This window comes from Bacillus sp. AK031 (assembly GCF_053903065.1).
Map to the genome: position 1 here is coordinate 3960122 of NZ_CP096424.1, position 57671 is coordinate 4017792.

Here is a 57671-nt window from a genome sequence, read left to right on the forward strand (position 1 = left end):
CTGAAAAATCAGTTAGGATAAGGAAATAGTAGGCAGTAACAGATAAAGCTAAGATTTTGCCATTATTTATATTGAAATAGAGAAAATGATTTCAGTAACGTAATATATTCTCTGACCAGTATTCAATTTCTGACATTCGCTTCTGTTTTTTTTCAGAGGAACTTCTGAAATACAAAAAAGAGCACCTCATCAAAGGTACTCTCTGCTTGCCTGGCGACGTCCTACTCTCACAGGGAAAGCCCCAACTACCATCGGCACTGAAGGCTCGGCCGGTGATGAGCGGCGAATCTCTTCGTCCGCTTCGCTCGTTCACATCCTCCTGGGCAGAGCCCACTCCGGTGTTCTCTCCCTCGTGTCCTCGACCTTCTTGCTCCTCCCCACCCGAGCTCTGCTTCTGGTTAGACTAAAGAACTAGACAAACTCATCGTAAATGATTTTTCTGTATACAAAAAAAGAGCACCACTACGGGTACTCTTTTGGTCGCCTGGCGACGTCCTACTCTCACAGGGGGAGATCCCCCAACTACCATCGGCGCTGAAGAGCTTAACTTCCGTGTTCGGCATGGGAACGGGTGTGACCTCTTCGCCTTAATCACCAGACATATTTAATTGAAAGAACATCGTTCTCTCAAAACTAGATAAAGGTATGAAGAAAAGAAAGTATTCCGAGTTTCGCGCAATAATTGTGGTTAAGTCCTCGATCGATTAGTATCTGTCAGCTGCACGTGTCGCCACGCTTCCACCTCAGACCTATCTACCTGATCATCTTTCAGGGATCTTACTCACATAAAGTGATGGGAAATCTCATCTCGAGGGGGGCTTCATGCTTAGATGCTTTCAGCACTTATCCCTTCCGCACATAGCTACCCAGCGATGCCTTTGGCAAGACAACTGGTACACCAGCGGTGCGTCCATCCCGGTCCTCTCGTACTAAGGACAGCTCCTCTCAAATTTCCTGCGCCCACGACGGATAGGGACCGAACTGTCTCACGACGTTCTGAACCCAGCTCGCGTACCGCTTTAATGGGCGAACAGCCCAACCCTTGGGACCGACTACAGCCCCAGGATGCGATGAGCCGACATCGAGGTGCCAAACCTCCCCGTCGATGTGGACTCTTGGGGGAGATAAGCCTGTTATCCCCGGGGTAGCTTTTATCCGTTGAGCGATGGCCCTTCCATGCGGAACCACCGGATCACTAAGCCCGACTTTCGTCCCTGCTCGACTTGTAGGTCTCGCAGTCAAGCTCCCTTGTGCCTTTACACTCTGCGAATGATTTCCAACCATTCTGAGGGAACCTTTGGGCGCCTCCGTTACTCTTTAGGAGGCGACCGCCCCAGTCAAACTGCCCACCTGACACTGTCTCCCACCCCGATCAGGGGCGAGGGTTAGAAGTTCAACACAGCCAGGGTAGTATCCCACCAGCGCCTCCACCGAAGCTGGCGCTCCGGTTTCCAAGGCTCCTACCTATCCTGTACAAGCTGTGCCAAAATTCAATATCAGGCTACAGTAAAGCTCCACGGGGTCTTTCCGTCCTGTCGCGGGTAACCTGCATCTTCACAGGTACTATAATTTCACCGAGTCTCTCGTTGAGACAGTGCCCAGATCGTTGCGCCTTTCGTGCGGGTCGGAACTTACCCGACAAGGAATTTCGCTACCTTAGGACCGTTATAGTTACGGCCGCCGTTTACTGGGGCTTCGGTTCGCACCTTCGCTTGCGCTAAGCACTCCCCTTAACCTTCCAGCACCGGGCAGGCGTCAGCCCCTATACTTCGCCTTACGGCTTCGCAGAGACCTGTGTTTTTGCTAAACAGTCGCCTGGGCCTATTCACTGCGGCTCTCTCGGGCTTGCACCCTAACAGAGCACCCCTTCTCCCGAAGTTACGGGGTCATTTTGCCGAGTTCCTTAACGAGAGTTCTCTCGCTCACCTTAGGATTCTCTCCTCGCCTACCTGTGTCGGTTTGCGGTACGGGCACCTTTTTCCTCGCTAGAGGCTTTTCTTGGCAGTGTGGAATCAGGAACTTCGGTACTATATTTCCCTCGCTATCACAGCTCAGCCTTTACGGTGACGGGATTTGCCTCATCACCAGCCTAACTGCTTAGACGCGCATATCCAGCAGCGCGCTTACCCTATCCTCCTGCGTCCCCCCATTGCTCAAACGGAAAAGAGGTGGTACAGGAATATCAACCTGTTGTCCATCGCCTACGCCTTTCGGCCTCGGCTTAGGTCCCGACTAACCCTGAGCGGACGAGCCTTCCTCAGGAAACCTTAGGCATTCGGTGGACAGGATTCTCACCTGTCTTTCGCTACTCATACCGGCATTCTCACTTCTAAGCGCTCCACCAGTCCTTACGGTCCAGCTTCTCAGCCCTTAGAACGCTCTCCTACCACTGACACCAAACGGTGTCAATCCACAGCTTCGGTGATACGTTTAGCCCCGGTACATTTTCGGCGCAGAGTCACTCGACCAGTGAGCTATTACGCACTCTTTAAATGGTGGCTGCTTCTAAGCCAACATCCTGGTTGTCTAAGCAACTCCACATCCTTTTCCACTTAACGTATACTTTGGGACCTTAGCTGGTGGTCTGGGCTGTTTCCCTTTCGACTACGGATCTTATCACTCGCAGTCTGACTCCCATGGATAAGTCTTTGGCATTCGGAGTTTGTCTGAATTCGGTAACCCGATGAGGGCCCCTAGTCCAAACAGTGCTCTACCTCCAAGACTCTTACTACATGAGGCTAGCCCTAAAGCTATTTCGGAGAGAACCAGCTATCTCCAAGTTCGATTGGAATTTCTCCGCTACCCACACCTCATCCCCGTACTTTTCAACGTGCGTGGGTTCGGGCCTCCATTCAGTGTTACCTGAACTTCACCCTGGACATGGGTAGATCACCTGGTTTCGGGTCTACGACCACATACTCATTCGCCCTATTCAGACTCGCTTTCGCTGCGGCTCCGTCTTTCCGACTTAACCTTGCATGGGATCGTAACTCGCCGGTTCATTCTACAAAAGGCACGCCATCACCCGTTAACGGGCTCTGACTACTTGTAGGCACACGGTTTCAGGTTCTATTTCACTCCCCTTCCGGGGTGCTTTTCACCTTTCCCTCACGGTACTGGTTCACTATCGGTCACTAGGGAGTATTTAGCCTTGGGAGATGGTCCTCCCAGCTTCCGACGGGATTTCACGTGTCCCGCCGTACTCAGGATCCACTCAAGAGGGAACGAAGTTTCGACTACAGGGTTATTACCTTCTGTGACGAGCCTTTCCAGACTTCTTCGTCTACTTCGTTCCTTTGTAACTCCGTATAGAGTGTCCTACAACCCCAAGAGGCAAGCCTCTTGGTTTGGGCTAATCCCGTTTCGCTCGCCGCTACTCAGGGAATCGCGTTTGCTTTCTCTTCCTCCGGGTACTTAGATGTTTCAGTTCCCCGGGTCTGCCTTCCATACTCTATGTATTCAAATATGGATACTGCACCATTACGTGCAGTGGGTTCCCCCATTCGGAAATCTCCGGATCAAAGCTTACTTACAGCTCCCCGAAGCATATCGGTGTTAGTCCCGTCCTTCATCGGCTCCTAGTGCCAAGGCATCCACCGTGCGCCCTTTCTAACTTAACCGTCGGCGAACGATAAGCTTCGGATTGCGGCGTTGCCTTCGTTTCTTCCGCTGCTCATGTACTGTTAAGGTACACTCCGCTGCTCAGAAACTCGGGGCCTTGCACTCCTCGCTTCTCCTTCACCTTAGTTTTAATGGTATATCTCATAAGAGATATCCTAAAATGGCGAATTCTCGGTTCTTTCTTGACTTTCTTCATATATCTTTATCTAGTTTTCAAAGAACAATGTTTTGACGGTATTAAACCATCAAAACTGAACAAAACAAAATCAAATCGTCACGTCTCATATATCCTTAGAAAGGAGGTGATCCAGCCGCACCTTCCGATACGGCTACCTTGTTACGACTTCACCCCAATCATCTGTCCCACCTTAGGCGGCTGGCTCCAAAAGGTTACCTCACCGACTTCGGGTGTTACAAACTCTCGTGGTGTGACGGGCGGTGTGTACAAGGCCCGGGAACGTATTCACCGCGGCATGCTGATCCGCGATTACTAGCGATTCCAGCTTCATGCAGGCGAGTTGCAGCCTGCAATCCGAACTGAGAACGGTTTTATGGGATTTGCTAAACCTCGCGGTCTCGCTGCCCTTTGTACCGTCCATTGTAGCACGTGTGTAGCCCAGGTCATAAGGGGCATGATGATTTGACGTCATCCCCACCTTCCTCCGGTTTGTCACCGGCAGTCATCTTAAAGTGCCCAACTGAATGCTGGCAACTAAGATCAAGGGTTGCGCTCGTTGCGGGACTTAACCCAACATCTCACGACACGAGCTGACGACAACCATGCACCACCTGTCACTCTGTCCCCCGAAGGGGAAAGCCCTATCTCTAGGGTTGTCAGAGGATGTCAAGACCTGGTAAGGTTCTTCGCGTTGCTTCGAATTAAACCACATGCTCCACCGCTTGTGCGGGCCCCCGTCAATTCCTTTGAGTTTCAGTCTTGCGACCGTACTCCCCAGGCGGAGTGCTTAATGCGTTAGCTGCAGCACTAAAGGGCGGAAACCCTCTAACACTTAGCACTCATCGTTTACGGCGTGGACTACCAGGGTATCTAATCCTGTTTGCTCCCCACGCTTTCGCGCCTCAGCGTCAGTTACAGACCAGAAAGTCGCCTTCGCCACTGGTGTTCCTCCACATATCTACGCATTTCACCGCTACACGTGGAATTCCACTTTCCTCTTCTGTACTCAAGTCCCCCAGTTTCCAATGACCCTCCACGGTTGAGCCGTGGGCTTTCACATCAGACTTAAGAGACCGCCTGCGCGCGCTTTACGCCCAATAATTCCGGACAACGCTTGCCACCTACGTATTACCGCGGCTGCTGGCACGTAGTTAGCCGTGGCTTTCTGGTTAGGTACCGTCAAGGTACCGCCCTATTCGAACGGTACTTGTTCTTCCCTAACAACAGAGCTTTACGATCCGAAAACCTTCATCACTCACGCGGCGTTGCTCCGTCAGACTTTCGTCCATTGCGGAAGATTCCCTACTGCTGCCTCCCGTAGGAGTCTGGGCCGTGTCTCAGTCCCAGTGTGGCCGATCACCCTCTCAGGTCGGCTACGCATCGTCGCCTTGGTGAGCCGTTACCTCACCAACTAGCTAATGCGCCGCGGGTCCATCTGTAAGTGGTAGCTAAAAGCCACCTTTCCACTTTTCCTCATGCGAGGAAAAGAAATATCCGGTATTAGCCCCGGTTTCCCGGAGTTATCCCAGTCTTACAGGCAGGTTACCCACGTGTTACTCACCCGTCCGCCGCTGACTTCAGGGAGCAAGCTCCCTGAAGTCCGCTCGACTTGCATGTATTAGGCACGCCGCCAGCGTTCGTCCTGAGCCAGGATCAAACTCTCCGATAGAAGTTTGACTTGCTCATTTGCTAATTTTAAAGTGTTAGCAACTTTGTAAGAACTGTGTTCTTACTAGAATTAACGTTGACGTTTTGTCTTGTTTTGTTCAGTTTTCAAGGTTCAATCTGTTTGTTCGCCGCTCGTTTGCAGCGGAGATACCATCATACCAAGAAACAACCGTTTATGTCAACAACTTTTTTAAAACTTTTTTTGTCGAAAGTTTTAAGTTGCGGTGTCTCTCTGCGACAGTGAAATTAGTATATCAAGATTCCCCCTCTTAAGTCAACACTTTTTTAAAAAAATTATCCACCCCAAGATTATCCAGCTTATATGCATTTAAAAAGGCCGGAACCCTTATAAAGATTCCGGCCTTTCTTTTCTTAATCTATAGAGATGATATTCTCATCCTTGCTGTTAACTTTGCCCTCTTTATTAATCGTAACCGCTTTGCCTTCTTTCAAGTTTGTAAAGATGATCGGCGTGATCGTTGAAGGAGCATTTTCTTTAATGAAATCAAGATCCACTTTCAACAGCGGCTGCCCTGCTTCTACTGTATCTCCTTCTTTAATCAAAGCTTCAAAGCCTTCTCCTTCAAGTTTAACGGTATCGATCCCAACATGGATCAAGATTTCTTGGCCGCCTTTGGATTCAAGCCCGATGGCATGTTTCGTCGGGAAGACATTCACTACTTTTCCGTCAACCGGAGATACAATCAATCCTTCTTGAGGCAAGATCGCAAACCCGTCTCCCATCATTTTTTGAGAGAAGACCTGGTCAGGCACTTCAGAAAGGTCCTTCAGTTCTCCAGTGATTGGAGAAACAAATTTTTCACTCGCAAAATCTTCTTCATTTTGCAGCGCTTCTGGATTGACCTCTTCGATTTGCTGCTCTACTTCTTCACCTGTGTTTGTTTCAGCTTTGCGCGGGGCTTTCCCCATCATGATATCTTTCATTTGTGACTTCAGGGTATCAGATTTAGGACCGAAGATCGCCTGGATGCTATTACCGACCTCCAGCACTCCAGCTGCACCTAACTTTTTCAATTTGTTTTTATCAACTTGCTTTTCATCATTCACCGAAACACGAAGACGAGTGATACACGCATCAAGGTGAGCGATATTTTCTTTTCCGCCCATTGCCTGAAGTACGTCGTAAGCAAGATCAGAACTTTTAGACGGGGTTCCTTCATCCGCATCTTCCGCTACATCTTCACGGCCTGGTGTTGCCAGGTTGAATTTGCGGATGGCAAACCGGAAACCGAAGTAATAGATGACCGCAAAGACCAATCCTACCGGAATGACGAGCCACCAGTTTGTCTGCGGGTTGATGACACCAAATAAGATATAGTCAATCAAGCCGCCAGAGAATGTCATACCGATTTTTACATCAAGCAAGTGCATGGTCATGAACGACAAACCCGCAAAGATTGCATGAATTCCGAAAAGGACGGGAGCGACGAATAGGAATGAAAACTCAAGCGGTTCTGTAATACCTGTCAGGAAAGAAGTCAAAGCAGCTGATCCCATGATACCCGCTACGATTTTCTTTCTTTCAGGACGAGCTTCCTGATAGATTGCCAATGCTGCTGCAGGAAGTCCGAACATCATGAACGGATACTTACCTGTCATAAATGTTCCTGCTGTTAGTTCCTGGACATTGTCCTGAATCTGTTTCATGAAAATTGTCTGGTCACCACGGACCACTTCGCCAGCTGCAGTAGTATATGATCCAAATTCGAACCAGAATGGTGAATAGAAAATGTGGTGAAGACCAAATGGAATCAACGAACGTTCAACAACACCGAAGATGAAAGCAGCAATCGTTCTGTTTTCACCAAGCATGAAATTAGAGAATGTATTAAGGCCGTGTTGAACCGGCGGCCAGATTAATAGCATCAATAACCCGACTACTACTGCGGAAGCAGCTGTTGCAATCGGGACGAAACGCTTCCCTGCAAAGAATCCCAAGTATGGTGCAAGTTCAATATTAAAGAAGCGATTGTACATATAAGCCGACAGAATTCCGATGATGATACCACCGAATACACCTGTTTGAAGAGTCGGGATCCCTAATACATTTGCATATGCCATATCAGCTTCAACATCAGCTGCAGATATACCTAACGCCGCTCCCATTGTCGCATTCATGATTAAATAACCGACAATGGCCGCCAGACCGGCAACACCTTCTCCTCCCGCAAGACCTATGGCTACACCAACCGCAAATAGCAGCGCCAGGTTACTGAAGATGATTCCTCCAGCTTCCTTCATAACATTTGCTACAGTTGAAACCCATGCCGTATCAAGGAACGGCGCAATTTCAAGCAGGGTTGGATTAACAAGTGCAGATCCAAGCGCAAGCAGAATCCCCGCTGCAGGAAGAATGGCAACTGGCAGCATTAACGCTTTACCTACTTTTTGCAAAACACCGAATGCTTTTTTAAACAAAGTGATAACCTCCTAATAATTGTTTTTTTATGGTCAAAATAATAGCAGCAAACACAAAAAAGGCATGAGTAAAAGAAGATACTGATTGTGTACATGGATAGACTTCCCCAAATTACACAAATCAATTATCTTCTTTACTCATGCCTGATCGTATCAGTAACACGTAAAGAGATAAGTACACTATTTAACTTTATTCTGGATCCTCTGCAGGTGCATCGTCAGGTATACTGCTTCTGCATCGTCAACAGGCTTCTTCAGCGTTTGCTGCATTATCTTAACTAGTTTCCACGAGAGATTATAGCATAAAGGATATTCTTCTTTCAATAATAACGCTATCTTTTCCGGCTCCTGGACACGTTCCTGTCTCAACACCCTTTCAATTGTATAGCGAAGGTGGCGGACAAGCCTCATATAATGAACACTTTCTTTATTGATATCAACTTGCAGCGTATTTTCAATGGTAGAGGTAAGCATTCCGATCAACTGCGAGTGCTGGTTGATTTGCGATAGATCCTTGTTCATCATCGCACTGTGGATATGCAGAGCAATAAATCCGATTTCCCCTTCCGGCAATTCGACATTGGTTTCTGCATTCAACAGATCCACTACGTCTCTTGCCACTTCATATTCAAAAGGGTACAGCGCTTTTGTTTCCATTAGAAATGGATTCCTTATCGCCATCCCTCTCATAAGACGGTTGATCGCAAACAAAATATGGTCGGTGAGAGCAACGTGGATATGTTCATTCAGGAATGAGTTCGTCCTGCTTCTTATCAACTCAATTGCAGAGATGATCGTTTCCAGCATTCCTTCATTTAAATGAGGAAGCAGCATTTTGTATTGTTCCTGTTCTTTTTCACCTTTCAGAACAAACATTTTCTCTGCTGTATCTTTTTCGATCAGGTCCCCTTTTTTGGCACTGAAGCCGATACCCTTTCCAATCAGCACCACTTCTCCATAGTGCTCATGGCTGGCAATAAGGACATTGTTATTGAGTACTTTCACTACTTCTAAATGCTCCATGCTTACTTCCCTCTTTTTTTTGGACTCTTTTCGCCACTTCCATCTAAGGAAGTTCAACACGTCCGAATAACAACTTAACACTGTTTTTGATTCTAACGAAAGCGCATCCTTTTTTCAATGAGGAAACGCCTGGAGCGGAAATCACTTTGACCTCGGCAATCAAAAAGGCAGCCCCTCAAAAGAGGAACTGCCTTATGAATTAGATCAAGAAAATAAAGTATAGAACAAAGATCACGAACAGAAGGTACATAATCGGATGAATATCTTTTCCGCGGCCCTTCATGATCATCGTAATCGGGTAGAAGATGAACCCGATTGCAATACCCGTAGCAATACTGTATGTCAACGGCATTGCAATGACTGTCAAGAAAGCAGGAACGGCAATTTCAAAACGGTTCCAGTCAATTTTTCCCAGAGCTGATACCATCAGGACACCAACAATGATCAACGCAGGCGCTGTCACCGGTGCAGTGATGACTTCAAGAAGAGGGAAGAAGAACAGCGACAAGAGGAAGAGTCCTGCGGTAACCACAGATGCAAATCCTGATCTTGCTCCTGCAGCAACACCTGCAGAAGATTCAATATATGATGTCGTTGTCGAAGTACCAAGAATTGCCCCTACCACTGTTGCACAAGAATCTGCGAATAGTGCTTTTCCTGCTCTTGGAAGCTTGTTGTCCTTCATAAGATTGGCTTGATTCGCCACAGCCACCAATGTACCGGCAGTATCAAAAAAGTCAACGAACAAGAAAGTTAAAACAACTATGAGCATCTGGATGGTGAACACACTTGAAATATCATTGAAAAGCGGATCCAATGCTGCACCGAATGTCGGTTCCAGGCTTGGAATCGCGCCGACCGCTTTTTCCGGAAGGTCTATAAGGCCAAACACCATACCGACGATAGCCGTAATCACTAATCCAAAGAAAATGCCGCCTTTGATGCCTCTAGTCATTAAGATAACTGTAATAAATATGCCGAAGATGGCAAGAAGCACGTTTCCGTTTGTTAAATCACCCAAACCGACAAGCGTCGCATCATTATTGACGATGATGCCGGCATTTTGGAAACCGACAAATGTAATGAAGAGACCGATACCCGCTCCTACTGCAAATTTCAATTCAGCAGGGATCGAATTGATAATTTTTTCACGAAGTCCTGTAAGTGTCAGGACGATAAAGATCAAACCTGAAATTAAAACACCCGTTAAAGCGGCTTGCCATGTAATGCCCATTGTCAAAACGACAGTGTAAGCGAAGAACGCATTCAGCCCCATACCCGGTGCCAAAGCTATCGGGTACTTCGCTATGAGACCCATTATAAGGGAACCGATTGCTGCAGCTAAAGCCGTTGCAACGAATACAGCTCCATAATCCATTCTCATGCTGTCCGGCAGATCCGGAACCGTCTGCAGTGATAATGTGATCGGGTTGACCACCAAGATATAAGCCATTGATAAAAATGTTGTTAGACCGCCGATAAATTCCCGGCTGTAGGTGGTGCCAAGCTGGTCAAATTGGAAAAACTTTTTCATTTCCTTACCTCCTCTAAAATGTGCGCCGTTTGTGCAGAGGCTTTCCGCTTGGAATAAAAAACGCCCTGAACAACCGTTGTTCAGGGCGTTGACGTACTGGTAAAGGAAAGAAAAAAACTAGTTTTTAAAAATATAATAGCAGGAATCTGTATTAGACTAGTCTTCATCAAACCATCACCTCGTAGTCAAGCCATTTACGGTAGCTCGGTAGAAACTGCTGGGCCTTATTCCCAAAATTATACGACGTAATGTTCAAATGAATTATTAAGTTCACTGTTAGTTTACCAGCAAAAGGATGACTAGTCAATACAAAACACGAACATTTTTCAACTAAAATATTTTAACGTTCGGAAAAAGGAGCTTATTCCCATTCGATGGTTGCAGGCGGCTTGCTCGTAATATCATAGACAACACGGTTGATATGATCGACTTCATTTACAAGTCTTGTAGAGATCAATTCAAGAACATCCCACGGAATTCTCGCCCAGTCGGACGTCATTCCATCAATGGAAGTTACCGCCCTGATTCCAATTGTGTAGTCATAGGTACGTGCATCTCCCATTACCCCTACACTCCGGATGTCAGGCAGGACGGTGAAGTATTGCCAGATATCCCTGTCTAAACCGGCTTTCTTAATTTCCTCACGGAGGATTGCATCTGATTCTCTTACAATCTCAAGCTTTTCTTCAGAGATTTCCCCAAGAACACGGATACCCAGACCAGGACCAGGGAATGGCTGGCGCCAAACAATTTCGTCCGGAATGCCCATTTCAGAACCAAGCGCACGCACTTCGTCCTTAAACAGGGTATTGAGCGGCTCGATTAGTTTGAATTGCATGTCTTCAGGCAGGCCGCCTACATTGTGGTGAGACTTGATAGTCTGTGCTGTCGCCGTACCGCTTTCGATGATATCTGTATATAGTGTTCCTTGTGCCAGGTAATCGATTCCTTCAAGCTTTGTCGCCTCATCGTCGAATACATAAATGAATTCATTTCCGATGATTTTACGTTTTTCCTCCGGATCAGAGACGCCTTTCAGCTTATTCATGAAACGCTCTTGGGCATCGACCTTGATGACATTCATGTTAAAGCCTTCAGAGAAAGTTTTCATGACACCTTCCGCTTCATCTTTTCTTAACAATCCATGGTCTACAAAGATACAAGTCAGCTGGTCACCGATTGCTTTGTGAATCAGTACAGCTACAACGGAAGAATCCACTCCGCCGCTAAGCGCACACAGAACTTTCTTGTCCCCAACCGTTTGACGAATTTTTTCCATCTCGATTTCGATGAAGTTTTCCATCGACCACTCGTCACTGCATCCGCAAACGCCGAACACAAAGTTCTTAAGCATTTCATTTCCATACTGAGAATGGCGCACTTCTGGATGGAACTGCACAGCATACAATTTTTTGTCTTCGTCACTCATTGATGCGATAGGGCAGGATGGGTTTGTGGCATCGACTGTGAAACCTTCAGGAGCTTCCACGACCAGGTCACCATGGCTCATCCAGACCACTTGCTCTTCAGGAAGGTCCCCAAACAATTTTGAAGTGTGCTCTACAGTCAGTTTAGCTTTTCCGTATTCACGGTGTTTCGCTCTTTCCACTTTACCGCCAAAGTGCATCGTCATCAGCTGCATTCCATAACAGATTCCAAGAACGGGAATGTCCAAGTCAAAGATTCTTTCATCACAACGGAAGGCATCCTCACCGTAAACGCTGTTAGGACCGCCGGAGAAGATGATGCCGCTTGGGTTCATTTCTTTGATTTCTTCCACCGTGATGGTATGAGGGTGAAGTTCACTGTACACACCGAACTCACGAATCCTTCTTGTAATCAATTGATTATACTGACTTCCGAAATCCAATACTACAATCATTTCCTGATTATGCAATTCCGTTTTTCCCGTCATCCTGTTCACCTCATCAAGTTATTTGTGTTAAAAAGGTTGCCCTTTATGTGAATCTATTACTCTATACGGTTTGCAAAAGCAAAAAAAAAACCAGAATTCTGCCTTTGTAGAAAGGCAGAATTCTGGTTTTGATCCGTTAGCTCATATAACATCAAAATGAATACTGCCTTCATAGTCAGATCATTTACGGTGATCCGGTAGAGACTTTCGAACCATATCTTCGAGGATATATGAAGGTTTGCAAACCGTATTTATATACATTTCGACATCATTTTATACCTTGATCGAGCGTTGGTCAACCTGTTGTCCTTTTAATTAAATTTTCCCACAACTTGCGAAGTTCCTTCCAGTCATGCTCTGTAAGTTTTTGTCCGTATAATGTCCTCTCATATTTGGCAGTTAAGGAAGTCATTTCCCTTGTGCCGAAGAATGAATCGACATATCTGGAATACGTCCTGAGTGTCTGCCCTTCATCCATCTTAAGGCCGTAACGCTTTAACTGCCTTAACAATGAAACATAAGCTCTCGGGAAGGCTTCATCACCGTTTCTAAACTTGTAGTAAGGAATCAGGAAGATCGGCAGCCAGCGCCTTCTTATCATGAACACTCCTAAAGCAGCAAGAGCGAGGCCAAGCAAGACAAGGAGCAGTTTACCCCAGTTATCTTCAGCGAATGTAACAGCATCATCCCATAAGGCTTTAATAGAAAAGCTTGAGGCTCCGCTTGTTGATTCTTCATCTTCAGGCGAGAGATCCTTCTCCGGTGTTTCCTGTTCTACAGGCGGCACTGTCGTTTCGGCCGTTTCTGGTAGCTCATAGTCGTAGGCCACAGTCGTATTCCCTGTAAAACCAACTGTCGGTTCAAACGGGACCCATCCTTCTGTCGGGAAGAATACCTCTACCCATGAATGAGCATTGTTGTTGGTTACATCATAGGTTTTGTATTTTGTGTCTATCGTACGTTTATATTCACCTTCTGTATATCCCTTCACCCATCGTGCCGGAATGCCAAGTGAACGGACCAGGACAACCATGGAGGTTGAGAAGTTATCGCAATAGCCCATCTGGGTTTCAAATAGGAATTGATCTACGTAATCCTGTCCCTCTTGTGGTATCGCAACATCAAATTGTTCATAAACAAAATTTTCTTTTTCGAAGTACTCCTCAATTGCCTTCACTTTCTCGTATCCGTTTTCCTGATCCTCCGTTATGGATACTGCCAAGTCTTTAACCCTCTGGGGCAACGTATCAGGCAATTGGGTATACCTCTGCATGAAAGGATCTGTATCCTGAGGATACGATTCTTCATTTGTGGATTCAAGCCCTTTCAGCGAGTACACCGGATTCAGGTATTGCAAGCTGTACTCCTGCAGTTCGACTTCCTCTTCGCCTTGAAGTGTGGAGATTTTTTCCGTATCACGGCTGAGGGCAAAAATTCCTTCTTCATTTCCTTCAAAGGATTTTATCCCATAAGGATAAACAACGTGAGGATATTCTTGCTTTACATCAATGTATTCTGTTTCGGCTTCCTTATCGGTTTCAGAATCTGGTTCGGTGAGTGAAATGGGCACTTCCTCTCCAGACACAAATGGAATTTTGGCATCTGAAGCTTCCGTTCCCGTTCTCTTCCATCCTCTTCCTGTATAAATATCTTTACTTTCAATTCTCCAATAGTGCTCTCTTATGACATCCGCAGAAAATACGGTTGTCGGATCACCGAGAAACGGGCCGCCCAGTTCGCTGTCATCCTCACCATAACCAAGCTTCGAGGCTCCTCCGCCCCCGCCTTCATCAGCAAACGCCTTGAGATATGGGACGGGATCCGGCCAAATGGGATCCACCTTGGGGGCGGCAAAGGCAAGCACTGAACTCCCTCCGATCATGACGACCAGCGGAACCATCCACCTACCAGCTGCAAGCTTCGACGCCCTAAGGCTCTCCTGATCTTTAAGACGGAGCAGGGCAAGCATTCCCAGAAGCAAAAAGCCAAGAATGATGACCCGGATAATCGCCCCTTTGGCATCGAAGGCTGTAAAAGTATCAAGCAATGCGATATAAATAACCGTCATAATGTAAAAGAGCAGCATCGTTTTTCTTACTGACAGCCAGTAATGAACCAGATAGGTTAACAGCCACAGTAAAATAAAGAACAGCAGGCTCCGATACATATCAGAGAGCATGGACCAATCTCGTTGAATCGTTAATCCGATATTCGCCCACAAGTCACTGAACATAGCTGCCACAGGGTGTATCAGCGTATCATCCAGATACAAGTGATACAGCGAGTACAAAATAAAAACGGCTTTAAGAGATATAGATAAATATTTGTTGAGATTAAGATAGTAGAGGGCCAGTGACAAAAAGATAAATACCACGAAATATCCCAAATGGCCTGTGTCCGTTACATCCTCAAGAGGCCTCAACCATTCCCACAATAGAATAAATGCGAGTCCATATAAAAGGGCTCGTTGGAGATTCCTTGCCTGTGCATTACTACTCATGCATTCTTCACCTCCGAAAACGCAGAGCCAAATTCACCTTCATAGCTTACCTTAAGCCAAATCCCTCTTGAAGCGGCCATCGCTTTCAACGCTTTTTCCTCTTCCGTAAGCTGCGCACCTTGTTCTTTTACCAGGAAAATGACCACAGAGGAATTTCTCTTTGCATACATCCTTATACTTGAAATCAACTTCTTGCTTACTCTACCTGTCACGAACATAACGGTAGCTGACTGCTGATAATTAATCCCTTCACCGTTAAGTACTTGGTAGAGGTCAAACTTGCTGTCGGGCTTCACTTTCGCCAGATGGTGATAAAGCTGGCGCTGATGTTCTTCCCCGCCTCTGATTGGGAATGATACATGGTCTTCACCAATGGACAGCATTCCGGCTTGTGCCCCCCTCTTCATGACTGCTTTTAGAATTGAAGCGGTAAAAGTAATCATGGGCTCGAAGGAATTGGACGGTTCTCGGTCTAAAACAACCAGCACATCATGTGACTGCCTTTCTTCAAATTCCTTTGTCATCAACTCATTCGTACGGGCAAATGATTTCCAGTGTATCCATGAAAAACGGTCACCAGGCTGATATTCCTTTACGCCGGTAGCCATTGTCGTATCCTTCTGGATTTTCACATTGGAAGAAGTCATTCCTTGATCATAGCGGTTTTCCAGCGGCTTATAGATCACATCGACAAATGATGGATAGACGAGCAGCGTATTTGAACACGGTATTGTCACTTCTTTTTCAAATATCCCGAAGAAATCGCCAGTCTTCAGCCGGACAGCATTGAAATGATGCTCTCCCCTTGGCAGCTCTTCAATCTTGTATCGCAGATGTATTTCCCTTCTGAACCCCGGATAGATCATGGATTTCGCTTTTTGGAAATTGGATCTGTAAAAAACCGATGGGGATACGATATCATCTGCAATCAGATAAAACAGCGGGAAAGGAAGCCTGCGTGTAATCTTGATGGACACTTCCATTGAATCACCCGCTTTAAAGTCTGTTGATTTAAAGCTGCGTTCCACTTTGAAATCGGAGAGTGGATACAGTGAAACAAGCAGAGAAAACAAGGCAAAGGGAACGAAGCTGTAAAATAAAAACCAGCTGACAAACCCGCCCTGGAATAACGCGTAAACAAGCGTGACTGCCCACAGTACAATGAGCAGCAGCAGCTTGCCTATCACTTTTAAAAGCTGTAATTTTTTCTTCATTATCTCACAAGCCTTTGAACAGGCACCGGTATCCTTGTGATTACACGTTCCACCACTTCTTCAGCCGTGATGCCTTCATATTTTGCTTCTGACTTCAGGATGATGCGGTGAGAGAATACAAACGGAGCCAGATACTGGACATCATCAGGAATGACATAGTCCCTGCTGTTCAAATACGCATAGGCCTGGCACGCTCTCATCAATGCAATCGACCCACGCGGGCTCGCCCCAAGGTACACTTGTGAATGAAGCCTTGTTCTGTGTGCGATATCGACAATATATTTTTTCAATATATCGTCGACGATTACTTCTTTCACATCTTCTTGGATCATCCGGAGCTCCTCAAGCGAAATAACCGCCTCCAACTCTTCAATCGGCGGGTTCTTCTGGGCACGGTTGAGGATTTCCATTTCTTCTTCCATTTCCGGATAGCCCATTTTCATTTTTAGTAGAAAACGGTCGAGCTGTGCTTCCGGAAGCGGATAGGTTCCTTCATATTCAATCGGGTTCTGAGTCGCCATTACGAAAAACGGCTTATCCAGCTTGCGCGTAACTCCATCAATTGTCACACTGTGCTCTTCCATCCCTTCAAGCAGAGCCGATTGAGTCTTTGGAGATGTACGGTTAATCTCATCGGCAAGGATGATATTGCCCATGATCGGTCCCGGCCTGAAATGGAACTCCCCGTCTTTCGGATTATATATCGAAACACCGATAACATCTGAAGGAAGCAGGTCGGGTGTGAACTGAATCCGTTTAAACGAAGCTCCGACCGATTTTGAAAGGGCGCGGACCATCATTGTTTTACCAACACCCGGAACATCCTCAAGAAGCACATGGCCGTTCGCAAGCAGCGCCACCAAACTCAATTCCGCCACCGATCGTTTCCCAATCATAACTTTTTCAATATTATCAATAACATGCTGCAACTTTGGATTCGTTACATTCGTAGTCATACTATTCCCTCCTGAAACTCTGACTGACATTCGCCCGTCTAATTACTTACATAATTCTCTGCTAAATTTAAAAACCCTTTTGGATATTGGAAATACAACTTGAAACATTAGGTATTTTGTCTGTTTTTGTGCTGTGGGAGACCCTTGCTTTTTTGTATGCTTCCTTTCTATGTAGATTTGATTGACTATAACATTTAGAATTTTCTGTTACAATTATATAACAAAATCCATTTTTTGAAAATTGGGTGTGGGTAATGAGTCGAGGAATGTTAGTATGGAAACTTACTTAGAGGACTTATTTTCTTTTTTGATTCAACGACCTTATAGAGCTCCTATGGCTACTCAGCTTCTTAGTTTTCCAGATTCCATAACCCCATAGAACTCCTATGGTGACTCCGTTTCTTTAATTCCCTGATTTCACAACCTCATAGAGTCTCTATAGCGACTCCTTTTTTTAGTTTCCCTATTTCCACAACCCCATAGAGCCCCTATGGCGACTCTTTTCTTTGTTTACCTAATTTCACAACCCCATAGAGTCTCTATAGCGACTCTATTTCTCAGTTTCCTTGATTTCACAACCCCATAGAGCCCCTATGGCGACTCTATTTCTTTGTTTCCCTAATTTCACAACACCATAGAGCCTCTATGGCGACTCTATTTCTTTGTTTACCTAATTTCACAACACCATAGAGCCCCTATGGCGACTCTATTTCTTTGTTTACCTAATTTCACAACACCATAGAGCCTCTATGGCGACTCTATTTCTTAGTTTCCCTAATTTCACAACCTCATAGAGTCTCTATAGCGACTCTATTTCTTTGTTTCCTTGATTTCACAACACCACAGAGCCTCTATGGCGACTCTATTTCTTAGTTTCCCTAATTTCACAACCTCATAGAGTCTCTATAGCGACTCTATTTCTTAGTTTCCCTAATTTCACAACACCATAGAGCCTCTATGGCGACTCTATTTCTTATTTTCCCTAATTTCACAACCCCATAGAGCCCCTATGGCGACTCTATTTCTTATTTTCCCTAATTTCACAACACCATAGAGCCTCTATGGCGACTCTATTTCTTAGTTTCCTTGATTTCACAACCCCATAGAGCCTCTATGGCGACTCTATTTCTCAGTTTCCTTGATTTCACAACCCCATAGAGCCCCTATGGCGACTCTATTTCTTTGTTTCCCTAATTTCACAACCTCATAGAGTCTCTATAGCGACTCTATTTCTTTGTCTCCCTATTTCGACAACCCCATAGAACTCCTATGGCGACTCCGTTTCTCTTTCCATTTAAATTCAATGACGTCAAAGACCCTTTCTGGTATTTTCAAAACATTTGTCTTATCATCACAAATTTCATTAAATATAATGTGCCGATTTTCCATGCCCTACAAACTTAAAGTTGTCTTTCAATATTCTCCGTATTGTTTTTACATCTCTAATAACACCGCACCACTCATAAACACGGCTAGAAGTCACTTTTAGATTCGGAAATAATAACTTTAACTCCCTCACACTCCTTAAAACTGCTTCCGTACATTTCTCTCTTCCGCCACATTTCCCACAATACAAAGTTTTTTGTAATGATCCATAAAACATCCCGCAGCGAGGACAAACAATCCCCTTCCGAAGCCCTTCATACGAATAATTCGGCACACTGTTATAAGGCAATTCGTCTATCAGGTGAGACAATAATTTCTCAGCAAGTTGGATTTCTGAACGAGTGGGTTTTGAACTTCGCTGTAACATTTTTTCTCTGAACCGTAGTAATTGAGTTGGGTAGATGATCGGCAAATTTGAAGGGATATCATACAGGTGAAATGCGGGGTTCACAAAGACAAGGTGAGCTTCGACGTTAATTCGCCAGGCTATATTCTTAAGGAGTTGGTTTATGAGGGTTTCTGTTTTTTGAAGCTGGAGCAAGGGGTTCTTTACCAAGTTTCCTTTTGGAGAGCGCCATTTATCTTCTTCGTCAAGGATGTAGTCGCCTTCGAGATTTTTGACTTCAAAGATATGAAGAGTGCTGGAGGAGATTCCGAGGGAGTCAACTTGGAAGTTGTTGTTGTTCACATTGAAGTTTGCGTCATTTAGAAAAATATGATTTTTCAGTGGTTCAGCCCACTTATCGAAGGTCACTTCTCCTTCGTATCCTTTTTCTTTATACTGGTAGTAGCTTTCTTCCTCTTCGTTAAAATTCATTCTTGGCCTCAGGGCTCTTAATATTTTCAATTCCTTTGGCACATCACGCTCTTTCATGATCAATACGCATCACTCCTTATTAGAATATATGTAAATTTTATACAAATTCCCAAAAGTAGTCTACCTTCAAGTCTATTTTGAAAAAATGAATTGGCAAGCTGGAAAACACCAAAAACCGGCAAGGTCCAATCCCTTGCCGGTCGAGAAACTTATTCTTTCCACCAATCATCAAATACGGTAATCGGCAGTTCGCGTTTATGTCTTGTTTTCAGGTAATGGCCTTCGATTGTTTTGGCGGCATCCTTCGAAACTTCGCTGCCTTCCAGGAAGTCGTCGATTTCTTCATAGGTGACACCCAGCGCTTCTTCGTCAGGGACCATCGGCCTGTCATCTTCAAGGTCGGCCGTGGGGATTTTCGTATAAAGATGTTCGGGAGCTCCAAGTTCCTTGAGCAACGCTCTTCCCTGGCGCTTGTTCAGGCGGAAGATCGGCACGAGGTCTGCCGCGCCGTCGCCATGCTTTGTATAGAAGCCGGTTACAGCTTCGGCAGAGTGGTCTGTTCCGAGGACGACGCCTTTGTTCATGGCAGCCATGCTGTATTGGACCTTCATGCGTTCTCTCGCTTTTTCGTTTCCTTTTGTAAAATCAGACAGTTCAACGCCTGCTTCTTTCATTGCCGCAGCACTTGCGTCAACCGCCCCTTTGATGTTGACCGTGTACGACTTGCTTGGCTGAATGAACTCGACGGCATCAAGCGCATCCTGCTCATCATTTTGTTTTCCGTATGGGAGGCGGACAGCGATGAACTGGTATTCGTCCGTGCCGTTCTCCTCATTCAGTTCATCTACTGCTTTTTGAGCAAGCTTTCCGACAAGAGTTGAGTCCTGGCCGCCGGATATACCGAGCACCAGGCTCCTCAAGAAAGAATATTTTTTCAGATAGTTTTTCATCAGATCAACGCTTCTGCGGATTTCTTCTTTCGGGTCGATTTCCGGTTTTACTTTCATTTCTTCGACAATCTGCTTTTGCAAAGAATCCATCTTCTCGTTTCACTCTCCTCATTTTTTCACGACTATTCTCTTATTATAATACCATCTACAGATCAGCAACAAACATCAGCCCCGCATGCTGTCTTGAAACTGATTCACTTTCTGTTTCACGTTCTCGATGTTTTCCATTTTGTTATTCCAGCACTTTTCACTTAGATCGACAGGGTAATCTTCCGGGTTCATCGACCGCTTATACTCATCCCATAGCAGTTCGATACTCTCCTGGAAGTATTCGCGGATCTCTTGCAGGGAAGGAGGGGAATAAACAAGCTCTCCGTTTTTAAAAACATCAATGTGAAGGTCTTTTGCCTCAAAATTGGTTACAAACTTGCTGATAAAAGTGTGGACAGGATGGAACATTTTGATTCTGTCCTGCTCATGCGGATTCTCCTCTTCCAACGTGATATAATCTCCCTCCGACTTGCCGCTGCTTTTATTGATGATCCGGTAGACATTCTTCAATCCGGGAGTCGATACTTTTTCAGCATTGCTGGAGATTTTGATCGTGTCCGTCATCTCACCGTCTTCGCTCTCGATGGACACCAGCTTGTACACTGCTCCAAGGGCCGGCTGGTCATAACCGGTAATGAGTTTTGTTCCGATTCCCCAAGTGTCGATTCTGGCTCCCTGTGCCTTCAGATTCAGAATCGTATATTCATCGAGATCATTGGAGGCGATGATCTTTGTTTCTGTGAAGCCTGCTTCGTCGAGCATCGTTCTCGCTCTTTTTGACAAATAAGCCATGTCTCCGCTGTCCAGCCGGATTCCTTTAAAATGGATGTTATCTCCCATTTCCTTTGCAACCTTGATCGCCGCCGGTACACCTGAGCGGAGAGTATCATAGGTATCTACAAGGAAAACACAGTCTTTATGCGACTCCGCATATTTTTTAAAAGAAACATAATCATCGCGGTATGCCTGCACCATCGAGTGGGCATGCGTCCCCGCTACTGGAATATCGAAAAGCTTGCCTGCCCTGACATTGCTTGTCGCGTTAAATCCGCCGATAAATGCGGCCCGGGTTCCCCAGATGCCGGCATCCATTTCCTGCGCCCTTCGCGTTCCGAACTCCATCACGACTTCATCTTCGACAACCTGCCTGATTCTCGCTGCTTTAGTCGCAATCAATGTTTGAAAGTTAATGATATTCAATAGCGCTGTTTCCAGGAGCTGCGCCTGGGCAAGAGGAGCTTCCACCCGCAAAAGCGGCTCGTTTCCAAACGCCAGCTCTCCCTCTTTCATCGACCGGATGCTTCCGGTAAAACGCATTTCCTTTAAGTATTGCAGGAAGGCTTCTTCATACCCGACTTCCTCTCGCAAATACTCTATATCCGAGTCACTGAAATGAAAGTTCTTTATAAAATCGATGACCCTTTCAAGACCGGCAAATACGGCATAGCCATTCCCGAACGGAAGCTTTCGGAAAAATAACTCGAACACTGCTTTCTTTTCATGAATCCCGTCCTGCCAATAGGTCTTGGCCATGTTGATTTGATAAAGGTCTGTATGTAATGCGAGGCTGTCATCAGAATATTTATACATACGCCGTTCACTCCTTCGGGTTGCGTTTGGTCTTACCCTTATAAATAGACTATTTTTCTTATTTTAACCATAAAATTGATTTGTTCACCGGCATGGGGATTGGAATTAGGTTTTACGTATGGTTAAAAAAATATGAAAAGGAGGTCCCGGAACAGCAAAAAGAACCAGCTGCGGCTGGCTCTTTTCAATAAATCAGATGAATAATAGGGCGCCGATCAACCCAAAGATCAGTGCAATGATAAACCATAGGATGGACAGGATAACGATGATCCAGCCCCATAGCTTCCTTCCCGTCACAATCAGGTAGATACCAAGTACGATGATACCAAATATAAGGCCCAGTATCCCCCAAATCCATGGGTTCTTGTCCCGTTTTTTCGCATCCATGAACAGATAGACCGCGACAAGGATATTAATAATAAGACTAAATGAAAATTCCATATTATCACTCCTTTTTCTTTTACCTTTCCCAAGCTGGTGAAAGATAAAACAGGTTATGTTTCATTTATAGCGGGACTCAGCACAAAAAAGCCCAAACAAAAAGAGCACCTGCATAGATGCTCATACATATATCAATAGGCTCATCTGCAATATCAGTTATCTTTATGTGACCGATATTGCCAATCAGTTCATCTTAACCGTCCAATTCTCTTCCTTACGGGAATACTGTAACACTCATCACATATTCCCCCGTTATCACGGTACTCAATTTCATCTGTTATTACTTTCTCGCACTTAGAGCAAATCCATACTTTTTTATCAACCTGCTCCACCATTACCACCTCCATAATCTTACAATTCGACAGCTATGGAGGTTTTCCTGCAGGAAAACACGACATGTGAAGAAGCCTTTTCTTCTTCGCAATCTTTAAATTCAAAACCTTAACAATGCACTTCCAGCTCCCCGTTAATCTATCAAATCATCTATATTTTTCATTCAACAGTTTTTTACTGTATTCCTTCAACTCATTTATTAACTTATCTTTATTCTCGGCATCATTATATAAATGGATCCCATATTGATACTTGCCGCTATAATTCCGTTTCTGCCAAACAACTTCCCCTGTTAATTTTTGTTCAGTGATGATCGTAAAGGTGACCTCAATGTCCACCTCATTATCTTTATGTAAATCGAGATCGGTCTCAACCTTTAAACCCTCTGGGCTCAAATCAAAAATATCAGCTTTTCCCAACTTGCTTTCCACGTCTTGACCATTGATTCTTAGAATTTTGAAATGACCTGATAAGGGTTTGCCAAATTCATATCTGAACGTCTCATTTCTTTTATATCTCACTTTCATCATCTCCACATTCATAACCTATTTTAAAATCTTCTGTTCTTAAATAGACGAAGCCGGCTTAATTTTCCCTGTCCTACTTAATAATTAGCCTTCTATTTAAATATACCTTTTTCCAGTTAGAGATTATGTGATAAAAGTTACAAAATTAATAATATATCAAGAATCCATCACTTTCTTTAACTTGCCGAATACATCTGTTCCCCTATGGGAGAACGGGCAATATCATTAATCATAATTACACATGTTATGGTAACAATAAGAATGAATTGATTTGTTTTCCATTCATTACACAATTGGCGCTGCCGCCTTTACTACTCTTAAAGTGAGGTAGAGAATATGAAGGGAAATATAGTAACATTTTTTCTAACTTTGGCATTATGGTTTGTTTTTGCAGGCCGCGTTAATATCGAGGTATTTTTGTTAGGTAGTATGATTAGTTCAGTTATATCGTTTATGTTGGTCGGCAGTCTGTTCAGAATCGAACAAAAGAAATATAGAACGAAGAAATTCTTCCAAAAAACATATTACATATCTTTGGTAGCCGCTGTTTGTATATTTGATGTTTTCATATCTGCATTCCGAGTATCCCGGCATGCATTTGAAACGAAACCATCCTTTTCACCCAGGCTGGTAAGAATGAAAACATCTCTCGACAATAAAGGCAGCTTGGAAAATTTGATCCATTTCATGACAATCACTCAGGGGACCCTTGCTATGGATTTCGATAGTGCCAGTAAAAACTACCTCATTCACTGGATAGATGTTCACAGCGACGATGAAGCCGAAGTTAAGAAAATACGTATCAATAAACATGAGTCTTTGATAGCTAAAATATTTGAGTAATACAGGATTTCATTCCAAGTGGAGAGTGATTTGAGTGCTTTATATAATACTTGCCATCGTCCTTTCTGCTATTTTAACTTTCTACAGGGTGATGAGAGGCCCCGGTAAAGCTGATAAAATAGTCGCCATGAATTCCATAGGGGTCATGTTTTTATTAGTGTTGGTTTTATTAAGTTATTACTTCGAAAGAAAGATTTTCATTGATGTGGCTTTAGTTTTTGGCTTTTTCTTATTTATGGATGTGCTGGTTATGGCGAAGTATATTAGAAAGCCGGAAGAAGGAAGAGTTGATGATCATTTTTATTGATCTGTTAAGGCAGCTATTTAGTTATTTGTTCTTTATAACAGGCATTTATTTTTTGTTTAGTACTGCTGTGGGGATGGTCCGCTTTCCTGATTTGTATACCCGGTTACATGCCGGCTCTAAATGCCTGATGGCCGGGGGCATTTCCGTTTTAATGGGATGTTTAGCCTTGGAAGGAGATATCTTTGTTTCTTTAAAGCTCATTGTCCTCATCGTTTTGTTATTAATCAAGAACCCCATAGCCATTCATGTCATAGCCAGTTTTGCTGATCATGAACAGATGAAAGATACCGACTTATGAGTGACTGGAGGCAATGTCATGATTGAGATTATATTGAATATTTTAGTGATCTTCTTGCTGCTTACTGCAATTTTCATCGTATTTACGAAAGATATATCAAACTCCGTTATTGTCCTCCCCATATTCGGGTCTATTCTAGTGATTATATTTGTCATTTTACAGGCTCCGAGTGCCGCTCTGGCCGAAGCTGTCATCACTGCAGGCTTAACGACTGTCTTTTTTGTCATTACGATCAATAAAACGGAGTATCGGCGAAATGAATAGAACTCCTGCAGTTATTTCAAAAGCTTATAAAATAGGCCTTGTTCTATCGCTGGCGCTTTTCTTCTTTTTCATTTTTGCTGAAATACATAATCTTGACAGTGATAGTAAAAGATATTTATCCCATCACTATATTTCTGAAGGGGTGCAGGAAACCGGGGCAATTAATTTAGTTACTTCCGTCCTCTATGATTACCGGGCCTTTGATACTTTGGGTGAAACAACTGTGCTTTTAACAGCTGCTACTATTTTAGCTTTTATGGTTCCACTAAAAACAGCAGCAATGCCGGTTATCAGATTTTCACTGCTTGTTGATCAAACGCTAAAGTGGATGATCCCATACTTAGCCGTTTTAGGAGCCTATTTAATCTTTTTTGGCCATCTAAGTCCCGGCGGGGGATTTGTGGGAGGAGTTGTTTTAGCGGTAATCCCCATTCTCTTGACGGTAATCTATGGGGTCGAAATTTCTGAATACAAATTCAAACCTGCTCCCAAAAAGTTAGTAGAGGATATAGGAGTCATAGGTTTTATTTTACTGGGATCACTGGGGGTATTGACTGGAGGCAGCTTTCTCGCAAACGGTCTGGGGCCGGGAAATACCGGTGAATTAATCAGTGCCGGACTGATACCTTATTTAAACCTATTGATTGGTGTAAAAGTAGGAGCGGGTTTCGCCATCATTCTTAATAGCTTGATTAAGGAGAGATAGAAGTGGAAATACCCTATGCTGTCGTGGCCATATTGTTCTCTCTTGGCCTTTATACGATCATTACTGAAAAACATTTAATCAAAATGGTTATCGGATTTACGATTGTAGAGTCTTCATTAATTTTATTGTTGATGCTGATAAGTTATAAGCCGGATGGAACTGCTCCTATTATGGACAAGCAATATGAACTCGTAGTTGATCCGATTCCACAGGCACTGGCCTTAACAGCGATTGTTATCGGGGGAAGTGTTATAGCTGTCATGCTGGCGTTGGTGATCAAGATATATAAAAGGTTTGGGACATTAAACATTGATGAGGTTCGAAAACTGAGAGGATAATTTAACTTGAGGGAGGATCATAATGGAAGCGGCTGTCTGGGTTATCATCTTACCTTTAGTAACCGCCTTTTTTCTTGGAATATCCAAGTTATACTTTGTAAAGACCCTCACTCCAGTGGTAACAGGCAGTGCAATCATCTATCTTTACTTATTAATTCTAGTTATCAATAGCAGTGATCCTCCACAAGTTTACAGCATTGGCGGCTGGGGGCTGTTGGGCATAAATTTAATGGTGGATCCTTTTTCCGCCATGTTTTTGTTGATAATAGCTCTATTGTTTTTACCTGTTATTATATTCTCACTGAAATTTATCAAAACTCATAAACATATCTATTTTATCTTTACCTATATCATGATAGCCGGTATCGCAGGAATGGTCCTTACCGCTGATTTGTTCAATCTATATGTATTCCTCGAAGTCAGTTCCCTGTGTTCCATTGCTTTAACGGTGCTGAAGAATACGAATAAAGGACTAGAAGGTGCTTTTAAGTATTTAATCATGTCCACATTAGGGAGCTTTTTCATTTTGCTCGCTACTATCCTGACTTATTATGTAACAGGAACTCTCAATATGGCCGAGATTTCTCTGATATTTGAAGATATTCCATTCAAGATAAAAAGTGCACTTATGGCTTTTTTCGCTTTTGGCTATGCCATCAAGATCGGGTTAATCCCCCTCCATGCCTGGATTCCTGATGCTTATGAAGACTCCCCCATCCCCTATAATGTTTTATCTTCGGGATTGGTGATGAAATCGGCTGTTTATGCATTGATCAAAGTGCTGTATATCATTTTTGGAATTGATTTTCTGAATGAAAGTGGGATACTGCATATTGGTGTCCTTTGGGGAGTCATGACTTTTCTTACGGCTCATCTTCTAGCCTATCAACAGTCCAATTTGATCCGCCTTCTTGCATATTCCAGTATTGCGCAGATAGCCTATATCACGATCGGATTATTTGTTGGAAGTGAGAAAGGATTGATTGGGGGTAACTTTCACATTCTCAATCACGCCATAATGAAAGGCACTTTATTTTTTGTTGCAGCCATTTTTAATTCCAGTTTAAGCGCAGTTGATATAGAAGATGTTAAAGGGTTGGGTTATAGATTCCCACTGCTTTCCTTTATTTTCGTGATTGCTTCCCTTGCGATCGTGGGCCTTCCTCCCTTCAATGGATTTATCAGTAAGTGGCTCATCATTGAAGCAGCGCTGGAATCCGGTTTTGTTTATGCCGCTTTCTTTATTCTGGTCGGAACATTTTTGTCTTTAACGTATTATTTAAAAGTCATTGTTACATTATATACAAAAAATGAAAAAGAAATATTGATAGAAGCACCCGGGTTGTCTTTACGATTGCCGGCTGTATTTCTGGGCAGTTTATGCATCTTATTTGGTGTAGTACCTTCATTGCCTCTGGGCCTGATCAATAAAATCCCGGAATTTTTGCTGGATAATGAGAATTACATAAGAATATTGCTGGGAGGTTAAAAGTGATTACTCCAGGTTTCTTATACATGGCAGGTGCTGTACTTTTACTTTTGCCCGTTAGTAATAAAATCAAATACATCATATCCTTCTTGGTTCCTGCAGGAGCCCTGGTTGTTACTTTTTATTTTATACCGGGTTCCAGTTTGCAGCTGAACTTCCTCACCTACACTCTCATTCCTTTTAAAGTAGATAGAATCAGTAAGTTAACAGGATTGATATTTGCTTTCGGCGGCCTGGCTGCGGTCATTTACTCCGTGAGTTTATGTTCCCGAACTCAGTTAAGGTTAATATTTGTGTTTATTGGCAGTGCCCTGACTGTGGTATTCTCCGGTGACTTGTTTACTCTTTATGTTTTCTGGGATTTGATGACGATCAGTTCGTCTTTTCTTATTTTGATAGCAAGTAGTTTTGATAAAAAAACGGGATATTATTATTTCCTGATGCACGTGGCAGGAAGTTTAAGTCTATTATGGGGGATATTTCTGCAGTATTCGGCAGCAGGCAGTTTGGCTTTGAATGATATAGAAGCCGGCATCCCTTTCTTTATGATAGCCGTCGCCATCAAGCTGGCTTTTGCCGGCTTCCATACCTGGATGCCTCTGGCTTACAGCAAAGCTCCTTTTTATGTGGCAGTCGTCCTGTCCATATTCACGACAAAAGTGGGAGTCTATGTAATGAGTGCTGTGCTGTCCGGGATTAATATATTGGCCTACGCGGGTCTCATATCGGCTTTGTTCGGGATTGTAATGGCCTTAAGGGAAAACCAGGTTCGTAAAATTTTGAGCTATTCGATCATCATCCAGGTTGGTTTTATGATTATGGGTATCAGTGCCGGGACTGCCGAGGGAACTGCGGGAGCTATTTTCCACCTGGTCAATCACATATTATATAAAACAGTATTATTCATGGCCGCGGGGATAGTCATTTATAAAACCGGGAAGGATCGCTTAGAAAATTTAGGGGTTCTCGGCAGAAAACTTCCCTTAACTTCAGCAGCAACATGGATTGCTTTTTTGGGAATAGCCGGGGTACCTTTTTTTAATGGATACATGAGCAAAACCATCATTAAAGAAGCATTACATGATCCATTATTAACCTGGGGATTGAACCTGATGAGCTTTGGGACTTCTCTGATATTCATCAAATTTATCTATTATGCCTTTTTCAAAAGAAGCAACGTTATCCTGGATAAGAAACCACCTCTCAGCATGCAGATGGGGCTGGCACTTTTAACAGTTATGATGATAGCGGTTGGGATTCACCCTGTTTTATTAGAAAACTTAACAAATATGCAGGTAGATATACATTATTTTGATACCAAACATATGCTGAGCGGGATTCAACCTTCCCTCTGGTCCATTGCTGTATTTATTTTATTCAAGAAATATTTAGTGAGGAACGATGTGAGACCTCAATATTTTGATCTATATCGTAAAATGGCTGGAATATATAGAACCGCCAGCTATCAGTTAAGCAACTATCATGATGGAAAGTTAAATAAATATTTAGTATGGGCAAGCACCACTTTAATCGTACTGCTGTTGGTATTAATGTTCTAATATAAATTTACACAAAAAGACTACCTCCATGAAATCTTGGAGGTAGTCTTTTTTAATAAGAGTGGAATTCATAGATGTGATAGGGTGATCCCTATTACATCATGCCGCCCATTCATTTTCTTATATAATAGAAAAAAATAGGATTAAATAAACCGTATTACACCAACACTTTACGACTTTTTATTATAATACAATTTAATAAAATAAAACCGAGATGCACACAAATCAGCACACAATAATTCTATACTGACTTAAAACAAATAAGAAGAGTGATTTATGATAACCACTCTTCTTATTTGTTAATTACATTTCCCTTTGAGGATTTATATATTGGGCAAAATCATAAGGAATAACTTGATTGTTTGCGTGCTCTAACCAAGCTCGCTCTTCATGAGAAAAATCGCTTAACTCTTTCGCCCGTTTGTCTTTAAACTTTTCGTTAACAAATCTTATAGTTGCCCATTCTTCTGGCGTAAAACCGAATTCAATATCATCAATCAAACGTAAAACCCTTCCATTTTCAGCGGTTGGTGATGGTTCTATTTCTACACCCGGTATACTCTCAAATATAGTTTGATGCCTTTCGGGACATGGCCCATACGGCATTCTCACATATCTTGAACCACTTATTGAAGTTCCGAATTCACGAAAATGATAAAAGTCAGTAAAAAACAGTAACTTACACATTGAAGTAAAGTGAGGAGCTTGTTCTTTCGCGAAAAATGAAACAAGTTGTTTCAACTTATGCCAATTGTATCTTTGGAATCCATTTTGCAAATTTGGGACTTGAGACATCATATTGCGAATAGGTTCAATTATTTCAATTTCAACCTCTTGTGTATCTTGTAATTCGTTTAACAATCTCCCGCATATTGATGGATCAATTTTATGTCCATTATCTTTTGCGCATTGTAGCATAAATGAAGGGTTTTGTGACTCTTTAATCATTGTGCTATGCGCAGGACTAGGTAATGTCCCTCGTTCATACCGCGTAATTTGTATCTCACCAAACCCTAATAATAATGAATAATCTTTTTGCTTTAAATTATATTTTTTTCGATTTGCAATAATTTCGTCTACAAAAACTAATTTATGCTTTTCTCTATATTTATCAAAAGCCAACTTTTGGTTATAACGTTCCATATCCATATTAGCCACTTCATTATTGCAAGTATCACATATCGATACTTTGCCGGCAATAGTAAAAGCTTCGTCTTTTACATAATAGTCAAAATATTGATCATCTAATATTTTAAGCTCACGAATCTCTTTACAGTTTTCGCAGAGTATTTGTTTATTCATATTTCCAACCTCCAGTTAAAATTGAGAAACTACTTACCTGTGTGGATAGGTGATAGGACGTTCAGCCTTATGAAAAGATAAACAGATCATACTATCCTGATGTAGTAGCTCTTTTAACTTTACATATACATCGTCAGAAGGAATAAAGTCAGATATCCCAAATTCCCACATATCTCCGGCAGGAAACCTATTGGTATCACGTTCAGGAGTAGGACCATTAAAATAATCTTTGTATGTTAAATCGTATGCAAAAGCAAGAGCATCATCGATACTAATACCCTCTGAGTTTAAAAAGTCCATATTTTTTTTCCGTTCTTCGAAATGAATAGTTTGGTCATCAATATGACGTCGTGATTTTTCTAGTACAGATTCGATAGTTGCTTGATTTGCTACAGCCATGTTTACCCCCATTAATTGTAAATATACATATAATTATAGGGAGGTTTTTTTAGGCTGTCTATCCGGTTTTGAAAAAATCGAGTTATCAATTGATAACTTCATATTAATTATATACAATTTAGGGTTGGTAGTATACATATATGTTTAATTTTCCCACTGATCGAACTTCCTCATCAACAGCCTCTTTTCCCTTCTTTGGGTGTTACCCCAACCAAAAAAAGGACCAAAAATGGTCCTTCGGCATGTTTAGAATAATATTAAGAGATGTCTTAGGTGCTCATGATTTAACTCCGGCTTTTTCCGTTAACTCCAGACATTTTTTTAGATATGCTTGCAAGTTTTTATCACGACAGTATACGTAACATCCTTTCATACCACGGGAGAACAATACCTTATACACATTTTTCACAAGCTCGGTAAGCTTTTCATTGTTGTCTTTCAGCCCCTTCTTACCTGCTTTATCTTTGTATTCCTTATACTCAGCATAAATTTCATTGGTTACTGTGTCATATTTTAAATCATCCCCAATGATTAATCCTATATATGGGAACTCAAGACCTTGGGAAGTGTGTACACAGCCAATTTGACCAACACCTTGATCATTGATTGCCCATGTCGTTGACATTGACCTTGCGTTCCATGGCATCTTAAAGTTATGCTCATCAATTACCACATCATCATATTCCCCATTTTTATTTCCCTTCTTCTCAGATGTCCATTCCCATGCATATCCAGCCAGCATGCGAGCGTTAAGTCCCTGCTCGTTTTTCTTTGTAATCCTACGCTGTACTTCCAATGGTGAATCCAAGATTTCGAACTTAAACGCTTCTTTATCCCAACCATCAAAGTTTCCCGTGTCGGTTATTTGCAAAACATCTTGTATCCAGTTAATAAATCCATTTGCACCAGCCGCACGAAACTGGATAGTTAATTCAACTTCTTCCACTTCCGCTCCATATCTTTCAGCTACTTTACGAATTTCTTCAACCGTCCCGATATCTTCCGGTCGTATCCTTTGTGTATCATCAATGAAGAATACAGAAGTCCTGGCAGCTTTTACAACATCCTCCACCTGATTATCACCAAAGTATTGATATGCAGATCCATTTTTGAGCCTATGGCTCTCGTCACAAAGGAGAAGATCAAATTCATCCTCTTTTGTATCATAATAACTAGCGGAGCCTGTAAAGAGGGCTTTGATTCTTGCTTTACTGGCAACATTTTGACTCGTAAGCTTCTCCACCATAACATTCCGGAATGATGCATTTGGGGCAACAAATCGAGCATTTAACCCTTCATTAAGAAGTTTCCCGAAAGCATTAAAGGAGATAACTGATTTCCCAGTACCAGGACCACCTGTAACAATAATCACTTTTTTAGTGTCCTTTTCTTCCTTTGCCGCGTTCATTATCGTTGACAATGCAACTTTTTGTTCATTAAATAAGATGAATTCATCATTGCCTTTAAACAGTCCAACTACATGGTCGATAAGCTGTTGGGATGGCCTAATTTTACCAGATTCAATTAAATCTAAAATTATATCCCCTTTTCCACTGCCAACCTTTTCATAAAGAAACTGTTGGAACTCCTCATAATCATCAGCAAAAAAGATTGGGGCTTGTGTAGTGTAATTGTTATATCGATTATCAAGGAGTGGTTCACTTTTGCTTTTCACGTAGTTATGCATATAAACACATGCATGCCCTTTAATGTCATTACCGTAGATACCTTCGTTCATATCGTTTATTTTTTCACGGTAGGACCAGGCTTGATAGGAAGGATGGGCTGTGTATTTTAACCCACCACCTAAATATGTCTGCACAACACCTTCACGATCAGTGGCTATCGCTTCTGCCCATCTTTTTAACTCGACAATCACGTAGTTTCTATTGCCAAATTGATCATGACCTGCAATGAAGAAATCAATTCTATTACCTTGCCCCGTAATGTAATACTCAAGAAAGATGGCAGCATCATCTGGAATATTAGATTGTTCAATTACCCTCTCCATATACTGCAACGAGCTACTCCACGACTCTTTCTCTTTATATTGAGGCTTATGTCCCAAAGCTTCTATGAAAGCCGATTCCAACTCTCTAGTTATACGATTTTCTCGTACAGATTCCTTAAATCCCTTGACAGTTGCTCGATATATGATCAAGAACACCACTCCTCTTTAATTAATGCGAATATTTTTGACTATCCAATCAGATTGTAAAACAAACATTTTAAAAAGTCAATGAAACCTTTTAAATAGGGTTTTTTTATAATTTTACCCATCCAACGAATTGATTCTTTACCCATCCAATGATATAGTGTTAATAAATTCAAAAAATTTTCAAGGAGGTAAGAAGTTGAAAAATACGTTGGACTACATTCTTAATTTTAAAAAACTAGTGACAGTTAAAGAGTTACAAAAGGATTTGAAGTCACCGCAATCCACCATATATTCAATGGCAAGAGGAGAAAAACCGATACCGGAAAAGATTCAAGAACGTTTATCAAAAATCTTTAATATTAAAAAGGAGTTTTGGGGGAGAGACTTAATCCCTCCAGCGTTTGCTGATTTTTTTCTTGAGGAATATAACTTAAATGATCTTGAAAAAGAGATAATTGAATATGCTAGAAATAATTCTGTATCAGAAGCTTACAGTAGATCTGTCGGGTTACAACCGGCTAGTGCGACCAATAAAGTTGCTCAAAAAAACCTCAAATTAACAATCTATAAGCGCGCACCTGAAGAATTAATCACATCATTTATTCCTTCTAAAACAAAAAGAGAATATCTAAAAAAAATTAGTAATGGAAAGGGATTTTACGTTTGGGGGGTTAGATCCGGCGTTTATAACCAGTGGACAAAACTTTCTCGTGGTGATCACGTGATGTTTGCCAGTAAAGGAAACTTTTTTTTGTGGGGAACAGTTGTAATCACCTTACATAGTCCTGATCTTGCACGACAATTGTGGCCTGACAGCGATGATGAGTCATTTGAATACATTTACATTATGGCCGAAGTTAACAAAATGAGTTTCGACGTTGTTGATTTTAATAAGTTGCTGGGATACTCCCTAAATAACAGAGTACAGGGATTTCAAGTGCTTGATATGGAAAAAAGCAAAAAAATTATTAATGCATGTGGCTTTGATTCTAACTTAATACAGCCCTGGCTTAACAAAAAATCATTTGAACAAGAAATCGATTGGCTGGAAAAGCAGTCAAGCTTAGACACTAATCGTAATCAAAAAGGGCGCATTGAACAGGCGTATTTAAGGTCTTATCTATTCGGAAACAAAACAACAGGAGAGTGTTGCATATGCAAAAGGGAATTCCCATTAAGCGGTTTAATTACTGCGCACATAAAGAAGCGGTCTGAATGTACCATTGAAGAAAAGAAGGATGTAAACGTTGTAGCACCTATGTGTAGATCATGTGATATATGGTTTGAAAATGGCTATATCAGCGTGAACACAGCAGGCAACATAGTATGTATTAATGACAATCAGACTGACAAAGTGGTTACAGGAGATCTTTTAGATGAGCTGAGTAATATTCAAGGGAAAAGATGTTCATATTGGAAGGAAGAAAATAAAAAGTATTTCCACTGGCATTTTGTATTTCACGGGTTCGATAACTTAATATCTTCCTAAGCGTTAACCAATCTGCATTAGGTAGTACGCTTCTATCATTTCACTAAAAGAAAACGTTGTAACAGATAAGAGCTTGTTAATAGAAAAGACCACAGAATGGTCTTTTCTATTAACAGTATTATTTAATGAGATCCTTAAACACCAAAAGGCAACCTCGCTTTTGTAAACTGCCACAAATATTTCAGGGAAATCTACCTGTAGGCAGCAAGAAGTTCATATTTTGAAATATCGATACCAAAGTCAATTAAGTGTTGTTTTCTTAATGAATACAACGTTTCAATCATTAAATTCCGGTCTGCCTTGTATGCATGGTGAATCTTCCTATGACAATTTGGACACAAGGACACTATATTCCCTGGAACATCAAGGCTCCACCTAAATTCACCTTGTAGATTCATTGGGATTAAGTGATGTGTTTCTACAAAATTATCCCCCGATACGTCTGATATAAAAGTTAGATGACTAGGATCATATTCGCAAAGATAATTTGCTGTCTGTAAGGCCTCTTTTGCTATTGATGCATTTCTTTTCCATTTTTCCCCCTGCCCTGTATTTTCTTTGGCTGGAACTGTTTGAGGTTCTTTTGAAGTATTAGCAGGCACTACTAATTGTATATCCGCTTGAAACTGAGTATCCTCAATTTCTTCTATGTTCAGTAAATAATCAATAAATTGGTCAGTATTCCTTAATCCCATGAAAGCTTTTAGTTGTTGATAAACTATAAGTATTTTCATAAGATCATCCCATAATTTCTCCTTCTCAGGAAGGTTATTCAAAGAATAGTACTTACCACATATGTGAGCCGCCATATAATTTTTTGAGTTATCCGTGTTGGAAACTAAGTCTATAGTAGTTTCCGGAAAGTCTTCCAATGAAAAGTTCAAAATCCCCCTTAGTTTATTTGCTACTTCCTCCATTTTGGCTCTCGGCTTTTTACCCTTATATTTATTCTTTATGTATGTTGTCCCTTGATTTAATGATAGGTATACACCATTCATATCTTTTCTAAATAAATATACAATATAAAAACCCTTCGTAGCGGTTTTAGTTATTTCACTATCAAATATGCTTAACCAGGGAGTTTCGGTCCAATTCCCTTGACCTACAGAAGCATGCACCATATATAATGCTTGATCAAGTGAAACTTGATTTATTATTATCTCCGGCACTTCGTTAAGGATATATTTTGCTAATTCATTTTCTGTTGGTCTAAATGGCTTAATTACCTCGTCTTTGTATTGGGATAATATTGTTTGGAAGATTGTTTTCACCGTTTTCACCTCAAATTTCTACCTCTAAAGACTTGCTAGTTATTTTATTATATAAATTATATATGAAGCACTACGGATATTCAAAAGAACATTTTAATGAAGGTAACTCAGATTATTAAAATATAATTAAACATTACTAAATTTAGTGAATATTTGGTAAAGTAGCAATAAGAAGTCTCGAGGTGATTATATGAAAGAATATCTAACTATTCAGGAACATGCTTGGAAACTTTGTTTGGTTTTTGAGGCTATCCATATTCAAACGTGTGATGATCGATGGGTACATATATCTGAGTGGCTACAGATGGCTTCAGGAGTACGGTCGGTAGAAATTGACACCCAATATTATAATACAAGTAATCTATTCTGTGGAGTTGCTATGGACTACGAGGATAGCCGAAGTAAATTGTGGTCGGATTTTTGTGTCGAGTTAACTACTTTTAATTTTTTATGGGGAAGTCTTGAATCATTAATTGAAGAAATAACTCCAGCCACTGAAACAGACTCTAAACCCAGTTTCGGTAAAATATTTCTGAAAGAAAATTATAAAGGTTCGCCTATCAATAAATATATCTGTGAACTTGACTATTTAAAAAAGTTGGTTAGTTACTCTAATTTTGCAAGTATGGATAAAATATTGAATAAAAGAGTTATACGCACAAAGAACTCTGGTACTGGTCTTCATATTGTTTCTAAGTTAAGAAATTTATTTGCGCATGGTGCAGTCTCTTTGCCTCACCCGGACGAATTTGAAGATCAAGTAAAAATCAACCTTTCAGTAATAAGACACTCCTCAAGAATCGTTCTTTTAACAATACAAATGCTTTTAATTGCCTTCTTTAGAAAAGATGATTTAATTTTAGAACATCTAGAGATGTTTGATGAAATATCGGATTTTGGACATTTAAAAGTCACTGTACTATTAGAACACATCCATCTTTATAATTATTCAAAATTACTCAGTAATCTCTCATCATGTGATTAGTCTAGAAACAGGACGTCATAAATTTTTCCGACGTCCTGCTCTCTTCATAAGATATCACCTCTCCAATAGTCCTTTTAGTTCATCTTTTTTAAGCCAAGGCCTTTTTCTATGTAACATTTTGTGACAATTTGAACACACCATCACAATATCCTCAATTTTAGTGACATGTCCCTCTTCTAATTCAGAAACTGGGATAGTATGATGACCCTCGATAAAGTCCTCTCCTATCTCCCCATATTTATCATAGAAGTCAAATCCACATATTTCACAAAACAAACGTCCACCATTATTTTTCTTGAACCCTTCCTTTGCTAATAGGATAACCTTAGGGTTACGTTCCCTATATATGTGCTGTTTTAATTTCTTCTTACCCTCTACAAACCCAGTATCGTCCTCAGTTAATTCTACCTTATCACCGAACGGTTCAAAATTCCTTAAACCCCAAATCCCTTTTCCTTTGCCTGCAACGGAATAGAAAATATCAGTTTCATCGCCACGTACTCCCGTAAAAATCTTATCGGCATCGCTTGAATGCTCATAAATACGCTTTCTTATAGGTGATCTAAAATCTTTGTAATTTGAAAAATTGATATTTCCTCTATCTTGAATAACCTCATAAATATCGGACAGGGTTCCTTGGCCACCTAATTCTTTTAACGCCTCAATTACTTCTTTTAACCAAGGTGTTCGTTCATTCATGATATCTATTCTCCTTTTTAATTATGTAACTTAGAAAATGATTTATCATCTGATTTGTTATCTTTAGTAAGTTCCCGTGAGGATTGTTTGATATGAATTTCTTCTGTTCAACTTTTCCTTTTACATGAGGTAGTTTTTTTATAAAAGTCTGTATATTTTCTTGACTTTTTAATGAATGCATTAGCTAATCGCAATGTAACATTAAAGTGGGGCCTTATTCTTCAACGATGTTCCTATCTTTATTATTAACCAAAGAATCTACATATTCCTTATACTCTTCCCAGTCCATAACCTTTGTACTGATGCCGAGTCTTTGATATATGAGCTTCGCGCGATCCTTAAACTTTTTATCCATCGTAACAATAATATCCGTCCCTGCCGCATAAATCATGTGCTCGATATCATGCGCACTGCTTTTTATTGCACGTTTCTTGTCTGTCTTGAATCCTAGATTATCCAACGCTCGAACAAGTGCATATATCGCTTGGTGGGCGAACGTATAGTGTTTAACGCGCCCTTTCTTGTCGAGAAGCTCTTCCCTTTTAAAATCCTCACATACCCCGACAACCGTCGGATGGTTAAATACCTCATCAAAGGTTAATCTACTAAGGTAGACTTCATCTGTACGTTCGGGATGAAATATTTTGCGGTCATGGGCGGTGATAACGCGGTAAGCTTCGAGGTCCGGTGCAACATCACTTTTTAATACCCTGCGCATACCATAATTCGGATCTTCGTGGGCAAGGCTTAATTTGTTGCCTTCAAAATTGGAAATGAAGAGGGAGCTGGTAATACGTCGGATCGTAGACATTACATTCTGTTCCTCTTCTACATTGTTCATCCGTTTGATTTCCTCGAGATGAGAAGGGCTATAGACATATTGGATGTCTGCATAGCTAGGGACCAGCCTTCTCCTCATTTCCTCCTTTTTATGGAACTTGTCCATAACATTATGATCTAAATAAACAAGTAGTTTATTATTCTGAATGTATGGTCTCCTACAGTAATCTTCAGGATTTACCTGAATTAAAGGTAAGTGTCGAAGGACTTGATCTTGGGCTCTTGCCTTTCTAATATACTGTTCCATCTCTATTACCCATTGCTGATCCTTCCCCTCAAACAAAAAACCATACACTATCTGTCTGTTCTCCCTAAATGTCAAGCATCCGTTACACATAAGACAAGGAGGTTTAATTATTCCCGCTTCTAGCTGCTCCTCGAGTTGTATGCACATCTTTTTAAAAGTGGTATAACCCTCAGATTTCCCTTGTTTTATTTCTTCTAACGTATAAGAAAAAGCTTGAGCCATCACACCATAATAAGAGCATCTGTCCATATTCATCCCTCTTCAGTATCAATTTTGGTTTTCTCTAAATATCATCATTTACTAATGCCTCGCCGCATTTTTGAATGCTCCTAATTCTACGAGTCAGATCACATATAGTTTTAAATTTAAAAAAACCCTTCCAAGTAGGAGAAGGTTTTTTTATTATCCGATTTTTCAACAAACCTGCTCCTTTGCTTTAATAAGAAATGCCGCCAAAAAAGGCAGCTGGATCTTCAACTCTTGTATCGCTTAGTTTAAGTGAAGACCTTCACATTTTTTCACCATTTAAAAATAGCTTACTTTTCTTACTAACGCTACAAAACAAGCATATGCATTCTAGAAATTCATTATATGTAGTTACAAATCAGAGAGTCTAAAGAAAGAAACTTTGTTATCAGAGATTGAGCATTTTTCTAAAGTCCTTCTATGACTTGCTATCTCACCTGCTGTATAGTAACTCACATACCAGCGTGTATTTTTATGACACAGATTTGTATTTATCTGTTGAATATATGGTAAATCAACATCCGACAAGCTATGCCCCATAATAATAATATCATTATATTTATCAGGTGAGTTAAAAAAAGACTGATTCTTTGCAATCACAGAAGCTGTTGACTTGTGTGTAGTTGCATAATACTGACTAATCAAATCATACGCTTCGTCAGTCCTAACATCACCATAAACCAAATCCAAATCACTTGGTGGCTTTCCTACAGCATGACCAAGAATGATTTCAGAACCTTCATAAATAACTCTATTGTGTATATGAAGAACCTTCTCATCATCAATTCCATACAAGCTTTGTAATGTTGGTGTATAGTTGAAATTTAAGTAACGAGAATCCTTAATCTCGGCAAAACATTTAGCAATCCCTTCACTCATTTTAGTTGGCATATCAATACTGCATATCCATTTAACAAATTGCGATATTAACTCATAGCTCATATACGAAGTATCTTGTTCGATAAAATACTGAAATTCATGATGATACATGTCACTCCAATTGTCATCTGCATATGAGACTAAACTGTCAGAGTAGTAATCATACATTAGTTGAACATCGATATTTGCCAGATTTGCTTCAAAATCCGACCATAAATCCTCTTGGAACATATTGAACATCTCCATCGTTCTTAATATTTCTGTCCCAGTTTCCAAGAGATAATTCCTAAAATTCCAGTAACTTGTTTTCATTCCATGGTGAAGATCAAAACCATTTCCAATAATAAAAAGTCTTTTCATAATATACCTACTTTTCACATGTTAGTTCTTAAAATAATAGCTATCACAGTTCAACGGCGCATAATCCCCACATTATGATGTATCTCCACTGTAAAAATTTCATGAGAACCTAAGTCGGAGTGTACCCTACTTGCATTGGTTGCTACTTCTATTGACTACATGTTTTACTGCTCATTTCAATATAAATACATACTGATTTTTAACTTCACTTAAGGTTTAACATTAGGTTTTTAAAAGTAGAATGCTCATTCCATTGTAAAACCTTAAAAACAACAGTTTCCCCTTGATTTTTTGTTAAGTCAAAGGTAATAGATAGGTCTTTCTCCAATAATTCAAAACACTTTTTTATCTGCTCACTTGGTTTTCCATCTTCATAATGCAATGATTGGTTCCTAGCTATGCGTATAACTTTACTTATTGCCTGGGTCCCAATTAACTGAGAAGATGGCCAAAGCGAGGGATCCCCATAAGCATATGACAGTCCTTGTTTCGCTACTTGTAGAATCGATCCAGATAATTGATTGACACTTTCTTTTTGGATATCTAATTTTTCCTTAATAGCTTTAGCTTCTAGGCTGTCACTGTACCCCTTTGCTTTCATCCCATGGAAATGGTCGATATAACCATAAGGTAAGTTATCATCTGGATCCCAATCTCCTAGAGAAAGGTGCTGTTCGGCAACAAATACCTTACTAATTGCCTCATTTAACTGTTGATTGGTTTTTGTAATTTCTAATTTATAGTGTTCTATACTGTCGTAATAACTCCGTACTGCGAAATCAACACTTTCTAAGTAATCAATCATTTTCATAACCATTTCCCCTTAGCTTAAATAGTTATAATTACCATTTAGTTTTGATTATATCATTTATCCAATTATCCTTCTTACACTACTAAAAGGTCCTATATTTAAATAAAAGCATGCCAACCCAAATAAGGCTGACTCAATGCATAATGACTGCTTAATTCAAAACTTTGACTCCGCACAACACTATCGAATATCACCTGTTCAAATTCGCCAGGCTTCACCTTAATCTGCAGCTCATGGGTCATCGGATCGACGTAATGAACCAGACCAGTAATGTCGTTAGAAAATCCATCATCCCATACGGTTAGCTTTACCCCCATAATTGTATTCAGTTGCGTTTCCTATATGTAGATCGAACTCTTCTATCTGAAGTTCGTTTAATATTGGCTTAGCCATTCGAGCTTGATCCTTGAACTTTTCGCTAGTAATTTTGAATGCTAGAGGTATAAAAGAAGCCGAGCCGTAAAGAGGTCTATTGATGAGAATGAAAAAAATGTTGATCAATTTTATACATTGTGAAGAATAAAAGCAATATCGTTAAAAGCATTGCTTTGTTATTCTCCCCCCCCAAGATATCCACCCAGGAAGCACAATTGCACACAGGCCTCCTACAACTTTCCATCTGGAGAATTGATTTTCAATTGCTATAACCAGGGCTTCAAAACCTCAAAAATTAATTTTAAAAAGGGGCAAAGGCATATAATTTGTATAAAACAAGAAGATTTTTATTTAAATAGTGGCTTAATTGAAGGATAATTAAAGAGATTAGGATCACCTCCCCGTTGTCCAACTGAATGCGGGGATCTCAACTATACTAACGGGAGACTATTTATGCTAAAAAACAGAAGTTTAATCAAACGTTCTAAGGTATTTTTAACGTACAGCGATTTTACAGGACGGCCACCTTTGGATAATCAAGAGATTGCGAACAGAATACAAAATATAGATGTAAACAATGCCCTTCTTATTGCGACACAATTATTGTACAATCGAAATTTTGAAGTAGAACAAGAACTCAAGAAAATATTAGCGGCAATTTTCATTAATCATAAGAATGGTGCTTTAAAAATCGAAGAGTTGCAGAACAGCGTCTTATTTGCTGACCAGCCTGTATTTAATCTTTACAAATGGTTGTTAGCATACGGTCAAGAAGTAAGTGGGATTACAGAGGTTTTACAGGATGATTTGTTTAATCTCACTGAACTTTTATTAGTTACTAATGATAAACTACATGATGAGAGTACTTTCGATCCAGCAATATTTATCGTTCAAAACCTTGTCTTTAATAATCAAAGAAATTTTGGACTCGATTTACAAAGAGCCTTTTTCATTTATACAGATTTAGCAAAACAGTCAAGTTTTTTTAAGCCAAACGAATTTGTGGACTTTAATAAGGATTTTAACAATAAGTATGGTTATACCATAGAGGTATTTCTTGCTACTATTTTCAGCTTAGCCACTATTCCGCAACAAGGTGAAGTGCACTTCAATCGTGCCCGGCTATACAACTATGAAAACTTCTTCCGAGATAGCCATTTAAACGTTGTAGGGCCCAAAATTTCACGTGAACTATCAAATACTGTGCAAGGTTTAAAAACTTGGGCACAAAGTAGCCTCCAAGAAACATGGAATTATTCCGAATTATTAAAGTATCCTCTTATTGAACTAAAAAAGGATCATTTTATGACTTTTGGATTAAAGGCACTTCAAAATATGATATTTTTGGGGTTATTCCATCGAATAAGAGATTGTTATCCTCAGTCTGATACAAGATTTCTCACTTTTTTTGGCAGACCTTTCGAAAAGTATATCGAGTTAATCACCGACCAAGCTTTAAAAGAACATGCTGGACGGAAGAGAAAATTGCCATATCACTTAATAGAAGAATTTGATTATGGAGTTAAAAGCCCAAAGTTATCATCAGATGTATATATAAGGCTGGGTGAAAACCTTATTATCGTGGAAGTTAAAGGTGCTAGATTGACTGCCGGAACTTCCTTTACGGGGGATAAAGATGCTATAGAAAGAGATTTAAAAAAGATTTTTATCGCTCCCATTAAACAGGCAAATACAACGTTTAAAGAGATTTTAAACTCAGCACATGCTGAGAAGTTTTGTGGAGTAAAAAATGTATATATTATTGCAGTAGCTGTCGATAATTTTCCTAAGGAAGCTAGTTTTTATAATCAGGTAAGAGAAGATTTAAATAAGAGCCTTTCTTCAGAGGTAAAGGGTTACTTTAACTTTAGTGTTGAAGAATATGAACACTTTTGTTATCTTCTTACAAAGCGGAAGCCTATATTTAGGGTACTAGATAATTATTTTCAATCTAATGACTTATTACCATTTTATAACTTTCTAGAACAAAGTTCCATTCCTATTAGGCGAACCGCTTGGCTCGAAGAGCAGCTTCAAAACAGCTTCGTAAAAATAAAAAATCTTAGCTTTCCCAAAACTAAGAATCCAAATGAATTATGATTTCACAAATAACACGCTCTTCAAATAAGAAGAGCGTTGTTTCATTTTGAATAATTAAAACATTTTTATGTAGTCCCACCGTTAACGAAAAAAAGTAGAATCAAATTAGGCAAAGAGTAAAGGGCTGGGCATTTCGCCCAGCTCTTAGCAGTGATTTCGTTCATGCTCTTCCTAATATTTTTAGAAGTGGATCTGACTCTTTTTCAATTTCTTTATTTAGCATTAAAGCTAATTTACTTCTAGCACCTGGAGATAGACCTAATTCTCCAGCGAATTTATTAAAAATCTCACTGTACTTTTGATATATCAATATTGCTTTATTTTGATCTTTATTTACCGCTCCGCTGTTATTTGTATACTCCACTATCAGGCCTTCCTTTTTTATGATCTCCCGGCATTTCTTTATGTTAGCAATAGCATCTGCCACAATGGAAACGGTATGAATATCGGTATTATTTAAAAAGTTAGCTGGCATTGATTCAATGATTTCCAGATATACCATCTTTCCTATGCTACATAAATCAGCGGGTGGCGTTCGAGAGATTTGATTCTTGCCCTTTAGGGCTTCCTCTGCCAATACCCTTTTGGACCGTTCCTCTTTTGTCATTGCCCCCGTTCTTAATGATACTGGCTTAACTTTGCTCATTTAGTAAACACCCCTTTAAGGTTTCTGTAAAATAAAATTTAAAGCAGATATGGGCGCGTGGTATTCGAAAAGCATAATCAATGCCGAGTTCAGAGGGGGGGATGATTTTTTTCAATTACTCCCCTTAATTGCTCCCTAGGTATCTGTTCACTATCGGCCATCTTATGATGATATGCACATAAGCTTATAAGATTAGTATCCTCCAAGCGTTTATCCCAATTCTCTTTCAGTGGTTCAATATGATGTACTTCAATATTATTAAAGTTATATTTAGTCTGAGTGTTGTACTGTTCCAGTAAACATACCTGGCATAAGTTTTTATCCCGAGCTCTTATCCATTTGCTTTTCTTCATCCAGACAGTAGACCATCTAAACTTATTAATCTCATTCGTTTCTTTCTGCCTCTTTGGCCTGCTACTACATTTTTGATTCCTTTGGTGAATACCTCCACAATAACTACAAGCCTTTAACATCAGCATTCAGTCCCCATCAATTTAATGTTAATTCGGAAGCCATAAACCGTCAGCATGTAATCTATTTTCTCTTTTATCTAACTATCGATCATGCAACCACATCCACCCATATCAAACAGGTCAAGTTGATCTCTTTTACCTTCTTCATATGTCCTTCTTAATTCTTCAAGTGATAATGGGTAAGTCACATCACCTACCGTTTTTTTGAGGATTGTAACTTCATTGTTTAAGAATACCTGCATTTCTTTTTCGTATTCTTCCATCCACTTAAAACGTTCTGGAAAGTGTTCCAATAAGTGAATGAAATGACCTTGTCCCCCTCTAACGCACATTCCTGAACAATTGTTGTGAGAAAAACCTAATTTGTACAGCCGTGGAACTTTGATACCTCGTTTTTTTAACTCAGCTAACATATCCGCTTTATAGACGAAAGGTTTTTCAGTCATTGGGAACTTCACAACATATGGCATCCAGTTCCTCACTGGTGACTTGGTACGGTGCATTTCTGTAAAATCAATGCCAAGATATAGAATGCACTCATCGGGCTTAAAATTAGATTCTATCCACTCTTTAGCTGTATCTTGTTTTAGGAGATGACTACACTTAGCTAATTTAGAATTGCCTAAAAACCTAGTATCTTTGAAAACCTGCCAAGGCGTTCTACCATCTGATATACGGGTTATTTCTATACCAAAATCCTTTTCGGTTTCATCAAGGAACCGGTATAAGTCCTCATCCTCAATTAAGGTATCAGTGAATAACAGGACCACATTTTCCTGACCATGCTGTTCAATTACTCGATTTGCAGTCATCCAGCTCCCTATGCCTCCAGAATAGAACACAATATGCTTCATTTTAATCACTTTCCTTATTTTTGGATTTATTGTCTATTGAGAATTATTTATCCTAGTAAGGTATATTCCATTCTGCTAGACAGATGTAGATTGTTGCTTAGGCATACAACATATTAATTTTTCCTATTCGACAGGTAGACAGGCCGACAGCAACCATTCAACCACTGACACAAGTGGATTGTACTTGTCTACCTTAAAAGTCGACATCTTAATAGATGTGCACAGAAACCAAACATGTTGTCGACCAAATAGGTAGACAGGTAAAATTCAGTAATTTCAATACTTCATGGCGTGCCGTCGACCTGTCGACTACATAAAGAAAATAAATTTATATTGTGTTTGTCCTTTTCTTTCCTTCATGGTAATTTTTCCTAAGCCTTCTTCCATTAATTTAGTCGCTACTTCAAAAACGGCATCGGATGTTGTTAGCCCTTTGCCAAAAATATTGGAACGTTGAATTTCTCGGAATGTAAGTTCATAACCAAAATCTGATTTTTCACCCTTTTTCTTTACTAGTTCAATTAGTTTGATGCAATTTTTATTTAAAACAGTTTCTCCTGTACGGTTATATACTTTTTTCATATGGCTTTTAAAATACTCGATTAGCATATGGGCTTTGTAGACGGTTTCCATAGCTACATAAATTTCGCTCTTGGTCTCTAAACAGGAATACTCTAAAACATGCAGAAGAAGTGAAAACCGGGCTAAATAGCCCTCCAGTTTTCCATATGGTGCTATTAATTCCTGTGGAAAATCCGGTGCTTTCGTTTCTGCTCTTAACCCATTTATAACAGTCTTGAAAAACTCATATGCTTCTGATGAAAGAAGCAGTGTTCTTTTTTCCTTTGGCCTACTCCAATAAATTTTATGAATTGCTTCTTCATAGGCTTTTTTTATCGCTTCAGAAATATCATCGTCTGTCCAATCAGTTATTTCTGTTTCTGGATAGGAAAATAAGAACCTGGTACTCAGTCCATCGTCCATTCCATCTTTTACAATGTTTTCTACTGTTTTGGGTTGGGTACCGCCACACACCACGACAAATGGTTCCTCTATTACCTGAGGTTCCTCTTGGGATTTTAAATCAATTGAAATAGGTTGTTTATTGTAAAGTTCAATCCATGTTTGACGATCATTACCTGCCCTATATTGATTCATTTCTGTAAACAATGATTTCAATTCATCGTTATATTTAATGATGCCTGTGGGATTATGCTCCAATATTTTATATAAACCTTCCAAGGTACTTTTATTAACAATAAGCCTTTTAAGGGAAGGTTTGTTAGGTTCTTCAGGCATTTCTTCAATGGTGGATTTGCCTTTTTTAACGTTTACTTTCCATTGATCCAATTCAATATTACATTTCTCAAAGTCTTGCTTATACTGTTGCTTCAATGATTGGTATTCCCTACGCAAGTCTCTTTCCAATATGCTTAAAGGGTTAAGAGCCTTACTTAAAGCAGCTGTTTTTCTAACGCTTGGGTCTCCAATGATACACGCCCATAATTGACATCCTTCGTTATCCCAAGAATTTTTGATTTTAATGACAGTCAAATTTCCAATGACAGTACTAATGGCAGATAAGACACCCACTCCCAAAAAGTCTTCGGGCGCTGGCAATGCTTTAGCCTGGGCTATAATAAAGTCCTGAATTGCCTGAGGAAAAATTTCAGTAGGAAATTTCATTACTCCCTTTAAGCCGTATTGTTCTTCCTTCATAGTCTGTTCTTTTATATCTTCCATTTCATCTAGAGGTGTAGGAGTAGACTTTCCTCCTTTTCCTGCCATATAAACTTCCAATGGTACAAAACCTTCATAACACGCTTCGTAACCTTTATTAGATACTACTGGTTGAGAGGTGGGCATTTGCATTGCCTCACCTTTTTCTTTATCAATCAATTTTCATACTCCTTTTATTTTCATTTCATAAGCCCACATAAATTTCTTTAAAGCTCTTTAATCGCATTCAATTTTCCCACCATTCTTTTTAAGAGTTATTGACCACCGTTTGATATACTCTTCTACTTCTTTTCGGTTAAATAAATATTTCTTTCCTATTCTTAAAGTAGGAAATTCCGGATTGGAAATGAACAATTTTTCTACAGTCGGTCTACTTAGGGAAAGCATTTTACAAAGTTCTTTTGTATCGATCAACAACATTTGATGTTCCATTGCCTTGACACTTTTTCGAACTTCCTCTAAGTAAATAGTTTTTACTGTGTCTTGATCCACCGAAATATTTAACATTTGCAAACCTCCTAATCATTTCAATTTTTATTTACTTTTTGCGAACATGGTAAAAATATACACTTTTTGTTTTACTTTTGCAAATTATTATAAAAATATTTTACTTTTGCGATCATTTGAGTTAGAATTATTCAGAAAATGAAAACAGAAAGAGGTATATTAACATGACTGAATTTGGAGAAAATCTAAGGAGATTAAGGAAGGAAAAAGGTTTTACTATTAGAAAATTAAGTGAGTTGTCGGGAATTGCAAATTCCTACATTTCGCAGGTAGAAACAGGTAAACGAGGAATTCCCAAAATAGACACTCTTGAAAAGATTGCTAACGGTTTAAGTATTACTTCTCTTGAATTACTACAACTGGCTGGGTACATCTCCGTTGAAAAAGTGGGATATAAAGAGGAAATAGAAGAATTTATTAAAAACAAAGCTGAAATTCGTTCGTTAAATGAAACGATAGTACCTGACCTTGATCATCTATTGAGTTCTAACAATCAAGAGGTATTTTTCAAGAGCAGACTTTTAAGTAGAAAAGAAAAAACAACGATAAAAAAGCTAATAAAAATCTACTTAGAGGATTAAAAGGAGGTGATTTTAATTGGCTACTATCTTTAAAAGGTACAGAGTCGGAAAATAAGCGGTTGTGACCAGCAAATAAGCACGGACTGTTATTAGTTACTTACTCGGTAAATAAGGAGAATTAACACCATGGCACAAATTATACAACGTGGAAAGACCTGGACATATAGAGTCTATATGGGAGTAGATCCACTAACTAAAAAACGGATAACTGAATCAAAAGGCGGCTTTAAAACACAACGCGAAGCAAAAGCAGCCGCAAGACTAATAGAAACCCAAAAAGAAAACGGGACATATTTAAAAGAATCTGAAATGTCTTTTGAGCAATTCACTCGGGATTGGCTAAAAACCTATGGCCGATCTGGCGTTAAGGTGAGTAGTGTTAGAGCAAGGGAAAAGGAAATGAAACACTTTATTAGTGTATGGGGGCCTTACCCTATTAGTAAAATTTCAAAAAAGATGTACCAGGACCGAATTATCGTTCTATCAGAGCAATATAGCCAAAACTACATGGATGGAATTCACGCATGTGGGCGTATGATTTTTAGACAAGCTGTAGAGCTAGGACTAATGAAAGTTAATCCTACCGAAAATTTCAGATTACCTAAAAAGCAACAAACAGTAGAAGAACTAGAAAATGCAGATGAGAATATTATCTTTCTCGAGAAAGAAGAACTTGCTCATTTTCTTAAGTTAGCGTATTCGGAAGGTCTTGAAATGGACCAACTTATCTTTACTACACTTTCCTATACCGGCTTAAGGATAGGTGAATTATTAGCCTTAAAATGGACCGATTTTAATGAAAAACAAGGGACACTACGGATAACTAAAACCTTATATAACCCCAGTAACAATTATGAAAAGTATGAGTTGTTAACACCTAAGACTAAAGGGTCGGTCCGCACAATCCGTATTAATGATAAGCTAATCAACATGCTGAAAAAACACAAAATAAAACAAAATGAGATTAAATTGAAATATCGCAGCGTTTATAAGGATAACCAATTTATCTTTGCTAGGGAAGATGGGCACCCACAATTGAGAAAAGTGGTGGACACCAGACTTAAACGACTGCTCAAAAAAGCAGGAATTAAAAGAAATATCACCCCTCACTCCTTCAGACACACGCACACTTCTTTATTGCTTGAAGCTGGAGTAGGTATTAAAGAAATACAACAAAGGTTGGGACATACGGACATTAATACTACAATGAATATCTATGCCCATATGACCGCTAACATGGAAGAAAAGGCCTCCCAAAAGTTCGATAAACTAATGGAAGACCTTCTCTAATTTTAGATTTTATTATCATGGAATTATTGTGTTTATTTGATGCACACAAATCAACACACAAGGATTTATCATTCTATCCTAAAACGTTGATATAATAAGGTTTTTAACCCCTAATTACATCATGCCGCCCATTCCACCCATTCCGCCCATGCCGCCCATGTCAGGCATGCCGCCGCCGTTTTCTTCAGGAATGTCAGCAACTACTGCTTCAGTAGTTAAGAACATTGCTGCAACGGAAGCTGCATTTTGCAGTGCAGAACGAGTTACTTTAGTTGGATCCACGATACCGGAGTCGATCATGTTGACCCACTCGCCAGTAGCCGCGTTGTACCCTACGCCAACGTCTTCTTTCTTCAGGCGCTCAACGATGATGGATCCTTCAAGACCTGCGTTGTGAGCGATTTGACGGATTGGCTCTTCAAGCGCGCGAAGCACGATGTTGATACCTGTTTTCACGTCACCTTCAGCTTCAATAGAAGATACTTTGTTGTATACGTTCACAAGGGCAGTACCACCACCTGAAACGATACCTTCTTCTACTGCTGCACGAGTTGAGTTCAATGCATCTTCGATACGAAGTTTGCGCTCTTTCAATTCTGTTTCAGTAGCTGCACCAACTTTCACTACTGCTACACCGCCAGCTAACTTAGCAAGGCGCTCTTGTAATTTTTCACGGTCGAATTCAGAAGTTGTTTCTTCCATTTGAGAACGGATTTGGTTTACGCGGGCAGAGATTTGATCCGGCTCGCCTGCACCTTCAACAACTGTTGTGTTTTCTTTTGTAACAACGATTTTCGCTGCGCGTCCAAGCTGAGTGATGTTCGCAGATTTAAGATCCAAACCAAGATCTTCTGTGATTACTTCACCGCCTGTAAGGATGGCAAGGTCTTCAAGCATAGCTTTACGACGGTCACCGAATCCAGGAGCTTTTACAGCTACTGCATTGAATGTTCCGCGAAGTTTGTTCACTACTAATGTAGCAAGTGCTTCACCTTCAACATCTTCAGCAACGATCAATAGAGGCTTGCCTTGTTGTACGACTTGCTCAAGTACCGGAAGGACTTCCTGGATGTTTCCGATTTTCTTGTCAGTGATCAAGACATACGGATTTTCAAGAACCGCTTCCATTTTGTCAGAGTCTGTCACCATGTAAGGAGATGCATATCCACGGTCGAACTGCATACCTTCCACAACGTCAAGCTCAGTAGAGAATCCTTTAGATTCTTCGATAGTGATGACGCCGTCGTTCCCAACGCGCTCCATCGCTTCAGCAATCAATTGTCCAACTTCTTCGTCAGCAGCAGAAATCGCCGCAACTTGTGCGATGGACTCTTTGCTTTCGATTGGTTTAGAGATTGATTTAAGCTCTTCGATTGCAGATTGAACCGCTTTTTCGATCCCTTTGCGGATACCTACAGGGTTCGCACCAGCTGTAACGTTTTTAAGACCTTCACGGATCATCGCTTGCGCAAGAACCGTTGCAGTTGTAGTACCGTCACCGGCGATTTCGTTTGTTTTGCTTGCTACTTCAGCAACAAGTTTTGCACCCATGTTTTCGAATGCATCTTCAAGTTCGATTTCTTTCGCGATTGTCACACCATCATTTGTGATCAGCGGAGAACCGTATTTTTTCTCAAGTACCACGTTGCGTCCTTTTGGTCCAAGAGTTACTTTTACTGCGTTTGCCAATTGATCCACACCACGAAGCATGGAACGGCGAGCTTCTTCACTAAATTTAATATCTTTAGCCATTATAAAAGACCTCCTCTTATTAATTGAATCAATCTATTTAAGAATTAAGTAATTATTCGCCTACTACAGCCAGAATGTCACTGTCACGAAGGATCAGGTATTCTGTGCCTTGGTATTTCACTTCAGTACCAGCATATTTAGAGAAGATGATTTTATCGCCTACAGCCACTTCAAGAGCTGCACGCTCACCATTATCAAGAACCCGGCCTGTACCTACAGCAACAACTTTACCCTCTTGCGGTTTCTCCTTAGCTGAATCCGGTAGTACGATACCGCTTGCTGTTTTTTCTTCTGACTCTACTAGCTCAATAACGACGCGATCACCTAGTGGTTTTAACAAGTGAAACAACCTCCTCATAAAAATTATGTAAATATTATTTATTAGCACTCGTTAGAGGTGAGTGCTAACACAACTATTATAATAAATAATTCGATTTCATTTTGCAAGAGTCCTGCTTAAAATTTTTTTCGTCATTTTTCCTCAAAAAACACACCCTCTTATATTATGAGGGACATGGTGGCCTTATACCTTTTTTAAAAATTCCGCTTGGAAAATCTCCAACGGCCCAAGGGATCTGCTCCCCGGATTCAGATACCATTAACCATGACGCTCACACAAAAGCATCCTTTCATACCGGTAAACTAAAAATAATGGTTCTTATTAGACGTGCTGTGCCGTATAAAGAAGTAAAAACCTCTTTCTTTGCGCAACGGGCACTTTATTAGTAGAATTGTAAAGAAAAGCGGAAGCTAGTAAGGTTGGGCTTACAGATTTTATATAAGGAGACATCACCTTTGAAAAAACATTTTGGATATATTCTTATTGCTTATATCGTTATGCAGCTTTCAGGATACATTGGGGCGCCGCTTCTGTATTATGCGGGTGTGAATTGGTTCGGCCAGACCCCAAAGCATATGGAAGCAGTCATCCCCGGCTATTGGCTGGTGATTTCATTCTCGATAGCCTTGATTGTCGTTTGGGCCATTCTGCGCAAATCGGAAAGCTCGACACGGCTTGAAAGGTCAGAACCTCTTTCACTCGGTTTTTCGATTGCCTGGGCCATTGCCGGTATATTCATGGCGTTCTTGGCACAGTCTATAGCCATCAATATCGAAAACCTGCTTGGAATCGAAATGGGTTCTGACAATACGAAAACGATTGTCAACATCATAGATACTGTACCGCTGGCGATGATTGTCGCGGCTGTTATCGGACCTATCTTGGAAGAAATCGTATTCAGGAAGATCATCTTCGGGGTTCTATATGAACGTTTTTCATTTATCCTGTCGGCATTGATCAGTTCCGTCATTTTTGCCTTTGCTCATTTTGAACCGGAGCATGTACTGCTGTATTCAGCAATGGGCTTCGTGTTTGCTTTCCTTTATGTAAAAACAAAGCGGATTATCGTACCGATCATCGCCCACGTATCGATGAACTCGCTTGTCGTTCTGATGCAGTCGATCTTCAGGGACGAAATTGAAAAGATGATTGAAGAAGCGGAAAAAATTCAAGGATTTATAGGAGGATTATTTTTATGAGGAGATCACCTTTGTTCAGCGGCATTCTTTACATCCTCCTCGGGGTTTTATTTACGTACTTTGCAATTCGAAATGTAAATGACCATGGTTGGGGATTTTTCTCATACTTAATGGTGCTGCTCGCCACTCTTGATTTCGGATCAGGAATCAGGATGGTTGCCCTGCACTTCAAGATCAAGAAACATTTGAATGATAAGAAGTAAAAGAAGTCTTTGATGGGCTTCTTTTTTTTGTACTGATATATTGGTTGGTTGATACCGTTGATTTTTTCCAAAACGTAAAATCACAACCCCATACTCTCCCTATGGCACCGCCAATTTCATCAAATCCTAATTTCACAACCCCATACGCTCCCTATAGCACCGCCAATTTCATCAATCCCTAATTTCACCACCCCATACGCTCCCTATGGCACCGCCAATTTCATCAATCCCTAATTCCACCACCCCATACGCTCTCTATAGCACCGCCAATTTCATCAAATCCTAATTTCACAACCCCATACGCTCCCTATAGCAACGCCAATTTCATCAATCCCTAATTCCACAACCCCATACGCTCTCTATAGCAACGCCAATTTCATCAAATCTTAATTTCACAACCCCATACGCTCTCTATAGCAACGCCAATTTCATCAAATCCTAATTTCACAACCCCATACGCTCCCTATAGCACCGCCAATTTCATCAATCCCTAATTTCACCACCCCATACGCTCTCTATAGCAACGCCAATTTCATCAAATCCTAATTTCACCACCCCATACGCTCCCTATAGCAACGCCAATTTCATCAAATCTTAATTTCACAACCCCATACGCTCCCTATAGCAACGCCAATTTCATCAAATCCTAATTTCACAACCCCATACGCTCCCTATGCCACCGCCAATTTCATCAATCCCTAATTCCACCACCCCATACGCTCCCTATAGCAACGCCAATTTCATCAAATCTTAATTTCACAACCCCATACGCTCCCTATAGCAACGCCAATTTCATCAAATCCTAATTTCACAACCCCATACGCTCCCTATGCCACCGCCAATTTCATCAATCCCTATTTTCACCACCCCATACGCTCCCTATAGCAACGCCAATTTCATCAAATCCTAATTTCACAACCCCATACGCTCCCTATGGCACCGCTGTTTCCATCAAATCCAAATTCCACCACCCCATACGCTCCTTATGGCACCGCTGTTTCCATCAAATCCAAATTCCACCACCCCATACTGGCTGGGTTCCTCCCTAATAAACCAAAAAAGCTCTCCCGCCACCGACGAAAGAGCCCTCTAATTTGCCCCTGCTCTTATCCGCAGGTTGATTGGGACGGAAGGCAGGGCGACCACACCGTTCAATGTGCTTCCATTATCCAGGAGCACCCACTTTATTTATAAGCAACAATTTATTAAAATAGAGCCTTTAATAATAGTAAGGGTACGGGGCATAAGGATAGTAAGGATATGGGTAATAATACGGTCTTGGCGCCAGCAAAGCACCTGCCGCCAGTCCAGTCAAGAATGGAAAGCCGAAACCAAATCCAAAAGGCCTCCCGAACCCAAAGCCGAATGGACGGCCAAACCCAAAGCCAAACCCTGGACGCCCAAACCCAAAGCCGAATATCCTTTCATCTTTAGGGTCAACAATATGATAATTCCGGTTAAAGTTCACTAGGATCTTCCTCCTCATTCTATTCTCTAATTCATGACACTACAGAGTATGAATAAAAGGAAGCGTCTTCTTGGGTATCCGTCCTTAATTTCCAATATTTTCACATAAAAAAAGGAACAACCGCAAAGGTTATTCCTCTCTCTTTCTTTCTTCTTCATAAATTTCCCGCTGAAGCTCCTGTTCTGCTTCAAGGACTTTCTTATAACCGATCTTTGAGATCCAAATACTGATTTCATATAAGAACAGTAACGGAACTGTCACCATCAAATGGGATACGATATCCGGCGGTGTGATGAATGCAGCAATCACCAGCAGGATAAAGTATGCAAAACGCCTCATCTGCGACATGAACATCGGCGTAATGATTCCCAGGCGGGTCAAAAACAGCATGACCACCGGAAGCTGAAACAAAAATCCGAATGGAAGTGTCAGCTGAAATAAAAAATGAAAGTATTCATTGATGCCGATCACCGTCTGTATATTCAGTTCATCCGACAGATTCATCATGAACTGGACTACATAAGGAAAAAGGACAAAATAAGCAAAGGACAGTCCCCCAAGGAAAAGAATCAAGGAGATCGGGATATAGCTTAAGGTTACTTTTCTTTCTCTTTCAAGCAATCCTGGACTGATGAATGACCACAATTGAAAAAGGATAAGCGGAGATGTGATGATCAGTGCTATGAACACCATCATTTCCAAATAAACTTTTAACGGGTCTGTCAGCCTGAAAGCGTTCATCGTCAGCTCTTTCGCTTCATCTGCATGCTGCAGATACCTGATTAATGGTTCTGCCAAAAAGAAGCTGCCTATAAACGCCAACATGAAGAAAACGACTACAAACATGAGCCGTTTTCTGAGTTCTCCTATATGTTCATAAACTGTCATTTCATTATGACTCATAGCGTTCAATCCTTACATTTACTTAGCGTCTTTATTTTTATCATCATCTTCATCTGCTAAGCCTTTTGTTGCGTTTTTGAATTCACGCAAAGTATTTCCCATCGCTTTACCTAATTCCGGCAATTTCTTCGGTCCGAAAATCAATAGAGCAACGATTGCGATCAATATGAGGCTACCTGGTCCTAGTGGCATAACGTTCACCTCCTCGTTCTATCATAACTTATCAGGTTTGTTTTTGCTATTATGTTCTATTTCCTTCTTGTGACAGTTCCGTGTCATCCCCGGAATAGTTTTTCAAGAAATACACCAGAGATTGCAGCTCGACGGCAAGATCGATGTGATGGATCCTGATATGATCGGGAGCCGTCAGCCTTGCCGGCGTGAAGTTAAGTATACCTTTAATATTGGATTGGACGAGCCTGTCCGTAATGCTTTGGGCAGAACCGACAGGAACGGTCAAAATGGCCACTTCTATGCCATTATCCTCAATATATTTCTCCATATCATCAAGGCTGTACACCGGCACATCACTGATAACCGAACCGACTTTATCCGGTGCGACATCGAAGGCCATCTCAATTTTGGTATTATTATTCTTGATAAAATTATAATGAAGGAATGCCGTCCCTAAATTTCCGACCCCTATCAATACGACCTTGGTCAATTCATCCTGGTCGAGGGTTTTCCTGAAGAAAGATAACAGATAGTTAACATTGTATCCATACCCTTTCTTTCCTAACGCCCCGAAATAGGAAAAATCTCTCCTGATTGTTGCCGAATCTACTTTTACCGCTTCACTCAACTCTTTTGAAGACACTCTTTGTTTCCCGGATGAGTGTAAGTTTTTGATAAATCTATAGTATAACGGCAGCCGTTTAGCTGTCGCTTGTGGAATCTTTGTACTTTCCGGATTCATTGCCATTCCCCCACAATTTAATTCGCTAGAGCTTTTAGCTTACCTCTCCCAAATTCATGCGTTCCTTCTGATAACGCTTCCATATGAATGCGGGAAGTCATCTTTTCATTCTGTGCCTGCAGTGCCGATATGTCAATTCCTTTTCATGGAATATAATAAAATGTTCATAATCTCCCAATGTGCAGGATTCTCTCTTATCATACACCATTTTCAAAATCCTGTCTGTTAATCCAAAAGTCTTAATATTGCCGTCATCCTTGATTTTACGATACACTATCTAGTAAAGATGAATGTTTTTCATGCTTTCTTCGTGCTCTTTCTATCCATGGGAGCAGCGGAAAGAGCCTGATAGATTGAGGTGAATGAATTGATATTGTTACAAGTGAACCAGATTGTGAAGTCCTTCGGCGCCGATCTGATATTATCCAATATAAAACTCGAAATACAAAACCGGGATAGAATTGCCCTTGTCGGCCGTAATGGTGCAGGAAAATCGACGTTATTAAAGATTATTTCCGGGCAGATGTCATATGATTCAGGAGAGATCATTAAACCGAAAGAAGTGTCGACCGGTTACCTGGCTCAACATACCGGATTGGAATCAGGCCTGTCCATTTGGGACGAAATGCTGTCTGTTTTTGATGATCTGCGCAAACTTGAGGGTGACCTGCGCAAACTTGAACAGGAAATGGCAGACCCGTCCGTTTATGAAAACGAAGAGAAATATAATAGAGTGCTAAAAGAATATGATGTACTTCAAGTTAAATTCAAAGAATCCGGCGGATACCAATTCGAGGCCGACATCCGGTCTGTCCTTCATGGATTGAATTTTGCAGACTTTGATTATAGTACTCCGATTGCCACCCTTAGCGGAGGGCAAAAAACAAGGCTTGCTCTGGGAAAATTGCTCCTGACAAAGCCGGATATCCTCATTCTCGATGAACCTACCAACCACCTGGATATCGATACGCTTTCCTGGCTGGAACAGTATCTCCAAGGCTATGAGGGTGCGATTCTCATCGTTTCCCATGACCGTTACTTTCTGGACAAAGTCGTTAACCAGGTATATGAAGTATCACGTGCCAACTCAAAAAAATATTTTGGTAACTACAGTCAGTTCCTCGAAATGAAAGCAGAAATGTTCGAGAGGGAAATGAAACAGTTCGAACGCCAGCAAGAGGAAGTCGCCAAGCTGCAGGATTTTATCCAACGGAATATCGCCCGTGCCTCTACTACCAAACAAGCTCAGAGCAGACGCAAAAAGCTCGAGCGTATGGAGTTGATGGACAGGCCTCAAGGAGATGAGAAATCAGCTAACTTCTCTTTCGCCATCGACCGCCAAAGTGGGAACGATGTGCTTAAGGTAAACGACCTTGCCATTGGATATGGAAATGATGTGATTTCGTCTTCCCTGACTTTGTCGATGTCAAAAGGGGACAGCGTGGCTCTCGTCGGGCCTAACGGAGTCGGAAAATCAACCCTTTTGAAAACATTGATCAAAAGACTGGACCCTATTGAAGGAAGTTTTTCATTCGGTTCCAATGTATCCATTGGTTACTATGATCAGGAACAGGCCGAATTATCATCCAATAAAACGGTTTTAAACGAACTCTGGGATGAATACCCGATGAAAGATGAAAAAGAGATCCGGACTGTCCTTGGGAACTTCTTATTTTCTGGTGAAGATGTCC

General features: G+C 40.7%; 48 protein-coding genes, 3 rRNA genes and 2 riboswitches (1 of these 53 cut by a window edge). Of the genes, 16 read left to right on the forward strand and 35 right to left on the reverse strand.

Annotated elements, in window-relative coordinates; translation table 11 throughout:
* Nucleotides 1-482: 482 nt before the first annotated feature.
* The 15 genes from rrf to M1E09_RS20260 form a co-directional block, all read right to left on the reverse strand.
* A 5S ribosomal RNA gene (gene rrf, locus M1E09_RS20190) occupies nt 483-599 on the reverse strand.
* An 85-nt stretch (nt 600-684) separates the two neighbouring features.
* A 23S ribosomal RNA gene (locus M1E09_RS20195) occupies nt 685-3620 on the reverse strand.
* Between the two features lie 296 nt (nt 3621-3916).
* Nucleotides 3917-5468 (reverse strand): 16S ribosomal RNA (locus M1E09_RS20200).
* Together the 16S, 23S and 5S rRNA genes form the textbook arrangement of a ribosomal RNA operon.
* Nucleotides 5469-5839: 371 nt before the next feature.
* Nucleotides 5840-7906: a glucose-specific PTS transporter subunit IIBC gene (gene ptsG, locus M1E09_RS20205; RefSeq protein ID WP_456272610.1), complete on the reverse strand. Its 2067-nt coding sequence runs from the start codon at nt 7904-7906 to the stop codon at nt 5840-5842.
* Nucleotides 7907-8086: 180 nt separating this feature from the next.
* Complete coding sequence (glcT, locus tag M1E09_RS20210; protein ID WP_456272611.1) at nt 8087-8929, reverse strand: glucose PTS transporter transcription antiterminator GlcT; 843 nt, start codon at nt 8927-8929, stop codon at nt 8087-8089.
* Between the two features lie 199 nt (nt 8930-9128).
* The gene (locus M1E09_RS20215) at nt 9129-10463 is read right to left on the reverse strand and encodes an NCS2 family permease (protein WP_456272612.1); all 1335 of its coding nucleotides are present in this window, start codon (nt 10461-10463) and stop codon (nt 9129-9131) included.
* A 162-nt stretch (nt 10464-10625) separates the two neighbouring features.
* Nucleotides 10626-10727: riboswitch (purine riboswitch) on the reverse strand.
* A gap of 97 nt (nt 10728-10824) precedes the next feature.
* Nucleotides 10825-12378 carry a glutamine-hydrolyzing GMP synthase gene (gene guaA / locus M1E09_RS20220; RefSeq protein WP_456272613.1) on the reverse strand — a complete coding sequence of 518 codons (1554 nt, stop codon included), beginning with the start codon at nt 12376-12378 and terminating at the stop codon, nt 10825-10827.
* 152 nt (nt 12379-12530) lie between these two features.
* A riboswitch (purine riboswitch) is annotated at nt 12531-12632 on the reverse strand.
* Nucleotides 12633-12673: 41 nt separating this feature from the next.
* Nucleotides 12674-14878, reverse strand: a complete 2205-nt coding sequence (locus M1E09_RS20225) for a DUF4129 domain-containing transglutaminase family protein (protein ID WP_456272614.1) — start codon at nt 14876-14878, stop codon at nt 12674-12676.
* Nucleotides 14875-16092 carry a DUF58 domain-containing protein gene (locus tag M1E09_RS20230; protein ID WP_456272615.1) on the reverse strand — a complete coding sequence of 406 codons (1218 nt, stop codon included), beginning with the start codon at nt 16090-16092 and terminating at the stop codon, nt 14875-14877. The genes M1E09_RS20225 and M1E09_RS20230 overlap by 4 nt, the downstream gene beginning before the upstream one ends.
* Nucleotides 16092-17048 (reverse strand): AAA family ATPase, encoded by a 957-nt coding sequence (locus tag M1E09_RS20235; RefSeq protein ID WP_456272616.1) that lies wholly within the window; start codon nt 17046-17048, stop codon nt 16092-16094. The genes M1E09_RS20230 and M1E09_RS20235 overlap by 1 nt, the downstream gene beginning before the upstream one ends.
* 1363 nt (nt 17049-18411) lie before the next feature.
* Nucleotides 18412-19293, reverse strand: a complete 882-nt coding sequence (locus M1E09_RS20240; protein WP_456272617.1) for an NERD domain-containing protein — start codon at nt 19291-19293, stop codon at nt 18412-18414.
* A gap of 167 nt (nt 19294-19460) precedes the next feature.
* Nucleotides 19461-20291: an ammonia-dependent NAD(+) synthetase gene (gene nadE / locus M1E09_RS20245; RefSeq protein WP_456272618.1), complete on the reverse strand. Its 831-nt coding sequence runs from the start codon at nt 20289-20291 to the stop codon at nt 19461-19463.
* Nucleotides 20292-20366: 75 nt separating this feature from the next.
* Nucleotides 20367-21842 (reverse strand): nicotinate phosphoribosyltransferase, encoded by a 1476-nt coding sequence (locus M1E09_RS20250; protein WP_456272619.1) that lies wholly within the window; start codon nt 21840-21842, stop codon nt 20367-20369.
* Nucleotides 21843-22034: 192 nt separating this feature from the next.
* Complete coding sequence (locus M1E09_RS20255) at nt 22035-22283, reverse strand: hypothetical protein (RefSeq protein WP_456272620.1); 249 nt, start codon at nt 22281-22283, stop codon at nt 22035-22037.
* A gap of 479 nt (nt 22284-22762) precedes the next feature.
* Nucleotides 22763-23137, reverse strand: a complete 375-nt coding sequence (locus tag M1E09_RS20260) for a PilZ domain-containing protein (protein ID WP_456272621.1) — start codon at nt 23135-23137, stop codon at nt 22763-22765.
* Nucleotides 23138-23479: 342 nt separating this feature from the next.
* Between M1E09_RS20260 and M1E09_RS20265 the strand changes: the two genes are divergently transcribed.
* The 8 genes from M1E09_RS20265 to M1E09_RS20300 are packed head-to-tail and all read left to right on the forward strand — an operon-like array spanning nt 23480 to nt 28947.
* Nucleotides 23480-23986 (forward strand): Na+/H+ antiporter subunit E, encoded by a 507-nt coding sequence (locus M1E09_RS20265; RefSeq protein ID WP_456272622.1) that lies wholly within the window; start codon nt 23480-23482, stop codon nt 23984-23986.
* Between the two features lie 34 nt (nt 23987-24020).
* Complete coding sequence (locus M1E09_RS20270) at nt 24021-24293, forward strand: monovalent cation/H+ antiporter complex subunit F (protein ID WP_456272623.1); 273 nt, start codon at nt 24021-24023, stop codon at nt 24291-24293.
* Nucleotides 24277-24591 (forward strand): monovalent cation/H(+) antiporter subunit G, encoded by a 315-nt coding sequence (gene mnhG / locus M1E09_RS20275; protein ID WP_456272624.1) that lies wholly within the window; start codon nt 24277-24279, stop codon nt 24589-24591. The genes M1E09_RS20270 and mnhG overlap by 17 nt, the downstream gene beginning before the upstream one ends.
* 18 nt (nt 24592-24609) lie before the next feature.
* The gene (locus tag M1E09_RS20280) at nt 24610-24855 is read left to right on the forward strand and encodes a Na(+)/H(+) antiporter subunit B (RefSeq protein WP_456272625.1); all 246 of its coding nucleotides are present in this window, start codon (nt 24610-24612) and stop codon (nt 24853-24855) included.
* Nucleotides 24848-25561: a hydrogen gas-evolving membrane-bound hydrogenase subunit E gene (gene mbhE, locus M1E09_RS20285; RefSeq protein ID WP_456272626.1), complete on the forward strand. Its 714-nt coding sequence runs from the start codon at nt 24848-24850 to the stop codon at nt 25559-25561. The genes M1E09_RS20280 and mbhE overlap by 8 nt, the downstream gene beginning before the upstream one ends.
* A 2-nt stretch (nt 25562-25563) precedes the next feature.
* Complete coding sequence (locus tag M1E09_RS20290) at nt 25564-25899, forward strand: sodium:proton antiporter (protein WP_456272627.1); 336 nt, start codon at nt 25564-25566, stop codon at nt 25897-25899.
* A 22-nt stretch (nt 25900-25921) separates the two neighbouring features.
* Nucleotides 25922-27388, forward strand: a complete 1467-nt coding sequence (locus M1E09_RS20295; RefSeq protein WP_456272628.1) for a complex I subunit 5 family protein — start codon at nt 25922-25924, stop codon at nt 27386-27388.
* A gap of 2 nt (nt 27389-27390) precedes the next feature.
* The gene (locus M1E09_RS20300) at nt 27391-28947 is read left to right on the forward strand and encodes a proton-conducting transporter transmembrane domain-containing protein (protein WP_456272629.1); all 1557 of its coding nucleotides are present in this window, start codon (nt 27391-27393) and stop codon (nt 28945-28947) included.
* 303 nt (nt 28948-29250) lie between these two features.
* On the opposite strand, the gene M1E09_RS20305 is transcribed toward M1E09_RS20300, so the two are convergent.
* From M1E09_RS20305 to M1E09_RS20315, 3 genes are all read right to left on the reverse strand, one after another.
* Nucleotides 29251-30249 carry a type II TA system antitoxin MqsA family protein gene (locus M1E09_RS20305; RefSeq protein WP_456272630.1) on the reverse strand — a complete coding sequence of 333 codons (999 nt, stop codon included), beginning with the start codon at nt 30247-30249 and terminating at the stop codon, nt 29251-29253.
* Between the two features lie 33 nt (nt 30250-30282).
* A complete protein-coding gene (locus M1E09_RS20310) occupies nt 30283-30648 on the reverse strand; it encodes a hypothetical protein (protein WP_456272631.1) in 366 nt (121 codons plus the stop codon).
* 277 nt (nt 30649-30925) lie between these two features.
* Entirely contained in the window at nt 30926-32809 is a 1884-nt protein-coding gene (locus tag M1E09_RS20315; protein ID WP_456272632.1) for a DNA/RNA helicase domain-containing protein, read from the reverse strand.
* Between the two features lie 193 nt (nt 32810-33002).
* On the opposite strand from M1E09_RS20315, the gene M1E09_RS20320 reads away from it, so the two are divergent.
* The gene (locus tag M1E09_RS20320; RefSeq protein ID WP_456272633.1) at nt 33003-34295 is read left to right on the forward strand and encodes an HNH endonuclease; all 1293 of its coding nucleotides are present in this window, start codon (nt 33003-33005) and stop codon (nt 34293-34295) included.
* Nucleotides 34296-34486: 191 nt separating this feature from the next.
* Here the strand turns inward: M1E09_RS20320 and M1E09_RS20325 are convergent, their stop codons facing one another.
* Nucleotides 34487-35566 carry an MrcB family domain-containing protein gene (locus tag M1E09_RS20325; protein WP_456272634.1) on the reverse strand — a complete coding sequence of 360 codons (1080 nt, stop codon included), beginning with the start codon at nt 35564-35566 and terminating at the stop codon, nt 34487-34489.
* Nucleotides 35567-35756: 190 nt separating this feature from the next.
* On the opposite strand from M1E09_RS20325, the gene M1E09_RS20330 reads away from it, so the two are divergent.
* Nucleotides 35757-36551 carry a hypothetical protein gene (locus tag M1E09_RS20330; protein ID WP_456272635.1) on the forward strand — a complete coding sequence of 265 codons (795 nt, stop codon included), beginning with the start codon at nt 35757-35759 and terminating at the stop codon, nt 36549-36551.
* 54 nt (nt 36552-36605) lie between these two features.
* Here M1E09_RS20330 and M1E09_RS20335 read toward each other — a convergent pair whose 3' ends face one another.
* From M1E09_RS20335 to M1E09_RS20355, 5 genes are all read right to left on the reverse strand, one after another.
* Nucleotides 36606-37250 (reverse strand): HNH endonuclease, encoded by a 645-nt coding sequence (locus tag M1E09_RS20335; protein WP_456272636.1) that lies wholly within the window; start codon nt 37248-37250, stop codon nt 36606-36608.
* A 214-nt stretch (nt 37251-37464) separates the two neighbouring features.
* On the reverse strand, nt 37465-38169 hold the full coding sequence (locus M1E09_RS20340) for a hypothetical protein (protein ID WP_456272637.1): 705 nt from the start codon (nt 38167-38169) through the stop codon (nt 37465-37467).
* A gap of 765 nt (nt 38170-38934) precedes the next feature.
* Complete coding sequence (locus M1E09_RS20345; protein WP_456272638.1) at nt 38935-39822, reverse strand: bacteriophage abortive infection AbiH family protein; 888 nt, start codon at nt 39820-39822, stop codon at nt 38935-38937.
* Nucleotides 39823-40027: 205 nt separating this feature from the next.
* Nucleotides 40028-40633 carry a hypothetical protein gene (locus M1E09_RS20350; protein ID WP_456272639.1) on the reverse strand — a complete coding sequence of 202 codons (606 nt, stop codon included), beginning with the start codon at nt 40631-40633 and terminating at the stop codon, nt 40028-40030.
* Nucleotides 40634-40731: 98 nt separating this feature from the next.
* On the reverse strand, nt 40732-40950 hold the full coding sequence (locus M1E09_RS20355) for a YolD-like family protein (protein WP_456272640.1): 219 nt from the start codon (nt 40948-40950) through the stop codon (nt 40732-40734).
* A gap of 511 nt (nt 40951-41461) precedes the next feature.
* Between M1E09_RS20355 and M1E09_RS20360 the strand changes: the two genes are divergently transcribed.
* Nucleotides 41462-43108 carry a hypothetical protein gene (locus tag M1E09_RS20360; protein WP_456272641.1) on the forward strand — a complete coding sequence of 549 codons (1647 nt, stop codon included), beginning with the start codon at nt 41462-41464 and terminating at the stop codon, nt 43106-43108.
* 160 nt (nt 43109-43268) lie between these two features.
* Here the strand turns inward: M1E09_RS20360 and M1E09_RS20365 are convergent, their stop codons facing one another.
* The 5 genes from M1E09_RS20365 to M1E09_RS20385 form a co-directional block, all read right to left on the reverse strand.
* On the reverse strand, nt 43269-43754 hold the full coding sequence (locus M1E09_RS20365) for a phage terminase small subunit P27 family (protein ID WP_456272642.1): 486 nt from the start codon (nt 43752-43754) through the stop codon (nt 43269-43271).
* An 89-nt stretch (nt 43755-43843) separates the two neighbouring features.
* Complete coding sequence (locus M1E09_RS20370) at nt 43844-44233, reverse strand: HNH endonuclease (protein WP_456272643.1); 390 nt, start codon at nt 44231-44233, stop codon at nt 43844-43846.
* Nucleotides 44234-44304: 71 nt separating this feature from the next.
* Nucleotides 44305-45081 (reverse strand): hypothetical protein, encoded by a 777-nt coding sequence (locus M1E09_RS20375; RefSeq protein WP_456272644.1) that lies wholly within the window; start codon nt 45079-45081, stop codon nt 44305-44307.
* 309 nt (nt 45082-45390) lie between these two features.
* Nucleotides 45391-46980: a DUF3987 domain-containing protein gene (locus M1E09_RS20380; RefSeq protein ID WP_456272645.1), complete on the reverse strand. Its 1590-nt coding sequence runs from the start codon at nt 46978-46980 to the stop codon at nt 45391-45393.
* 57 nt (nt 46981-47037) lie between these two features.
* Nucleotides 47038-47328 (reverse strand): helix-turn-helix domain-containing protein, encoded by a 291-nt coding sequence (locus M1E09_RS20385; RefSeq protein WP_456272646.1) that lies wholly within the window; start codon nt 47326-47328, stop codon nt 47038-47040.
* Nucleotides 47329-47492: 164 nt separating this feature from the next.
* Here M1E09_RS20385 and M1E09_RS20390 point away from each other — a divergent pair, with 164 nt between their 5' ends.
* Both M1E09_RS20390 and M1E09_RS20395 read left to right on the forward strand, forming a co-directional pair.
* Nucleotides 47493-47909: a helix-turn-helix domain-containing protein gene (locus M1E09_RS20390; RefSeq protein ID WP_456272647.1), complete on the forward strand. Its 417-nt coding sequence runs from the start codon at nt 47493-47495 to the stop codon at nt 47907-47909.
* A gap of 126 nt (nt 47910-48035) precedes the next feature.
* The gene (locus M1E09_RS20395; RefSeq protein ID WP_456272648.1) at nt 48036-49199 is read left to right on the forward strand and encodes a site-specific integrase; all 1164 of its coding nucleotides are present in this window, start codon (nt 48036-48038) and stop codon (nt 49197-49199) included.
* Between the two features lie 114 nt (nt 49200-49313).
* Here M1E09_RS20395 and groL read toward each other — a convergent pair whose 3' ends face one another.
* Both groL and groES read right to left on the reverse strand, forming a co-directional pair.
* Nucleotides 49314-50951, reverse strand: coding sequence for a chaperonin GroEL (groL, locus tag M1E09_RS20400; protein WP_456272649.1), 1638 nt, complete (start codon nt 50949-50951; stop codon nt 49314-49316).
* Nucleotides 50952-51003: 52 nt separating this feature from the next.
* Nucleotides 51004-51291 carry a co-chaperone GroES gene (groES, locus tag M1E09_RS20405; RefSeq protein ID WP_409252644.1) on the reverse strand — a complete coding sequence of 96 codons (288 nt, stop codon included), beginning with the start codon at nt 51289-51291 and terminating at the stop codon, nt 51004-51006.
* A gap of 455 nt (nt 51292-51746) precedes the next feature.
* On the opposite strand from groES, the gene M1E09_RS20410 reads away from it, so the two are divergent.
* The gene (locus tag M1E09_RS20410; RefSeq protein WP_456272650.1) at nt 51747-52490 is read left to right on the forward strand and encodes a CPBP family intramembrane glutamic endopeptidase; all 744 of its coding nucleotides are present in this window, start codon (nt 51747-51749) and stop codon (nt 52488-52490) included.
* The gene (locus M1E09_RS20415) at nt 52487-52693 is read left to right on the forward strand and encodes a YdiK family protein (RefSeq protein WP_456272651.1); all 207 of its coding nucleotides are present in this window, start codon (nt 52487-52489) and stop codon (nt 52691-52693) included. Before M1E09_RS20410 ends, M1E09_RS20415 begins: the two co-directional genes overlap by 4 nt.
* Nucleotides 52694-53912: 1219 nt before the next feature.
* On the opposite strand, the gene M1E09_RS20420 is transcribed toward M1E09_RS20415, so the two are convergent.
* The 4 genes from M1E09_RS20420 to M1E09_RS20435 all read right to left on the reverse strand — a co-directional run bounded on the left by M1E09_RS20420 (nt 53913) and on the right by M1E09_RS20435 (nt 55980).
* On the reverse strand, nt 53913-54161 hold the full coding sequence (locus M1E09_RS20420; RefSeq protein WP_456272652.1) for a spore coat protein: 249 nt from the start codon (nt 54159-54161) through the stop codon (nt 53913-53915).
* Between the two features lie 129 nt (nt 54162-54290).
* Complete coding sequence (gene tatC, locus M1E09_RS20425) at nt 54291-55064, reverse strand: twin-arginine translocase subunit TatC (protein WP_456272653.1); 774 nt, start codon at nt 55062-55064, stop codon at nt 54291-54293.
* 18 nt (nt 55065-55082) lie between these two features.
* Nucleotides 55083-55256: a twin-arginine translocase TatA/TatE family subunit gene (locus M1E09_RS20430; RefSeq protein WP_421382889.1), complete on the reverse strand. Its 174-nt coding sequence runs from the start codon at nt 55254-55256 to the stop codon at nt 55083-55085.
* A 49-nt stretch (nt 55257-55305) separates the two neighbouring features.
* Nucleotides 55306-55980: a redox-sensing transcriptional repressor Rex gene (locus M1E09_RS20435; RefSeq protein ID WP_456272654.1), complete on the reverse strand. Its 675-nt coding sequence runs from the start codon at nt 55978-55980 to the stop codon at nt 55306-55308.
* Between the two features lie 367 nt (nt 55981-56347).
* Here M1E09_RS20435 and M1E09_RS20440 point away from each other — a divergent pair, with 367 nt between their 5' ends.
* Nucleotides 56348-57671, forward strand: partial view of an ABC-F family ATP-binding cassette domain-containing protein gene (locus M1E09_RS20440; protein ID WP_456272655.1) — the 5' portion only. 611 nt of this gene lie beyond the right edge of the window; the window shows 1324 of its 1935 coding nt (coding positions 1-1324); it begins with the start codon at nt 56348-56350; its stop codon lies beyond the right edge, outside the window.

Coding starts and splice junctions, on each gene's coding strand:
- glcT (WP_456272611.1), bottom strand. CDS start 8,929: ATGGAGCATTTAGAAGTAGTGAAAGTACTCAATAACAATGTCCTTATT.
- M1E09_RS20215 (WP_456272612.1), bottom strand. CDS start 10,463: ATGAAAAAGTTTTTCCAATTTGACCAGCTTGGCACCACCTACAGCCGG.
- guaA (WP_456272613.1), bottom strand. CDS start 12,378: ATGACGGGAAAAACGGAATTGCATAATCAGGAAATGATTGTAGTATTG.
- M1E09_RS20225 (WP_456272614.1), bottom strand. CDS start 14,878: ATGAGTAGTAATGCACAGGCAAGGAATCTCCAACGAGCCCTTTTATAT.
- M1E09_RS20230 (WP_456272615.1), bottom strand. CDS start 16,092: ATGAAGAAAAAATTACAGCTTTTAAAAGTGATAGGCAAGCTGCTGCTG.
- M1E09_RS20235 (WP_456272616.1), bottom strand. CDS start 17,048: ATGACTACGAATGTAACGAATCCAAAGTTGCAGCATGTTATTGATAAT.
- nadE (WP_456272618.1), bottom strand. CDS start 20,291: ATGGATTCTTTGCAAAAGCAGATTGTCGAAGAAATGAAAGTAAAACCG.
- M1E09_RS20250 (WP_456272619.1), bottom strand. CDS start 21,842: ATGTATAAATATTCTGATGACAGCCTCGCATTACATACAGACCTTTAT.
- M1E09_RS20255 (WP_456272620.1), bottom strand. CDS start 22,283: ATGGAATTTTCATTTAGTCTTATTATTAATATCCTTGTCGCGGTCTAT.
- M1E09_RS20265 (WP_456272622.1), top strand. CDS start 23,480: ATGAAGGGAAATATAGTAACATTTTTTCTAACTTTGGCATTATGGTTT.
- mnhG (WP_456272624.1), top strand. CDS start 24,277: ATGATCATTTTTATTGATCTGTTAAGGCAGCTATTTAGTTATTTGTTC.
- M1E09_RS20280 (WP_456272625.1), top strand. CDS start 24,610: ATGATTGAGATTATATTGAATATTTTAGTGATCTTCTTGCTGCTTACT.
- mbhE (WP_456272626.1), top strand. CDS start 24,848: ATGAATAGAACTCCTGCAGTTATTTCAAAAGCTTATAAAATAGGCCTT.
- M1E09_RS20295 (WP_456272628.1), top strand. CDS start 25,922: ATGGAAGCGGCTGTCTGGGTTATCATCTTACCTTTAGTAACCGCCTTT.
- M1E09_RS20305 (WP_456272630.1), bottom strand. CDS start 30,249: ATGAATAAACAAATACTCTGCGAAAACTGTAAAGAGATTCGTGAGCTT.
- M1E09_RS20310 (WP_456272631.1), bottom strand. CDS start 30,648: ATGGCTGTAGCAAATCAAGCAACTATCGAATCTGTACTAGAAAAATCA.
- M1E09_RS20330 (WP_456272635.1), top strand. CDS start 35,757: ATGAAAGAATATCTAACTATTCAGGAACATGCTTGGAAACTTTGTTTG.
- M1E09_RS20335 (WP_456272636.1), bottom strand. CDS start 37,250: ATGAATGAACGAACACCTTGGTTAAAAGAAGTAATTGAGGCGTTAAAA.
- M1E09_RS20340 (WP_456272637.1), bottom strand. CDS start 38,169: ATGAGGAGAAGGCTGGTCCCTAGCTATGCAGACATCCAATATGTCTAT.
- M1E09_RS20345 (WP_456272638.1), bottom strand. CDS start 39,822: ATGAAAAGACTTTTTATTATTGGAAATGGTTTTGATCTTCACCATGGA.
- M1E09_RS20350 (WP_456272639.1), bottom strand. CDS start 40,633: ATGAAAATGATTGATTACTTAGAAAGTGTTGATTTCGCAGTACGGAGT.
- M1E09_RS20355 (WP_456272640.1), bottom strand. CDS start 40,950: ATGGGGGTAAAGCTAACCGTATGGGATGATGGATTTTCTAACGACATT.
- M1E09_RS20360 (WP_456272641.1), top strand. CDS start 41,462: ATGCTAAAAAACAGAAGTTTAATCAAACGTTCTAAGGTATTTTTAACG.
- M1E09_RS20365 (WP_456272642.1), bottom strand. CDS start 43,754: ATGAGCAAAGTTAAGCCAGTATCATTAAGAACGGGGGCAATGACAAAA.
- M1E09_RS20370 (WP_456272643.1), bottom strand. CDS start 44,233: ATGCTGATGTTAAAGGCTTGTAGTTATTGTGGAGGTATTCACCAAAGG.
- M1E09_RS20375 (WP_456272644.1), bottom strand. CDS start 45,081: ATGAAGCATATTGTGTTCTATTCTGGAGGCATAGGGAGCTGGATGACT.
- M1E09_RS20385 (WP_456272646.1), bottom strand. CDS start 47,328: ATGTTAAATATTTCGGTGGATCAAGACACAGTAAAAACTATTTACTTA.
- M1E09_RS20390 (WP_456272647.1), top strand. CDS start 47,493: ATGACTGAATTTGGAGAAAATCTAAGGAGATTAAGGAAGGAAAAAGGT.
- M1E09_RS20395 (WP_456272648.1), top strand. CDS start 48,036: ATGGCACAAATTATACAACGTGGAAAGACCTGGACATATAGAGTCTAT.
- groL (WP_456272649.1), bottom strand. CDS start 50,951: ATGGCTAAAGATATTAAATTTAGTGAAGAAGCTCGCCGTTCCATGCTT.
- M1E09_RS20415 (WP_456272651.1), top strand. CDS start 52,487: ATGAGGAGATCACCTTTGTTCAGCGGCATTCTTTACATCCTCCTCGGG.
- tatC (WP_456272653.1), bottom strand. CDS start 55,064: ATGAGTCATAATGAAATGACAGTTTATGAACATATAGGAGAACTCAGA.
- M1E09_RS20430 (WP_421382889.1), bottom strand. CDS start 55,256: ATGCCACTAGGACCAGGTAGCCTCATATTGATCGCAATCGTTGCTCTA.
- M1E09_RS20435 (WP_456272654.1), bottom strand. CDS start 55,980: ATGAATCCGGAAAGTACAAAGATTCCACAAGCGACAGCTAAACGGCTG.